Annotated in this window: 73 protein-coding genes (1 of these 73 cut by a window edge); 39 read left to right on the top strand and 34 right to left on the bottom strand. The window is 54.3% G+C overall.

Features of this window, described 5'->3' with window-relative positions; all coding sequences use genetic code 11:
- From AC3IUE_RS33760 to AC3IUE_RS33775, 4 genes are all read right to left on the bottom strand, one after another.
- A protein-coding gene (locus AC3IUE_RS33760; RefSeq protein WP_489269221.1) for a hypothetical protein crosses the window boundary here: on the bottom strand, window positions 1-391 show its 5' end (the start). It extends 707 nt beyond the left edge of the window; only the first 391 of its 1,098 coding nucleotides appear in the window; it begins with the start codon at window positions 389-391; the stop codon falls past the left edge of the window.
- A 1,047-nt stretch (window positions 392-1,438) separates the two neighbouring features.
- Complete coding sequence (locus AC3IUE_RS33765; RefSeq protein WP_489269223.1) at window positions 1,439-1,645, bottom strand: hypothetical protein; 207 nt, start codon at window positions 1,643-1,645, stop codon at window positions 1,439-1,441.
- Window positions 1,646-1,655: 10 nt separating this feature from the next.
- Window positions 1,656-2,255 (bottom strand): hypothetical protein, encoded by a 600-nt coding sequence (locus AC3IUE_RS33770; protein ID WP_489269225.1) that lies wholly within the window; start codon window positions 2,253-2,255, stop codon window positions 1,656-1,658.
- An 88-nt stretch (window positions 2,256-2,343) separates the two neighbouring features.
- Window positions 2,344-2,592, bottom strand: a complete 249-nt coding sequence (locus tag AC3IUE_RS33775) for a hypothetical protein (RefSeq protein ID WP_489269227.1) — start codon at window positions 2,590-2,592, stop codon at window positions 2,344-2,346.
- A 178-nt stretch (window positions 2,593-2,770) separates the two neighbouring features.
- On the opposite strand from AC3IUE_RS33775, the gene AC3IUE_RS33780 reads away from it, so the two are divergent.
- The 5 genes from AC3IUE_RS33780 to AC3IUE_RS33800 all read left to right on the top strand — a co-directional run bounded on the left by AC3IUE_RS33780 (window position 2,771) and on the right by AC3IUE_RS33800 (window position 5,302).
- The gene (locus AC3IUE_RS33780; RefSeq protein WP_489269229.1) at window positions 2,771-3,019 is read left to right on the top strand and encodes a hypothetical protein; all 249 of its coding nucleotides are present in this window, start codon (window positions 2,771-2,773) and stop codon (window positions 3,017-3,019) included.
- A gap of 82 nt (window positions 3,020-3,101) precedes the next feature.
- Complete coding sequence (locus AC3IUE_RS33785) at window positions 3,102-3,410, top strand: hypothetical protein (RefSeq protein ID WP_489269231.1); 309 nt, start codon at window positions 3,102-3,104, stop codon at window positions 3,408-3,410.
- A gap of 64 nt (window positions 3,411-3,474) precedes the next feature.
- On the top strand, window positions 3,475-3,639 hold the full coding sequence (locus AC3IUE_RS33790; protein WP_489269232.1) for a hypothetical protein: 165 nt from the start codon (window positions 3,475-3,477) through the stop codon (window positions 3,637-3,639).
- A 116-nt stretch (window positions 3,640-3,755) separates the two neighbouring features.
- On the top strand, window positions 3,756-4,535 hold the full coding sequence (locus AC3IUE_RS33795; protein WP_489269234.1) for a hypothetical protein: 780 nt from the start codon (window positions 3,756-3,758) through the stop codon (window positions 4,533-4,535).
- A 410-nt stretch (window positions 4,536-4,945) separates the two neighbouring features.
- A complete protein-coding gene (locus AC3IUE_RS33800; RefSeq protein WP_489269236.1) occupies window positions 4,946-5,302 on the top strand; it encodes a hypothetical protein in 357 nt (118 codons plus the stop codon).
- A gap of 230 nt (window positions 5,303-5,532) precedes the next feature.
- Here AC3IUE_RS33800 and AC3IUE_RS33805 read toward each other — a convergent pair whose 3' ends face one another.
- The 4 genes from AC3IUE_RS33805 to AC3IUE_RS33820 form a co-directional block, all read right to left on the bottom strand.
- On the bottom strand, window positions 5,533-6,042 hold the full coding sequence (locus tag AC3IUE_RS33805; protein ID WP_489269238.1) for a hypothetical protein: 510 nt from the start codon (window positions 6,040-6,042) through the stop codon (window positions 5,533-5,535).
- Between the two features lie 121 nt (window positions 6,043-6,163).
- The gene (locus AC3IUE_RS33810; protein ID WP_489269240.1) at window positions 6,164-6,565 is read right to left on the bottom strand and encodes a hypothetical protein; all 402 of its coding nucleotides are present in this window, start codon (window positions 6,563-6,565) and stop codon (window positions 6,164-6,166) included.
- A gap of 68 nt (window positions 6,566-6,633) precedes the next feature.
- Entirely contained in the window at window positions 6,634-7,065 is a 432-nt protein-coding gene (locus AC3IUE_RS33815; protein WP_489269242.1) for a hypothetical protein, read from the bottom strand.
- 76 nt (window positions 7,066-7,141) lie between these two features.
- Window positions 7,142-7,321: a hypothetical protein gene (locus AC3IUE_RS33820; RefSeq protein ID WP_489269243.1), complete on the bottom strand. Its 180-nt coding sequence runs from the start codon at window positions 7,319-7,321 to the stop codon at window positions 7,142-7,144.
- Between the two features lie 146 nt (window positions 7,322-7,467).
- Here AC3IUE_RS33820 and AC3IUE_RS33825 point away from each other — a divergent pair, with 146 nt between their 5' ends.
- The 16 genes from AC3IUE_RS33825 (at window position 7,468) to AC3IUE_RS33900 (ending at window position 16,129) form a co-directional block, all read left to right on the top strand.
- The gene (locus AC3IUE_RS33825; protein WP_489269245.1) at window positions 7,468-7,824 is read left to right on the top strand and encodes a hypothetical protein; all 357 of its coding nucleotides are present in this window, start codon (window positions 7,468-7,470) and stop codon (window positions 7,822-7,824) included.
- Window positions 7,825-7,866: 42 nt separating this feature from the next.
- On the top strand, window positions 7,867-8,052 hold the full coding sequence (locus AC3IUE_RS33830) for a hypothetical protein (RefSeq protein ID WP_489269246.1): 186 nt from the start codon (window positions 7,867-7,869) through the stop codon (window positions 8,050-8,052).
- Between the two features lie 74 nt (window positions 8,053-8,126).
- A complete protein-coding gene (locus tag AC3IUE_RS33835; protein ID WP_489269248.1) occupies window positions 8,127-8,357 on the top strand; it encodes a hypothetical protein in 231 nt (76 codons plus the stop codon).
- Between the two features lie 363 nt (window positions 8,358-8,720).
- A complete protein-coding gene (locus tag AC3IUE_RS33840) occupies window positions 8,721-9,485 on the top strand; it encodes a phosphoadenosine phosphosulfate reductase domain-containing protein (protein ID WP_489269250.1) in 765 nt (254 codons plus the stop codon).
- Between the two features lie 798 nt (window positions 9,486-10,283).
- The gene (locus AC3IUE_RS33845; protein ID WP_489269252.1) at window positions 10,284-10,769 is read left to right on the top strand and encodes a hypothetical protein; all 486 of its coding nucleotides are present in this window, start codon (window positions 10,284-10,286) and stop codon (window positions 10,767-10,769) included.
- Between the two features lie 54 nt (window positions 10,770-10,823).
- Window positions 10,824-11,180 (top strand): hypothetical protein, encoded by a 357-nt coding sequence (locus tag AC3IUE_RS33850; protein ID WP_489269254.1) that lies wholly within the window; start codon window positions 10,824-10,826, stop codon window positions 11,178-11,180.
- Window positions 11,177-11,689, top strand: a complete 513-nt coding sequence (locus tag AC3IUE_RS33855; RefSeq protein WP_489269256.1) for a hypothetical protein — start codon at window positions 11,177-11,179, stop codon at window positions 11,687-11,689. The genes AC3IUE_RS33850 and AC3IUE_RS33855 overlap by 4 nt, the downstream gene beginning before the upstream one ends.
- A 2-nt stretch (window positions 11,690-11,691) precedes the next feature.
- Window positions 11,692-11,964, top strand: a complete 273-nt coding sequence (locus AC3IUE_RS33860; protein WP_489269258.1) for a hypothetical protein — start codon at window positions 11,692-11,694, stop codon at window positions 11,962-11,964.
- Window positions 11,961-12,461, top strand: a complete 501-nt coding sequence (locus AC3IUE_RS33865) for a hypothetical protein (RefSeq protein WP_489269260.1) — start codon at window positions 11,961-11,963, stop codon at window positions 12,459-12,461. The genes AC3IUE_RS33860 and AC3IUE_RS33865 overlap by 4 nt, the downstream gene beginning before the upstream one ends.
- 49 nt (window positions 12,462-12,510) lie before the next feature.
- On the top strand, window positions 12,511-12,939 hold the full coding sequence (locus AC3IUE_RS33870; RefSeq protein ID WP_489269262.1) for a hypothetical protein: 429 nt from the start codon (window positions 12,511-12,513) through the stop codon (window positions 12,937-12,939).
- 65 nt (window positions 12,940-13,004) lie between these two features.
- Window positions 13,005-13,622 (top strand): hypothetical protein, encoded by a 618-nt coding sequence (locus tag AC3IUE_RS33875; protein WP_489269264.1) that lies wholly within the window; start codon window positions 13,005-13,007, stop codon window positions 13,620-13,622.
- Between the two features lie 79 nt (window positions 13,623-13,701).
- The gene (locus AC3IUE_RS33880) at window positions 13,702-14,034 is read left to right on the top strand and encodes a hypothetical protein (protein ID WP_489269266.1); all 333 of its coding nucleotides are present in this window, start codon (window positions 13,702-13,704) and stop codon (window positions 14,032-14,034) included.
- Window positions 14,035-14,312: 278 nt separating this feature from the next.
- Window positions 14,313-14,483 carry a hypothetical protein gene (locus AC3IUE_RS33885; protein WP_489269268.1) on the top strand — a complete coding sequence of 57 codons (171 nt, stop codon included), beginning with the start codon at window positions 14,313-14,315 and terminating at the stop codon, window positions 14,481-14,483.
- A gap of 154 nt (window positions 14,484-14,637) precedes the next feature.
- Window positions 14,638-14,946 carry a hypothetical protein gene (locus AC3IUE_RS33890; protein ID WP_489269270.1) on the top strand — a complete coding sequence of 103 codons (309 nt, stop codon included), beginning with the start codon at window positions 14,638-14,640 and terminating at the stop codon, window positions 14,944-14,946.
- A 60-nt stretch (window positions 14,947-15,006) separates the two neighbouring features.
- Entirely contained in the window at window positions 15,007-15,516 is a 510-nt protein-coding gene (locus tag AC3IUE_RS33895) for a hypothetical protein (protein WP_489269272.1), read from the top strand.
- 313 nt (window positions 15,517-15,829) lie between these two features.
- Complete coding sequence (locus tag AC3IUE_RS33900) at window positions 15,830-16,129, top strand: hypothetical protein (protein WP_489269274.1); 300 nt, start codon at window positions 15,830-15,832, stop codon at window positions 16,127-16,129.
- Window positions 16,130-16,179: 50 nt separating this feature from the next.
- Here AC3IUE_RS33900 and AC3IUE_RS33905 read toward each other — a convergent pair whose 3' ends face one another.
- The 9 genes from AC3IUE_RS33905 to AC3IUE_RS33945 all read right to left on the bottom strand — a co-directional run bounded on the left by AC3IUE_RS33905 (window position 16,180) and on the right by AC3IUE_RS33945 (window position 20,431).
- Window positions 16,180-17,256: a hypothetical protein gene (locus AC3IUE_RS33905; RefSeq protein WP_489269276.1), complete on the bottom strand. Its 1,077-nt coding sequence runs from the start codon at window positions 17,254-17,256 to the stop codon at window positions 16,180-16,182.
- The gene (locus AC3IUE_RS33910; RefSeq protein ID WP_489269278.1) at window positions 17,250-17,552 is read right to left on the bottom strand and encodes a hypothetical protein; all 303 of its coding nucleotides are present in this window, start codon (window positions 17,550-17,552) and stop codon (window positions 17,250-17,252) included. The genes AC3IUE_RS33905 and AC3IUE_RS33910 overlap by 7 nt, the downstream gene beginning before the upstream one ends.
- A gap of 154 nt (window positions 17,553-17,706) precedes the next feature.
- Window positions 17,707-18,261 carry a hypothetical protein gene (locus AC3IUE_RS33915; protein WP_489269280.1) on the bottom strand — a complete coding sequence of 185 codons (555 nt, stop codon included), beginning with the start codon at window positions 18,259-18,261 and terminating at the stop codon, window positions 17,707-17,709.
- A 24-nt stretch (window positions 18,262-18,285) separates the two neighbouring features.
- Entirely contained in the window at window positions 18,286-18,546 is a 261-nt protein-coding gene (locus AC3IUE_RS33920; RefSeq protein WP_489269282.1) for a hypothetical protein, read from the bottom strand.
- A gap of 16 nt (window positions 18,547-18,562) precedes the next feature.
- Window positions 18,563-18,784: a hypothetical protein gene (locus AC3IUE_RS33925; protein ID WP_489269284.1), complete on the bottom strand. Its 222-nt coding sequence runs from the start codon at window positions 18,782-18,784 to the stop codon at window positions 18,563-18,565.
- Window positions 18,785-18,845: 61 nt separating this feature from the next.
- Window positions 18,846-19,148 (bottom strand): hypothetical protein, encoded by a 303-nt coding sequence (locus AC3IUE_RS33930; protein ID WP_489269286.1) that lies wholly within the window; start codon window positions 19,146-19,148, stop codon window positions 18,846-18,848.
- A gap of 123 nt (window positions 19,149-19,271) precedes the next feature.
- The gene (locus AC3IUE_RS33935) at window positions 19,272-19,418 is read right to left on the bottom strand and encodes a hypothetical protein (protein ID WP_489269288.1); all 147 of its coding nucleotides are present in this window, start codon (window positions 19,416-19,418) and stop codon (window positions 19,272-19,274) included.
- Between the two features lie 120 nt (window positions 19,419-19,538).
- Entirely contained in the window at window positions 19,539-20,012 is a 474-nt protein-coding gene (locus AC3IUE_RS33940; RefSeq protein WP_489269290.1) for a hypothetical protein, read from the bottom strand.
- A 110-nt stretch (window positions 20,013-20,122) separates the two neighbouring features.
- Window positions 20,123-20,431, bottom strand: a complete 309-nt coding sequence (locus tag AC3IUE_RS33945) for a hypothetical protein (protein ID WP_489269292.1) — start codon at window positions 20,429-20,431, stop codon at window positions 20,123-20,125.
- A gap of 171 nt (window positions 20,432-20,602) precedes the next feature.
- Here AC3IUE_RS33945 and AC3IUE_RS33950 point away from each other — a divergent pair, with 171 nt between their 5' ends.
- The 12 genes from AC3IUE_RS33950 to AC3IUE_RS34005 all read left to right on the top strand — a co-directional run bounded on the left by AC3IUE_RS33950 (window position 20,603) and on the right by AC3IUE_RS34005 (window position 26,547).
- A complete protein-coding gene (locus AC3IUE_RS33950; protein ID WP_489269294.1) occupies window positions 20,603-20,833 on the top strand; it encodes a hypothetical protein in 231 nt (76 codons plus the stop codon).
- A 96-nt stretch (window positions 20,834-20,929) separates the two neighbouring features.
- A complete protein-coding gene (locus AC3IUE_RS33955; RefSeq protein ID WP_489269296.1) occupies window positions 20,930-21,961 on the top strand; it encodes a phosphoadenosine phosphosulfate reductase domain-containing protein in 1,032 nt (343 codons plus the stop codon).
- Window positions 21,962-21,965: 4 nt separating this feature from the next.
- Window positions 21,966-22,241 carry a hypothetical protein gene (locus tag AC3IUE_RS33960; RefSeq protein WP_489269298.1) on the top strand — a complete coding sequence of 92 codons (276 nt, stop codon included), beginning with the start codon at window positions 21,966-21,968 and terminating at the stop codon, window positions 22,239-22,241.
- 28 nt (window positions 22,242-22,269) lie between these two features.
- Window positions 22,270-22,872, top strand: a complete 603-nt coding sequence (locus tag AC3IUE_RS33965) for a hypothetical protein (protein ID WP_489269300.1) — start codon at window positions 22,270-22,272, stop codon at window positions 22,870-22,872.
- 168 nt (window positions 22,873-23,040) lie between these two features.
- On the top strand, window positions 23,041-23,508 hold the full coding sequence (locus tag AC3IUE_RS33970; RefSeq protein ID WP_489269302.1) for a hypothetical protein: 468 nt from the start codon (window positions 23,041-23,043) through the stop codon (window positions 23,506-23,508).
- A 285-nt stretch (window positions 23,509-23,793) separates the two neighbouring features.
- Window positions 23,794-24,099, top strand: coding sequence for a helix-turn-helix domain-containing protein (locus AC3IUE_RS33975; RefSeq protein ID WP_489269304.1), 306 nt, complete (start codon window positions 23,794-23,796; stop codon window positions 24,097-24,099).
- 424 nt (window positions 24,100-24,523) lie between these two features.
- Complete coding sequence (locus AC3IUE_RS33980) at window positions 24,524-24,799, top strand: hypothetical protein (RefSeq protein ID WP_489269306.1); 276 nt, start codon at window positions 24,524-24,526, stop codon at window positions 24,797-24,799.
- Window positions 24,800-24,819: 20 nt separating this feature from the next.
- Complete coding sequence (locus tag AC3IUE_RS33985; protein WP_489269308.1) at window positions 24,820-25,071, top strand: hypothetical protein; 252 nt, start codon at window positions 24,820-24,822, stop codon at window positions 25,069-25,071.
- A complete protein-coding gene (locus tag AC3IUE_RS33990; RefSeq protein WP_489269310.1) occupies window positions 25,068-25,352 on the top strand; it encodes a hypothetical protein in 285 nt (94 codons plus the stop codon). Before AC3IUE_RS33985 ends, AC3IUE_RS33990 begins: the two co-directional genes overlap by 4 nt.
- A 101-nt stretch (window positions 25,353-25,453) precedes the next feature.
- Complete coding sequence (locus AC3IUE_RS33995; protein WP_489269312.1) at window positions 25,454-25,699, top strand: hypothetical protein; 246 nt, start codon at window positions 25,454-25,456, stop codon at window positions 25,697-25,699.
- A gap of 87 nt (window positions 25,700-25,786) precedes the next feature.
- Entirely contained in the window at window positions 25,787-26,263 is a 477-nt protein-coding gene (locus AC3IUE_RS34000; protein ID WP_489269314.1) for a hypothetical protein, read from the top strand.
- Window positions 26,264-26,331: 68 nt separating this feature from the next.
- A complete protein-coding gene (locus tag AC3IUE_RS34005) occupies window positions 26,332-26,547 on the top strand; it encodes a hypothetical protein (protein ID WP_489269316.1) in 216 nt (71 codons plus the stop codon).
- Window positions 26,548-26,684: 137 nt separating this feature from the next.
- Here AC3IUE_RS34005 and AC3IUE_RS34010 read toward each other — a convergent pair whose 3' ends face one another.
- The 12 genes from AC3IUE_RS34010 to AC3IUE_RS34065 form a co-directional block, all read right to left on the bottom strand.
- Window positions 26,685-27,014: a hypothetical protein gene (locus AC3IUE_RS34010; RefSeq protein ID WP_489269318.1), complete on the bottom strand. Its 330-nt coding sequence runs from the start codon at window positions 27,012-27,014 to the stop codon at window positions 26,685-26,687.
- A gap of 89 nt (window positions 27,015-27,103) precedes the next feature.
- Window positions 27,104-27,367, bottom strand: a complete 264-nt coding sequence (locus AC3IUE_RS34015; RefSeq protein ID WP_489269320.1) for a hypothetical protein — start codon at window positions 27,365-27,367, stop codon at window positions 27,104-27,106.
- Complete coding sequence (locus AC3IUE_RS34020) at window positions 27,364-27,627, bottom strand: hypothetical protein (RefSeq protein ID WP_489269322.1); 264 nt, start codon at window positions 27,625-27,627, stop codon at window positions 27,364-27,366. The genes AC3IUE_RS34015 and AC3IUE_RS34020 overlap by 4 nt, the downstream gene beginning before the upstream one ends.
- A gap of 649 nt (window positions 27,628-28,276) precedes the next feature.
- Entirely contained in the window at window positions 28,277-28,591 is a 315-nt protein-coding gene (locus AC3IUE_RS34025) for a hypothetical protein (RefSeq protein WP_489269324.1), read from the bottom strand.
- Between the two features lie 83 nt (window positions 28,592-28,674).
- Complete coding sequence (locus AC3IUE_RS34030; RefSeq protein WP_489269326.1) at window positions 28,675-28,929, bottom strand: hypothetical protein; 255 nt, start codon at window positions 28,927-28,929, stop codon at window positions 28,675-28,677.
- Between the two features lie 3 nt (window positions 28,930-28,932).
- Entirely contained in the window at window positions 28,933-29,133 is a 201-nt protein-coding gene (locus tag AC3IUE_RS34035; RefSeq protein WP_489269328.1) for a hypothetical protein, read from the bottom strand.
- A gap of 89 nt (window positions 29,134-29,222) precedes the next feature.
- Window positions 29,223-29,819: a hypothetical protein gene (locus AC3IUE_RS34040; protein WP_489269329.1), complete on the bottom strand. Its 597-nt coding sequence runs from the start codon at window positions 29,817-29,819 to the stop codon at window positions 29,223-29,225.
- Window positions 29,820-29,830: 11 nt separating this feature from the next.
- Window positions 29,831-30,022: a hypothetical protein gene (locus AC3IUE_RS34045; protein ID WP_489269331.1), complete on the bottom strand. Its 192-nt coding sequence runs from the start codon at window positions 30,020-30,022 to the stop codon at window positions 29,831-29,833.
- A 123-nt stretch (window positions 30,023-30,145) separates the two neighbouring features.
- Window positions 30,146-30,460, bottom strand: a complete 315-nt coding sequence (locus AC3IUE_RS34050; RefSeq protein WP_489269333.1) for a hypothetical protein — start codon at window positions 30,458-30,460, stop codon at window positions 30,146-30,148.
- Window positions 30,461-30,540: 80 nt separating this feature from the next.
- Window positions 30,541-30,912: a hypothetical protein gene (locus tag AC3IUE_RS34055; RefSeq protein ID WP_489269335.1), complete on the bottom strand. Its 372-nt coding sequence runs from the start codon at window positions 30,910-30,912 to the stop codon at window positions 30,541-30,543.
- A gap of 10 nt (window positions 30,913-30,922) precedes the next feature.
- Complete coding sequence (locus AC3IUE_RS34060) at window positions 30,923-31,189, bottom strand: hypothetical protein (protein ID WP_489269337.1); 267 nt, start codon at window positions 31,187-31,189, stop codon at window positions 30,923-30,925.
- 251 nt (window positions 31,190-31,440) lie between these two features.
- Complete coding sequence (locus AC3IUE_RS34065; RefSeq protein WP_489269339.1) at window positions 31,441-31,974, bottom strand: hypothetical protein; 534 nt, start codon at window positions 31,972-31,974, stop codon at window positions 31,441-31,443.
- Between the two features lie 208 nt (window positions 31,975-32,182).
- Between AC3IUE_RS34065 and AC3IUE_RS34070 the strand changes: the two genes are divergently transcribed.
- Window positions 32,183-32,440, top strand: coding sequence for a hypothetical protein (locus tag AC3IUE_RS34070; protein ID WP_489269341.1), 258 nt, complete (start codon window positions 32,183-32,185; stop codon window positions 32,438-32,440).
- A gap of 487 nt (window positions 32,441-32,927) precedes the next feature.
- Here the strand turns inward: AC3IUE_RS34070 and AC3IUE_RS34075 are convergent, their stop codons facing one another.
- The 5 genes from AC3IUE_RS34075 to AC3IUE_RS34095 all read right to left on the bottom strand — a co-directional run bounded on the left by AC3IUE_RS34075 (window position 32,928) and on the right by AC3IUE_RS34095 (window position 35,618).
- Window positions 32,928-34,094, bottom strand: a complete 1,167-nt coding sequence (locus tag AC3IUE_RS34075; protein ID WP_489269343.1) for a hypothetical protein — start codon at window positions 34,092-34,094, stop codon at window positions 32,928-32,930.
- A 199-nt stretch (window positions 34,095-34,293) separates the two neighbouring features.
- Window positions 34,294-34,764, bottom strand: a complete 471-nt coding sequence (locus AC3IUE_RS34080) for a hypothetical protein (RefSeq protein ID WP_489269345.1) — start codon at window positions 34,762-34,764, stop codon at window positions 34,294-34,296.
- Between the two features lie 11 nt (window positions 34,765-34,775).
- Window positions 34,776-35,138 carry a hypothetical protein gene (locus AC3IUE_RS34085; protein ID WP_489269347.1) on the bottom strand — a complete coding sequence of 121 codons (363 nt, stop codon included), beginning with the start codon at window positions 35,136-35,138 and terminating at the stop codon, window positions 34,776-34,778.
- A gap of 8 nt (window positions 35,139-35,146) precedes the next feature.
- Entirely contained in the window at window positions 35,147-35,332 is a 186-nt protein-coding gene (locus AC3IUE_RS34090; protein WP_489269349.1) for a hypothetical protein, read from the bottom strand.
- Between the two features lie 91 nt (window positions 35,333-35,423).
- Window positions 35,424-35,618 (bottom strand): hypothetical protein, encoded by a 195-nt coding sequence (locus AC3IUE_RS34095; RefSeq protein WP_489269351.1) that lies wholly within the window; start codon window positions 35,616-35,618, stop codon window positions 35,424-35,426.
- Between the two features lie 169 nt (window positions 35,619-35,787).
- Here AC3IUE_RS34095 and AC3IUE_RS34100 point away from each other — a divergent pair, with 169 nt between their 5' ends.
- From AC3IUE_RS34100 to AC3IUE_RS34120, 5 genes are all read left to right on the top strand, one after another.
- On the top strand, window positions 35,788-36,657 hold the full coding sequence (locus tag AC3IUE_RS34100) for a prepilin peptidase (protein WP_489269352.1): 870 nt from the start codon (window positions 35,788-35,790) through the stop codon (window positions 36,655-36,657).
- Window positions 36,658-36,687: 30 nt separating this feature from the next.
- Window positions 36,688-36,867 carry a hypothetical protein gene (locus AC3IUE_RS34105; RefSeq protein WP_489269354.1) on the top strand — a complete coding sequence of 60 codons (180 nt, stop codon included), beginning with the start codon at window positions 36,688-36,690 and terminating at the stop codon, window positions 36,865-36,867.
- A gap of 284 nt (window positions 36,868-37,151) precedes the next feature.
- Window positions 37,152-38,543 (top strand): hypothetical protein, encoded by a 1,392-nt coding sequence (locus AC3IUE_RS34110; RefSeq protein ID WP_489269356.1) that lies wholly within the window; start codon window positions 37,152-37,154, stop codon window positions 38,541-38,543.
- 96 nt (window positions 38,544-38,639) lie between these two features.
- Complete coding sequence (locus AC3IUE_RS34115; protein WP_489269358.1) at window positions 38,640-39,290, top strand: hypothetical protein; 651 nt, start codon at window positions 38,640-38,642, stop codon at window positions 39,288-39,290.
- A 177-nt stretch (window positions 39,291-39,467) separates the two neighbouring features.
- A complete protein-coding gene (locus AC3IUE_RS34120; protein WP_489269360.1) occupies window positions 39,468-40,292 on the top strand; it encodes a hypothetical protein in 825 nt (274 codons plus the stop codon).
- Window positions 40,293-41,532 lie beyond the last annotated feature (1,240 nt).

Here is a 41,532-nt window from a genome sequence, read left to right on the forward strand (position 1 = left end):
TGTTCAGCATCAGGAAGATGGCATCGGCGGAGTTGCCCTCGAACTCCTCAACCGACAGGCCCTGCATAGTGCAGCCCATCTCAATTGCCAACTTACTGGCCAGCGCCCGGTGGAAGCCGTGACGAACACGTACGCGCTCTTCACCGTCAACCGTTACGTGGATGGGTGGGAACACATCACCGCGCAACATCGCTTCGGCGTACTCACGCACGGTGTCGTAGTTGATCGGGCGAATGTTCTCTTCGACCGGGATGTACAGATGATCCGGGTGAATGATGTGAGCGCGATCACGAACGATCTTTGGGTGCTTCGGATCAAGCTTGTTCTTGGCTGCCCATTTTTCCTGCAAGCCGCGCAGGGAAGTAACTTTCTTTTCAGGCTTCTGTTCCATGTTGCCTCCTCAGGCGCATTGCAGTTTGTGGCTGGTGGAGCCGGGCCGGATCGGCTGGCTGCTGAATATGGTGTTATCTTATTGTTAAATCCGGCGCCGCGCAAGTGGGTATTGTCAGAATGGTGGAAATAGATGCTATATAATCGACAATATGGAGAATTCGCAGTGCTAAAGGGCGCGTGGGAGACGGCGCCGCTCAGCCGGGCTAAAGGTAAAGGATTAAATTCGAGATTGGAAACATATTTCATTGCCTAAGCTGGCGCGCCCGACCCGGAAACGCCCATGCCTACGACCACCTGGTAGCAGGCGGCAAGCCGGTTAAGGCTTCTCATCTCTAGCGCCAGCGGGGGAGGGGATAGATGGCTATTAGCAAGGCTGTACACCCTGGCGATTGTTGGAAAACCGTAGCCTTCCAATCAGCCAGCGCATCACATATCAACTATTTTTCGGCTGGTGCCGCGTTGGCCCGCCAATGGGGGAGGCCTACTACAGCGCTGGGGCGTGCAACGGCTCAACCTGGGCAAATCCGCGCCAGCAACGTTTTCACTTTGTGGCCACAACGGCAATGCCCAGAGAACAGGGTATGTAGTGAGCGTGTTGTTTCAGCTGGTAATGATCAGGCGCGTCACCTGGTAGCGGAGGAGCCCCTCGATACCAGCTCAGGCGCGCTTACGGCTTCGCTTCTTCTCGGCGCATGCCGCCAGCTGTTCCAGCGCAAACTGGACTGTATAGCTAGCCTTTCGGTAGCTCTTCGACCCTTCGCTCAGGTAGTACCGCATCACCCGGTCAGTGAGGCCGAGTGCGGTCGCTGCGGCTTCCTGGGTCAGTCCAGCGGTCTCCAGAAGTCCACGCAAGTAGGTGGGGGACGGGTTGTGCAGTGACGCGTCTGGTTTACGAGGGTACATGTATTCAGTTCCATATCCAGAGCGAGCGGTGGATACCAGTTCGACGATGAGGCGGGCAGTTTCATCCGCTGGGTTCACGCACTTACTGCATCAGGGGTTTTCATCCACCTTCAGCAGTATATGCGCAGCGTAAATTAAACCCTTAGGGGCTGTGTATCCCATCCAGTTTTCCCCGCAGGGTCCACGCCTTAGCTAACGGATGGCCGGGGTCAGACCGAAGGCCTTCAAGGTCACTTCCGCCCGTGTAGTCGAGCAGGTCGAAGAGCACCTTTTTTAGCTCTTCGTTTTCCCGCTTCATGCTCTCGACATAAGCGCGGGTTGCCTCGAAGTTGGTCAATTTCTTAACCATGGTCTTCACCTCACTCGTCGAACAGGTCGCTGGAGAAATCAAGGATTTCGCCATCAGAAACACCATGCGCATCAATGAACGCCTGAGCGGCGGCAGCGTCCACAAAGCGTTTGGCGAAGCCGTATCGGCTGGATGTTTTTACAACGCCTTGCCAAAAGTCCGAGACGATCCCTGATTTTGTTTTGATCACCTTCGGGACAACGTGCTCTGGACGGCCGTTGAAGTTACGCATGAACTCCCGAGCTTCTTCGATAGTCACGCCTTCAATGAGGGTTACCCACTGACGATCAGTGGTCAGTACAACGACCCCATGAGTCGGACCGGCGTCCTTGTTGCTGAAGCAGACTGTTTCGCCGCTGCGCTTTCTCGCTGCGCCGGTTAGCTCCGCGTCCGACAGAGTATCGCGCAACTCTTGTTCAAATTCTTCGTTCTCAACGTGCAGCTTTTTGGACAGGGCTACAGCTTCGGATTGATCTACATCAGCGGCAACCACAACGCACTGCTCAGGATTTTTGTAGCTGCGCTTGACGTGGTTCAGAGCCTTACGAGCGGTGCTGTTTTTCAGCATGTCGATGCAGGTGCCGTTAAAGTAAATATTGAAAGTGGTCATGGCGTATCGCTCCGATTCTGTAGGGTGCCGCTCTATTTCTGCCGAGTTAAAAACTGCTGCGCTGGGCGGGTAGTGCTCAGGCCGTCCACTAACGGCGCGAGGCGATCAGGCCTTGCACTTCATCACAAGCTGCGCGCGCTGTTTTCCGCTCCATTCCAAACTGGTATTCCGGAGTTCCCGACTCATCAGCTAGTCGAGCAATACGAACGCCACCAGCCGCCCATTCGCCATGATAGTTGCCGACCTGCCACTTACCGCCAAGCAGAGGCTTAGGTGGCGCACCCACTAGTTTGTTCAGCTCTGCTACTGCTGCTATCAGATCCTTCAGGTCGTTCACTGTCTTGCTCCGCTGCTGGTGGGGTGCCGCTTCGTTCGGCTTGCCACCATAATAGGAACATATTTCCTATATTGGAACCCCTAAAGAGGGAAATATATTGCTTGATGTGGTGTGAAATATGTTTCATAATGCGCCCCATGAAGACGTTTCTTTCTAGCTACTTACCGGGGATCAGGAAATGGATATTGCTCAAGCCAAGCTCAAAGGTGTTGCGGGTTTCAAGGCCGGTCTAGGTTCGGCCCCGGCGCTGAACGGCCAGTTCACTATCGACGCATGCGCCTGCACTCAGGGCAACACAAAGCAGCTGATCAAGCTTCTGTCGGCCTACACCAATGGCTGGACGATCGCCATGCTCGCTGAGGGTTGCGATGACCCACAAATGCCTAGCGTGATCGAGCTGGCTCGAATCCAAAGCGCCGCCGCTTAAAACCATTTGCCCGAGGGTGAGCGCCAGCACAGCGCCCACCCTTCACCGTCTTGTTCCCAAAGCACCCACCGAGATTCCTCAGATGTCCAACACCCTCACGATTGAACTGACCACATTTAAAATTCGCGGCTCCGCAAATCTGATGTGCGGCTACACGGCAATGGATGCCCACAGCGATACCTTCTGCCGCGTGTCTTCTACTTGGGAAGGATTCAAGGCCGAATACCCTACGCTGAAGTCGCTTGTTGATCAGGTGATGGGGGAGGAGGCGTTCTCCTATCTCAATGCCGCCTACAGCGTCGAAGGCAATGTAATTGAGGTGGACGTCCTCGACGAAGTAGAAGCCCTGCTAACCAGCATCGTCGTTGTGGGCGGTGAAGGGATTTACTGAAAGCTTGGCGTTTAATCCACCTCGCCCGGCTCGCCGGGCACCACCTCGCTACGGAGCTATACCAATGCCTGCCAACCCACAGCAGAAGATTAAAGCCGCTGTAAAGCTCGCCCGCGAATGCAGTCGTGATAGCTGGCAGCATGCCAAGGACGCAAAGCAGGCTCTTGAGTTTCGCCGCATTTCTCGGGAGTGCATCGGGGACGCCCGAAGCTGGAAAATGGACTCCTGATGAGATCACGTGCAACACGCATTAGCCGCTCAACCTTAACGCCCACGCCCAGCACTAGCTGGGCAGAGGTCGTAGGGGAGGCGCGGTTTTCGCGTCCGCGAAACTGGTAGAACATCATGCCGTTGACATGGGATTTGGCTTTTCATTCCGGGATGTCAGCCCGAAGCGATCTGCGGGCTGCTGTAGATGAAGGCGTCGCGGTTGGCGTGGTTGCAACGCTGTTGGACGTTGTCAAAACCATTCTGGTGTTGCCCCGCCACCTGGACGCCGGGGGCGCTGTGTTCATCGACTCGGGTGCCTTCGCAGCCTTCCAGAAGGGGGATGTGGTGGACTGGATCAAGGTGTTTAGCGTGTATGAAAGTGTGCTGAACATGGCGGACAATACGGCTGGCTTGAGCATCGTTGCGCCAGACGTGATTGGAGATCAGACAGCAACGCTCGCCCTGTGGGAGGAGCACTCTGAACGCGTGAGTACTTGGGTCACTGCCGGAGCCCGCGTGATCGTGCCCTTGCAGCGTGGTGAGCTGTCAGCCGGTGTGATGCTGGCGCATGCTAAACGCATCTTTAAGACCGACCGCTTCTGTGCTGGCATTCCCTCGAACCTGGAGGCGATGAGCGCGGAGGACTGTTCGACGCTGCATCATCACGATTTCCATGTGCTGGGCCGTGTGATTATGACCGCTGAACTGGCCGTCAAGCTGCGAGCTCTATTGGCCAACAATCCCGGTGCTACCTATACGGCCGATGCGAATTGGATGCGATCCCGCATTCCGCAAATCAGCAGTGCGGCGCAGCGCTTGCGGCATGATCCCACGCGTAACCTTTTTGAGTCATCGCGGACTCGCGCGGTGCGAGCTGTCCTGCGCAACGATGCGTACCATTACAAACAAGCCTGACCGGTTTGTCGTTTCCTCTAAATCGATACGGAGTGAGATATGAAAAATTCCCACGGCTACAGCACTGGCCTGTCGAGCAAGCCCACAGAAAAACCTGGCAGGGGGATGATGTGGGTACAGACGAAAGGCGGCCCGCAGGATGGTCGGTGGGTACAGCGGCCCAAACAGTAACCGTCGTTTCTTCGCGCCAGCACGAGCTTCTGTGAGGGGCTCGTGCTTTTGTTTGGAATGTGTGCGAATAGGTGGACAGCTTGCTCGTGGGTGCACAAGACGGCTTGCGAATACAAAGGCGTCGAATGCCTCCGATTCTAGGAGCAGCACCAGGAACACCCAAGCCCCGGCCAAAAACCGGGGCTTAGGCCGTAGGAGAGGCGCGACTTCTGCGCCCGAGAAAAGGCAGGTGCCAAGAAATGGAAACGGACAACCCTCTGTATACGCTTGAAGACATACGCGCCGATCAGGAAGCGATTGATCGTGAAATGAAAGAGTTGAACGAGAAAAATCAGGCCGTACTCGATCAGGTAAAAGCGCTTGTTTCACCTGAGGCCTTTCAGCAGATCGAGGAAGCGCTTTCGGATTCCGAGTACACCTGCGATTACCAAATCGTTGGTCAGTCCGTTGGGCTTGCTCAAGATGACGGGTATGTCCTTGGTGACGTATTCGTCAATCAGACCACGAACGGTGGGATCAGTGGGGACGAGTATGCAGGTACGATCTGCATGCCGCTCACTGCTGGAAGCTACTTCCAGTTTTACTACACCTGTTGACGGGATTGACCATGGTGGGCTGTGGAGTGAAGGCAGGACGGCTCCGATAGGGCTTGCGAGCGGCGGACGACTGGAGGTGCTAGGCCGTAGCCTGCGAGGGGGCGCGTGCTTGTCGTTCGGGCAGACGGTTCTGTTGCTGGCGTCGCTTTGGTGGCCCTTTGAGCTCTTACTAACACTGCTCCAGGTGACACATCTAGAGGGAAATTACCGGGCCGTGATAGAGGTCGTTCTTAGGGCTGAAGCGCCCCCTGACTCGTGGACGGTGTGACCTCCTGACTGTTGAACACCTGGCTGAAGGTTGTTCTGCCGTCTTTCATAATCAGGAAACGGCCTTTGCATTTCACGCTGCCCGGATCGCCACTGGAAAACTCGCCTCGATCAATGGTCACGACGGTGAAGCCATGCTTCGCTGCGTTCACTTCTGCGCGGGCGCGGAGCAGGGCAATACATTCATCGAGTTCTGTTGTGCCGCCAGGTGCTGCGTACGCGGGCAGAGGCGAATATGCCTTTTTCACCGGTACGATGGTGATCTCACTCGCGACCAATTTGCAGACGGTGGCCATGTCAAAACCAGCTTGTAGCTCTGCATATCGTTGTTGTGCTTCAGGTGAGCCGTAGGCATAAGCCTCGCAAAGTGGTTTCACCTTTTGGGCATTGAGAGTTCTGGGCGGCGCAGACCCCATCTCCGCGTGAGCTCCCATACTTGCTATGAGGAACATCGCAAAAAATGCCACCTTCATACGAACCTCGCTGTTCACGCAACGCTAATGAAAGGCTGCCCGCTGGATGCTCGGTGGTATCTGCACCAACAACAGTAAGCGCTATCGATCAGCGCCTTTTTGTGTTGGCGGCGTCAATCGCTCACTGAAGCTTGGGGCCAAGCGTCCCCTCATCCAGCATTGCATACTCTGGGGCAGCTGCGCTTGTTGGCAGTACTTCGATATACGCAACTACTTCAGTCCGTGGATGGGTGGATGCCTTGTCGAATCGCTGCCCCTTGCGAACCGTGAACCAGTGACCTCTGACGCTGATGATGTACGTCTTACTTTCATCAAGCGTTGGTATAAAACTCTTCAAGGTCACCCGGTTATCTGGTCGCTTCATAGGCGTGATGTGATAACCCATTTCACGAAGGAGATACCAGCCAGCAATGCCGTGCATGCCCTTTTCGCTGTTCCATCCCTTCTGCTCAGCCAGTGACATCACAACCGAGAATTTTTCGCCGGTTGCGATATGGATAGCGTAGGGCACGCAGTCGCTCATAGCCTTTCCCTTGTACTGTCAGCTCGTCGCTGATTTTGCCTATTACGGTAGCGGTTGGCGGGTTTAACTCAGTTCGTATTATTGACCGGGGTGCCGTGTTGCTCCATCCACGCGCGCCGCTGTGCGCAGTACTCTTCAAAGTTCCCGAGTACTTTCCCAGTTGTATCGCCACAAAGGTGCGCTTTGGCAGCTTCGCTTACTTCCGGCATTTGCAAAGCCACCATTGTCTTTGTTGGTGGGTAGGTTGTTGGCCCAAAATCGATGCCCACAATCATTGGGATGCAGATGGCCAGAGCGCCAATCAATCCGCTGAACAAGCTCCAGCCCATGCTGATCCGCTTATTGGAAAAGTACGCAACTGAGAGCAGCACGCCGATGAAGACGACAAAAGTCTCCGCAAGGTGAATCCAAGTGGATATCGGCATGGTGATAATCAGTTGATACGACATTACGGCCTTATTTAACCAAGCTTCAGAGCCGGGCCCGACAAAGATACTCATCCTCTTTCCTTATTCGCCAAGTTCGACGTTCTAAAATTTGCCTGAGATGCCCGGACAGGTTGCCGGGCGGAGAGGGTTAAATGAGCTGGTTCTTGATATCACAAAGCACTTCAAGCGACTGCTCATCACCGGCTTTCGCCGCAGCGCCTTGCATTTTGGTGATCGCATCTAAGTCAGAGCAATTGTACGCGGCCTGCACCTGGGCAATCGCGATGATTGCGGTTTCAGGGGTAAGGGTCGTTTTGCCAAGCTCCATTTGCAGCTCCTCATGAGGGACATTTCAATGAGGCTATTTTACTTCATCCGCCAATATTTGATAGCTCAATAAGGGAAATATACTTCTTGGCATGGTATGAAATATAGTTCATACTATCACCTACAAAATGAGCTCAGGTTAAAGTCATGCATCCAAGCATCGGTCAACTCAATAGCGGCAAATTCTACGCGTATCTGCATGGGTACCATAATGAACCGACCTTCCGGGAAAGCGTGGCTGCACTGGAAGCATTGCTGGCCGGTGAGCCTGAGCCCGTAGCTGTTGTAGTAGTCCAGAAGATTGCTCGCCCGGTAAGCAAGACCTATGACGTGGCGGTCACCTTCCAGCACCCGGCATGGAACATGGTTGATGGCATCCAGTACAAGGGCATTCCGGCGCAATGCAAATCCGAGGCGAACGATATTGCGCGCAGTAAAGCCGAGCGTGATGGTCAGCTAGGCTGGGGGCAGGGACGAGTAACTTTCAAGGCGACTGAAGTCTGAGCGATCCGCCCGGTTCGCCGGGCGTTACTGGAGAAACATGGAATGAGTGAGCAGCTGATCGACGTTAAAGAGATTGCCATTCAACCCGGCCACTGCCGTGGCGGCTTGATTTGGCTGGTGACCGAATTCAACGAGTACAACGCAAAGCCGGGGCATAGCGCAAAGTTGATTGGCGTTATCCGCCATGGTCGTCAGATTGTGCAGATGATCGCTTTTCAGAATTCCTGAAAACCGCCCACATCAAGCCGCTCAATTGGGGCTTGGCTGTGACAGAAACACAACGAACATTAGAGCTCGGCGAGATGACCAACTTCAATCGCATGACCATTCGCGCTTACAGCTCACAGTTCCAAGTTTTCAAGATGAAACCTCAGCAAATCGGCGGCTGGTCGACCGACATGGCTGCAAAGAAATTCAGCTGGTCGGTTAGTCGTGTTGCGGCGGCGCGCTTCACCGGTAGCTACCCCGAATGCTCTAAGTTCATCAGTGAGCAGGGTGCCGAATTCATGAGCGAGCACGCCATAGCCTGCTAGCCAAACCCGCCCACCTAGCCCCCCTTAATTGGGGGTTTTGCAGTACCAGAAACACAACGAAGAATGGAGCAAGTCGAGATGGCTTTCGCAATCAAACGCACCTACGGTAAGAACCACGACTACCTCCACGCGTGGTGCGAACAATGGGGAACCTCCTGCATGGGGTCGATCAAGAAGGCACTGATCTTCGCATCCAAATCTGACGCCGATGAGGCAGCTGTCAAGGCTCAGCGAGTGTGCAAAGGGTTTGACGGCCTCCCCGCAAAAGGGATCACGTTCTCAGCCGTTCCTGCGTAGCCAACCCCGGCCACCTAAGCCCCTTGATTGGGGCATTGCCAGTACCAAAAATCAAAGAGACGCGCCATGACCATCCTCGCCAGCACGCCAGACCAGATCGATAGCCTGATAGCAGCCGGTGCGCTCTTTGTGGCAAATCATTCCGGAGGCAAGGACTCACAGGCGCAGCTAATCCGCCTATTGGAGCGGGTGCCAGCCTCACAGATGATCGTGGTGCACGCGTCGCTCGGCGCAATGGAGTGGCCTGGGGCGATGGAGCTGGCCCGTGATCAGGCAGCCGCTGCAAGTCTGCCTTTCATCGTGGCCACCGCCACCAAGACCCTCCTCGAAATGGTAGAGCGCCGGTATAAAGGCCGCCCCGAAGTCCCTAGCTGGCCATCTGCGACAACACGCCAATGCACCAGCGACCTCAAGCGCGGGCCCATCCAGCGCGAAGTGCGACGCTATGCCAAGGCCAACGGCTACAAGACCATCGTTAACTGTCTCGGCCTGCGCGCCCAAGAGTCGCCAGGTCGCGCAAGGCGTAAGGAATTCAGCCAGATGGGGATCAGCAACAGCGTCAACACCTGGTACGAATGGCTGCCTGTTCACGAGCTTTCCACTGTCGAGATATTCGACACCATCGCGCTGGCCGGGCAGAAGCCGCACTACGCCTATGCGCTGGGCAATGACCGCCTGAGCTGTGTGTTTTGCATCATGGCCAGCAAGAAAGATTTGCGCACAGGGGCCAAGCACAACCCCGAGCTGCTCGACCAGTACGCAGCCCTAGAGCAACGTACCGGCTACACCATGCACATGAGCCGCATTCCCTTGATAGAGCTGGTGGCCTGACATGATGAGGGTTTGCGCACAAAACGCGGTGAATGGCGAATTCACCCTGTGTGGTGATGCCTTCGACGCGTTCGTCACGGGTGATGCTGAGGAAGAGCACAACTGCGCTGGGCGCGGTGAGGTCGTTACATGCCACAAATGCTGCCACATCATTCAGGACATCCGCGATATGCGGTACCGGCTCAAGCCGCGCGCCGAGTAACCCTTGAAGATCTAAGGATCTAGGCTGGCTGGTACCGACGTTCACGCCATACCCACGCCCCCATCACATCCATGGATTCATAGCATGAAGCTAACTGCCGAGAATGCGCCTCATCGTCTCCAGTGCTCGCATCACCTGGGTAGCAATGTTCGCCACTACACAATGCCGTGCCACATCCTGAAGAGAACACCCAGCGGTCGCCTCAAGGTGCTGGTGTTTGGTGAGCTGTACTGGAAGGGGCGCAATCACATATCGAAAGTTCGGTATGTCGAGGCAGACAGGGTTGAGTTGATGTCGCCCACAGTACCCGATGCGCGTTCGTAGGGCCTGCCGCGTCGGGCGTCCAAGCGGCTGGTTCTGTTGGTGACAGATTGCGAATCCGATTGGTCATCGCGGTGCGATCACCAGGCAGCACAGCGATCTCTATTGTCTGCGTTCTGCGCTTCTTGTTGAGTGCCGGAACCACTGCGCACTAAGGCAAATGGCCGCCAGTGGGACGTAGCGTAAATGGCCCTATTTGCGGGAAATATACTTCTTGATTTACAGTGAAATATAGTTCACCATTAGCGCCACTTAACCAATCGTGGTGATCAGTCATGAACGCACAGCTTAACCACTCCAGTGTTGCCCAGATTACCCGTCACCCGGTCGCGCACCACACGCAACCTGGTGTGCCAGATAAGACCGTGCTCACTCAGGCTGAGCGAACTTTTCGCGCCGCTGGTTTTGATCCTTCTCAGCCGCTTGATGGCATGCTGGCTGCTGGTGGGGCGCTGTGGATTGAAGCCCAGAAGATCGGCGCTACGTTCGATCAGGATCAACGGGCAATCGTCTTCCGGGACACCTCGAAAATTCTCTTTCAAAGCAATTCGGGAAGCCTGCTCCATACCACCTATACACCGGTCGCAATCGATCCTGTCCGCTTCAATGTTCGCTTGGCCCGACACTGTTCGTTGGCTGCTCGGCGCATGAAGCGGCAAGAAAGCCCAAGCCTTGCTCAGTCCTTCCGTGCAGCGCGCGCCCTGTGCATGCTAGAGGCTCGGGCGGCGCGCCAACGCCTACAGGTGGCTCAACCTCACTAAGTCGGCGCCAGCAGAGCTAACGGCCGTATCAGTTCACTACCGTCCGGGGATGCCATGGATAGTCTCGTCATTACTACTGAGGTTTATGCAAAGTTACCGACCAGATTCAACATGGTCGGCCAGTCATTGCCTCAAGAAGTCCGGATCACGGCCGAGGTTGTAAGCCACGGTCTGGCGAAACGGTTGCATGCCTACGCGTTTGACCGTCTGCGTCAAGCCGGTTTGGATAAGGCTGTCGAAGGATTTGAGGTTGTGGTCAGTACTAATGACGCTGAAGATCCGCCAACAGGGCGCATGTATGCGGTGAGCTGGGTAAACAAGCAGCGGGCCTTTATCGCTGTTGTTGGAATTCTGACTCGCCATGGGTGGCCGAGCATCGATCATGGATTGAGTATTGGGGAGCATGCATGACCAATCGCACACAAAAGGCGTTCGTAGCGCACGAGACACTGTGGCAGCTACATGGGCTTGCCAAGGACGCAGGGCAAATCACGCTCGCGCACCAGATCTCAGATCTGATTGCTGCGTCTACTGATCAACCCTGCTACTCGGAAGCCGAGTTGCGGGCCGCGCACGCTAATGGATTCAAAGCTGGCGCTCAGCAGCTGCTCAATCGAGATGAGCCCCCTGTGTGTTCTCTTTACCATGGCGAGCCGGGCAAGGCAGCGCTCTTGCTTGTGGGTGAGCCAGAGCCGAGCGGTGAAGGCTGGACAGCGTTGAAGCACTGGCCGGTTGTAAAGGTGCTCGATGTTCCCTCGCAAGGGGTGAGCGTTGAGGATCTGCTGGAAGTCGGTACGCGCTTTCCGGATCGTCACACCATTTACGCCGAGGTGCTGAAGCGCCCAGGCAATCGCCGAACCTCGATTGAGAACGTCGATGACGTGGTTGAGGCCCTCTCATCCCTGACTGGAGGCAAGTAACTATGGCCCCCGCCGACAAATTCGTTGTAACTCGGGCACAGCTGGAGCGCTGGCAGAAAGAAGCGCTGGGGTGGAAAACGCCAAGCATTGGTGTCGAGATCATGCATGTCCTCGATCAGTGTGTTCATCCCTCCCAAGCCGTTGGTTCCGCCTGCGGTGTGCAAATGGTCAGCTGTCCAGAATGCAACCATCAATGGGATCATTTTTTTGAATGCGGCAACGCCCACGCGCCAGCGCCTCAATCATCCATTGATACAGAGGAGTCGCGCTCATGAAGAGATCGGAGATTCGTGTGGGTGGGTTCTACACCGATGGCAAGCAAGGACTTCGAGAGGTGATCGAGGAGGGCTCCCACCTGAACACCTACAAGGCGAGCAATGACGACTGCCTGCGCTACCGCGTACACACCTCGGGGAAGCTCCCGGATGTCAGTACTTCCTCCAACATGACGCGTGCGGGGTTCTCCACCTGGGCGAAAGAAGAAGTCCCTGCCGACGAAGTGGCGGAATTCAAACTGTTTCATGACGCGGGGCGAATTGAAAAGCGCCTGACCACGCTCCAGCGTGGATTCATGGAAACCTTTGACGTGTTCACAGGCCCAGAGACTTTGGTGGAGTGCCCCCGATCTGAGTTTCGTGTTGCGACGGTGCTGAAGGAAAAAGGCGTGATTGAAACCATTCCTAGCAGCCTTCAGAAGCACCAGATGCATTTCCAGGTTGCACTGTCCGTGCTGGGAGAGAAAGTTCTTCGGTGCGTTCATTCCAATGACTGACTCTCATAAGGCATGCTCAGTAGTGAGGCGAAGTATCCTCCGAAGCCCGGTGCTTTACCGCTGGCTGCCGAGCTGGCGCAATGCCGTAACGATCTGCCTGAGTGCTCTCGTTGCCATGTACCTGAAGAAGACCGCACCTGGTGCAAATCTGACTACGGCAGTCGTCGCGTTGACTGCATTTCTCTCTGTTTCTTTGGCCTACGCGCGGGTGCGGCTGTTCCCTTTGCGAGCGTACTGGATTGGGGGAGATGTAGTTGCAGCCCACACGCCTGAGCAAGCATTGCAAGTTGCTTTTGATGAGCTTGGCGAGGAACTGGGCGAGGGCGCACCAGTAACGCTGAGCAATGTCCTGCCGGTGGGTGACAAAGAACTGGACGCGCCAATGCAAACGGATGACGGTGCCGACGCGACAACCTTGCGGGAAGATCTTCAAGCCGCTAGTAGGCCGAGATACCTCGCCTACTGTCCAAAAGATTAGCGCCAGCACCCGAGCATTTAGTCGCCCGCAAACCTTCATCAGCCAACATTACAAGTATTGGATTTATGACTACCAACTCCCTCATGCCACTTACCAAGCCAGTGGTTAACGAAAAGGCTTGGCTGATTTCCCTGCTGGTTGGAAACCTGGCACTCATTGGTCTCTTCATAACTTATTTTTCAGAGCTGGCGCATCCTGGCCTTCTGATGTTGGGCTTGGCTTCAGCTCATATCGCAAGAGTTTTCCTGATCTACTGGGACGACTGTGTGCTTGCGCCTCACAAAACTGTAGGGCTGGTCACGTTGACGACCTTGCTAGGGGCAGTCTTTGCGATATTTGCCCGTCCAGAGTTCGTTTCCATTATCCACCAGATGGCGGCCGATCCGCAGATCAAAGAACACTTCCTCGGTGAGTATGTGTTGGCCCTCAACAACAAGATCGTAGGCTACGGCGGCTTTTGGTTTATGGGCTATTTCTTCGCCCACTGGACGTTGCATTTTGTTGCAAGGCGCATCCCAGTATTAGCATTCCCCAAAACGAAGCTGGACCTTTTCAGTGCGTTCTATGACGCGGCTGGCCACACGTTGAAATTTGAGACGCTGATGGTGGTAGAGACGGTCGCACAAGGGTACCTGGAAGAATCCAAGGCCGGGCCTTACGTAGCACAATTGGCCGGCGAATAGCGCAGGCCAAAAGCACCAAGGAATGCAATACCGTCAGGTTTAAAGCCAATTTCAAATTACTTTGCTCAGGAGATCGCCAATGGAAAGTACGCAGCACACTCAGGGTGGGCTTAATTGCCTACCAGGTACCCAAGGCCATGGACTTGGCGAAAGCACTCCATCACAGCTCATGGCGTACCAGGTTGGCGAAAATGACATCGTGGCTCACTTCTCTCCTGAGGAGGCGAAAGCATTCATGGTCAAGCATTACGACTACCCGGCCGATGATGAAGAGGGTATCAACGACGTCGAGCTGGTGAGCGACGCGGATCTTGACGCGGAGATGCGGGACGAAGATGGGCAGGTAGCCACGAACCTACGCACCGACCTCGCCGCTGCAACGGAACCGTGCCATCTGCACGGCTGGGAATGAGTGCAGAGGGGTGGGCGCGGTGAGTCGTCTTAAGCGCTTGCTGTTAAACTCGCTAGCGCACGGTAGTCAGAACTGATCGATGGCTTGACGGGAAATATATTGCTTGATCGGTAGTGAAGTATATTTCATAGTAGGTCATCGAATAAAAGAGCGCCCGCGACTTGGTTCCGATATCGGTTCGAATTAGCGATTAATGAATCGCCGAAAAGCGCGGGTTCCGGGGTCGGGTCAGCAGAAGGGCGAAACTTTTCGCGTCCAGGAAAGGAAGGAGTGGTGATATGAACGACAAGCGTGAGAGCAATCCAACGTCTACTGACCGTGAAAAGGCAGAGCCAGTATCAATTGTGCTCAAAGGTGGGCAGGCAAAAACATCGACTGCATCCAAAGTAATGTCGGATTACCTTGCGGAAACTGCTAATCGCACAGAGCCCTCTAAACCGTCTAAATAGTTTAGAAACATACGCCGCTTCCGCCCAATCCTTTTGGGCGGTGGCATTTTTTGCTCCAGTTCGGCGAACGATATTGCTTTAAAGATCGTGAATTATATTTCACGATTAAAATGGGAGGACGCTTATGTGGCGTCATTAATCAGGAGTTCATGCAATGTGTAAATTTACCAAGGAAGCGTTTTTCGCGGTTGCTCTGCTGAGCCTGTCCGCTTTGGCGCAGGCCGAATCGGGGCTTCTTACAGAGCGGGACGAATGCGTCTCCAACTTGCGCGGTATTGCAGACGCTGACGCTGCGCCGTTGGGTTACAACGTCTTGAGGATAGACCAGGGTGAATATGCCGCCCTGCCTAAGGGTGGTGTGAAATGTTCAGCCCAGTTCCAGCTCGGAAAAAACGGGGAAAGTGCATTGAGCCGTGTTTACTCAGGGGAAGTTTACCCACGTCAAGACTCAAAAAAGGATTGATGCAAGCGCATCTACCGGCCTCGCTTTATGCGGGGCTACAGATATAGGGAGTAGATTTTGATGATGAAAAAATGGTGTCTGATGGCATCCATGCTGTTTACGGCTGAGGCAAGTGCTTATGACGTACCAGCTGATTTCAGCGCCGTAGCAGATCAGTACGTAAAATCAGACGTAAGTTGCGATTATGGGAAGGCAATAGTTGCGGGCCGGAGTCGTATCGGCGGCATTGACGTAATTACCCACGAGCCAATCCTCGCCCGACAGGCTGGCAGCACTAATGCTGTTGCGATCAGCTGTGATGGGCATGGAGGGTACATGTTGAACGATGCGGTGCTCACTAACGTGGAGCTGGCGACGTATGCAATGGGGTTCCCGAGGGAAGGGCAAGTCTCTGAAGAAGTCCAGGCGTTGACGCTGGCGGACGCCATTCCAGTTGAACGTGGCTTAACGCTGAGTGACTCAAAAGGGTGTGCGTGGTTTGTGGCCGAGGTTGACCACGTGCTGAAGATCATTCGTCCTCACAACCCGAATGGCAGTCCGATCTGCGCAAAGGTTTCTAAAGCGAAGTAATTGGTGGGTAGCATAAGACTGAGGGTGAGATGAGCCGAAGATTGCAGATCGTTTTAATCGTTATAGCCCTCGTGGCAATGTTTGGTATCCCTCTAGGAGTCCTCACTACTTTGAAGAGCGCTTGGTCGACCTGGGAAGAATGCCATATACCAAAAGACCAAGAGCGGTATGAGGACTGCAAGAAGCGAGTCAGCAGTGAACGCTGGTGGTGAGCATCATTTGATGTCCTGGTGAATCTGCCCAGCCAATAAGTCGAGGCCAAGCCGCCGACGTTTCACCATTCCCAGTGTGGGATTTATCAAGGAACTATGTGATGAACGCCAACGACTGCGACCGTATTGCCTACATCCTGGCTGAAACAGATGCATCTGAGGAACTCTGCGAGAAGTTCTTTGAACTCGACCCGCGTATTCAAGATGACTGGGACGCTTACACCGTGGTCATAAGTCGGGGGAAGAAAGCTCAAGAGCGATTCAAGGAACTGATGGAAGCTGACTTCGGCCCTGACTGGAGCATTACGAAATCAGCTCAGCCCTTGGCGAGGGCGCGCATGGAGTTAGCGCTACGTGAAGTTTACGGTGATGATTATCACCCTTCACTGCTCAACCGTTGATGGGGGCGGCCAGGCATTCCGGCCGCGCGAAGTGATTGACGCTATCTCCTTCACATACCTGGCCCGCGAAGCTTCACAGACGGTTCTTCGCTCTTCCCGACCAGCCCAGCACCTATCGCCGCCAAAGCCTCCCGAGATCGGGTTATAAAGCTCAGCCCGTCACCTTTGTGTTCAGCCTTAGGGGTTACCTCGATCTGGGCAGCGGCTCCTGAGGCTCCTCGGCCGCTGATAAGCCCATTGGCTGCCATTATCTTGAGCTCGCCCTGTACGCGCGCTTCAAGAGCCGTCAGCGAGAAGGGTGGCTTCTGTGGAGTTGCCCCGCGCAATGCGGTGATCATCTCAAGGCCTTCCTTAAACGATCCCGTTTGCGATGCGCCGTAAAGCACAACGGCAAGATCAGAGCGTAACTCTCGAACGCTGGATTCGTAGTAGACGGACAGCGGCTGGTCATCAAGCGCCAGCACTGTGTTGGGTTGGCAGTGGGTCAGCTCGTGAATCATCGTCGCCACGTCACTGACACCACCAGAAGAGACATACAGACTGTCGCTATAATCGACATAGTTTGCATGCTCGCCGCTCGCCGATGTTTTCCTCGAAAGACCAACTGCCAGGACGATGCATACAGACTCCGATTCAGCGCTGTGTGTCGCGTAGGCCACGCCGTCAGGCGAGCCTTCATACAAGCTGTGACCAAAGTGCTCGGCCGACACCGTACCGAGTGTATCGCCGCTGAATTGGCCCTCAAGAGGCGTAGCCTTGAGAGGGCTTGGCAAGCTGGAAATGAACTGGTCGAGAACACCAGATGTGGAAGACGCAACACGGATGTTTTTCAAGCTCGGGTCAAGCATCGCCTGTAACGCGAGAGAGTTGCCGTCTACTGCGTACGCGACATTCTTGCCGTCACTGCTTGTGTGAATTTCTGCGGCTGAAGCATTGGTACTTGCACCGATGTAATTTACGCCATCCGCTCCAGCCAACGCAGCGTACTGGGCGGGAGTCGAGCAAGCTGTAAGAGCACCAATCGCAATCGGGATAATCACGGCTGCGGCAAAGTTTCGTAGCAGGCTTTTCTTTGACGAAAAAAGGGAAGTTTCACCACGCGAGAGAAAAGTAGAAATGTTCAGCATGCGCGCCACTCCAGAAGGATCGACTCAGGATCTTCTTGAGGACTTTTGCGCTGTATGACGAACAGTCCTTGCTCTCGGATTGTGTTCACGTGCTGCGACAGAACACCAGACAGGACAATCGTTTTCGAGGCCGTGACCAGCTCCACATCAAATGTTTGCGCAGAAGTGGCCCTAACTGAGGAATATCCCTCTTCGATCCACTCATCACCAGGCAGATGCAGAAGGGCGCAACTGTCCTTATCCCCATTGGGGCCTATGTGAAGCAGGAAGTCTGTCAGCGTCAACGTGGGCTTCATGGTCTTTCGCTCAGGAGTGATGTCGTACGGTATAGATCTACTATACCGAATATAATCCGCTGTCGAGGCTGCATGTTGGGGTTGAGCTCGGCTAGGACGACAGATGGATCAGCATAGGTGCGTCAAGGCGGGGGATGGATGGGTGAAAGTCCACCTATCCTGCTTTCTTTGGTCGCCAGACTGGCGCTGAGTTGGCCAGCGTCATAGATCTCTGATTTGTGAACCACGCATGCTTATCTATTAACGCGCCAGTATGCGCGGCCACACCGTAAGCAAGTCCTGCGTGTGAATAGCGGCTTGCATCTGCGCGCGCGTTTTCTACCAACGCCTGGATCAACTGATCCTCGAATCTAGTGGATGAGAAGTTGCCCAGCCATTGAGCTAGATCATCCTCGCTGACCAAATCAGGAACCGAGTCTTTGAGTTGGTTCGGAGCAAAAAAATACAAAATATCCTTCGCTGGCATCCAGACGATGTTTTTAACTGGGGAAGCCCAAAAACGCGGGGACGGGACGCCGTGTAGTAAACGATTGCATCGGGTGCCGCTATAGGATTTGTGCATATAAACGTCTAGACGGACCTCGTCTTTCCAGCTCCCGGCCTTCCTGAGTTCATATTGAGCCAATCTCACAATTTGATCTGTGTTGCTAGTCAACTTAGAGGCAGCACGCTCGATCAACATTGACTCAGTTTGCCCAAAACTACGCATCTTCATTTTTCCTTGAGCTGGTTACTACCCGAGCAGGGCGATGACCTGGTGCTTTGTCAGGCCCGCGCCGACGTCGTCGGTGCAGGTGTAAATTACTCGCTTGCCCGCGTCGTCAGTGATGACTCTGTGCCGCTCGTGGTGGGCGACTTGAGACTCGTCCAGCTCAAGCACCCGGTGAACGGTCCAAGTGCGTTTGTAGTGCAAAGGAACGTCACTCACGCGCTCGCGGTGTTGCTCCGCCAGCAGGCCGTTGCGGTAGATCATGTCCGGGCGGTTTAACAGCATGGGGACCTTTCCTCTGTTACAGCGTGGTCAGACGCTCATTGCTGGTCGCGTTGAATACTTCGCCCCAGTACACTCGCTCGCGACGGCTGATCAGTCCGCAGTTTTGCAGTTCGTTCACGGCGTCAAACGCGTGGTTGGCGTGCTCAGCCAACTGCTCCAGCGTGCTGCTTTCCTCAATTGAGGTCAGGCGATTGCCCAGGCTCGCAAGCTCTTTCGCTCGTTGATCTTCAAAGGTCATAATCGGATTCCGTTTCAGTTTCCCTGTCGGGAAAACAACGTCCTGGTAATGATTAAGTTGCTCAGTTTATGGGAACAACTTTTCCGCCTTCGATGCGACACTGCACCGTAGTACCGTCAGGATTGGTCGTTTTGCCATTCTTCTGGCAAAGGTGTTTGGCAGTGGGATCTGATGCGAGCTTCCACACGTTTTCGGGATCAACGCATGTCAACAATTTGCCGTCCTGCGCGCGCGCCATGCCACTCACATCGCGACACCCCTGCCTTTCAACAGCGGCATGAACTTGGACGCCTGTAATGTCCTCTGCCATCGCTCCAGCAGTTACGCTCGCCAGCGCGAGCAGCAAAACTATTTTCTTCATCATTTTTAGTTGACCTGTTTTCATATTTTTCGGGTGGAACAACCCGCTTTACCCAGGTCAGCCCGCCGTATGGCCTGTCTACGCGCGCCTGCACTTGGCAGTGCATTTATGGCGGTCCTTTCCTTTTTACTTCGATTCCTTGGAAGAGTCGGGCTTACGGGCTTCAGATTCGAGAAACTTGGCCATCGCCGCCATCGAATCGGAGGTCTTGCCTTGACCCCCGCGAGTAGCATGGTTGTGTTGTACTTGTTCATCACGTGGCTTGGTTGTCATTGCTCAATTCCTTAGGTGTAGACACTCAAAATGATGCCCTTCTACGTCCTCGGCCCTGCTTTTTGAGGGCAGGGCTGGGAGTGTTCCTCGTGCAGCAATACATGACCTGGTGCAGGCAAGTCACTGCCGGGCGGGCTTGAACTCCATGGGCATATCAAGGGCAGAAAATACCGGATGCGCAATGTAGAAAGTGGTGGCGCTTGTGCTCATGTCATTATCCCAGCAATCGTTATCACTATCCCATCCGCTTTCATCAAAATCGAACGCTTTTCCGAGCACCATCCCTGAGGGATGCGCCAGCAACGGGGCGGCACAAAGGTGATCATCAACAATCAGGGCAGCATTTTCATCGCCAATCTTCAATGCTTGGCCTGGATTGCCCACGAGAAGCGTTCGATACGAAGCCAAGGCTTTGGCGTACGTCATACGTTGAATTGCTAACTCCAGCTCGTCCGAATAGCCCCCGGCCTCCGCATTCGCACGAACAAACTCGTAGGCGTTCGCCATTTCGGATTCGCTAGCGCCGCCAGCCTCATGTTCGTGCAGTTCTTTTGCAATTTTGGCCACGTCGATATCGGTTCGTGCGGTGTGCATTTTGCTGCTCCTGCCGGTGTTTGATTGAGCATTTCAGATTCCTGATGGAGTGGGCTGGAATCGCACCCTATTGCCGCCCCTCGACCAAGGGGGAGGGGCGGCGGTGACCCTTAGGCCGTTAACTCTGTGATGAACCCAATCACGGAATCGACGGTTGGATCGGCAATCCCGTGGTACGAGTGGAAATGAAATTCTTGCTCTTCCTCGTCCCATTGGGCCAGTTGGTCCGCGTCGAACGACCAGCGCTCGCCACGGTGACAAAACTCAATCCAGCCATCCGAGCCTTCCGCCGCTTCAGCGTTGGCCAGAGCACCCTCGTGATTGTTCCCGTCTTCAGGTTGGCTCGCGCCACCAGCGTCTTGTTCGTCAAGCTCCTCAGATGTGTTGGCTGCGTCGATATCGGTATGTGCATTGTTCATTCGGATGCTCCTGCTGTTGCTTCGATGGCTTTAGCTGTTTGCCATTTGTGAATCCAAGTATGAAACATATTTCACATACGCACAATCTCATCAAGGGAAATATATTTCTTGACTGGCAGTGAAGTATATTTCACAATGGCGCATCAAAACGAAAAACGCGGAGTTCAGATTATGAGTACTCAGGTCAGCAGCAAAACCGATAGCCAAACCTCCATGTTCGGGGCCAGCGCCATCGAAGCCACTGTTAAAGCGTTGAAATTCCACTCGAATGAGTTGGCAGAGGCGCTGTCGTGGATCGAAGACCAGTCCAAAGCGGCACCGCTTGAAGCTGAGCTGCGCATCATCAGCGCTACGTTGGCCGCCATCAACCTTGAGTACGGGCCCGGCTACTTCGGCGCATAAACGGCGCTTTGCGGGCAGGGTGGGTATTGGGGCTCGGTGATCCGCTTGCTAGGGCGGCTGAGTTCCATCGTTTAGGCACTATCAAAGGTACATCGCGTGAGCAACACGACAGCTTCTATCATTCCAGAAATCGTTTTCCCCGTTGTCGTGACGCAAGCGCCAGCCCAAGCCTTACCTGGTCAGGCGGATCTCTTCGCCGTCGCTGAGCCGCTTTTGACGGTGCTCAGCTTTGGCGGTGGCCAAGATTCAACAGCATTGCTTGAGCTTTACATCAACGACGCGTCCTTCCGCGCTCGCTATGCACCTCGCGATTTTATGGTGGTGATGAGCGACACAGGGGATGAGTTCCCCGAGACCTACGCCCACGTCCAAAAGGTGCGCGAGCGCTGCGCCCTTCACGGGATTGAATTTAACTTCCTCACTGCTGATATGGGTTGGCATCAGGGCGATTGGACAAGCCTCCTGAACTTCTTCCAGGCAAAGAACACTATCGGCTCCAAGGCCTTCCCCAAAACGTGCACCGACCGCCTGAAATTGCAGCCGATCTATCGCTTTCTTGAGCACTGGTTGAGCAAGAAGTACGGCGTGCAATGCCACCACAAAAAGGGCATCCGCGAGTTCGCCATGATGCACGGGAAAATTCAGGTGATGATCGGTATCGCCAAGGGTGAGGAGCGGCGTGTTGCAGATCCGGCAAAGAATCCGAACCGGTGGTACCGGGACAGCATTCATAACATCTACCCCCTAATTGACTTGGGCATGGATCGCGCTGCTTGTCAGGCATACATCGCCGGGCAAGGCCTCCCAGTTCCGATTCCGTCCAACTGCCGCTCTTGCCCTTGGCTGAGCCTTGAGGAACTGGAATACCTCCGTCGCTTTCACGCTGAACATCTAGATGTCTGGGTGGGGCTGGAGGCGGCAAAACTTGAAAAGCATCGGGACAAAGAGGTTGTCCTTGTGCCTACGGCAACCGGCACCAAGACCGTCAATAAGAACTATGGCGTCTTCGGGACAATGCCTCTGCCAGTCAAGATCCGTGAGGCGAAGGAAAAGTTCGCCGACTGGAGTGATGAGCGTGTTCGTGAGTACCGGATGAGTCACGGGCATTGCGTGGCGACCGCGTACTGAGTTTTTGACCGCCAACATTTCTTCTACCACTCAGCCAGGCTCTATGCAGGGCCTGCAATTGCTCGGAGGCAACATGGGAAACGGAGACAAATTTTACTGCGTGACTGGTGACAAGCGGAGCTGGTCGAAAGAGCCGCTGTCCATTGCCGATCTGGAGGCGCGCGGATACACCGTTCAGGACGCGCGCCTAGTGGGCGATAAAGACCTTTTCTATGACGGCCGACTCGTCGCACACCTCTTCGCGTCGAAGGCCGCTGCGGCTCGCCACCTGCTGGCATAACTCGTTTGATCAGTGGTGGGCTCTGACCATGTCGAATCTTGAGAACAGTAAGCCTGCGGCCAGTTCAACACTGGCCGAGGCCCTTTCTTATGGAAAGCTGCCCGCACTGGAGCGCGCCATTGTGCGCGCCAGCATTGGCGGCGTGGATAGCTGTTTGATGGTTGGCAAAGATGCGCGCATCGCATCCGCACTGATCCTTAGGCGTGTCCGGCACTACTACCAGGTGGTCGGTTATACAGGGCCTGATTACGTGTTTGGGAAGGTTGACAGCGAGCACCCGGATGCTTTCAGCGCCAGCTATCAACACTGGAACCCTTACGACCGGTGTTGGCATCGTGAGCGCCTGTGTTATTCGCATCCCTTATGTGGTGCGCAGCGAGTGTTTCAGGAGGCTGGTTCAATGTGCCTGGAGACTGCTTGCGCGGTAGCAGTCCATGAGCTGCTGGCCATCGTGCCTGAGGCGAAGGAAGTCCTCAGGTTTGGCCACATTCATTTGCGATCCTGCTGGCAAGACTCCCGGATATCTGGGGTCTGGTGGCGCGAATCACGTCGAAGAATCGGCACGCCGGGCGTACGGAAGATGCTTGCCCGGATCGAGCGCAACCTTGCCGGGCTTCCGGCCCCGGTATGAAAGGGTTCGCTTCACTTCTGAACCGAGCGCCAGCGATGACGCGGGGTCACTAGCCAACCAGAAGCGGGAAATATATTGCTTGTAATGGTGTGAAGTATATTTCATAATGGCTCATCGGAACGGATACCTTGTGTACCCGTCATCAGAAGCTATCCAGGTGATCCAGCGATGAACGTTCTCAGCAACTCCGAAGCCCAAAAAGCCATAACTGCCAGCCTCTTCAAACCAGACGCGTTCGGCACCTTGGCGGCCTGCCAAAAAGAGCGTCTGGATCGTGGTAAGTACCAGGGCTCGATCATCGGTCGTGAAGTTCCGGAAACCACTGCCAAAGGCGTTCGTTTGGTCTGGGCTGTGAAGCGCAAGGATCAACACGGCGAGTACTACGCCCTATGGTGCATCCCTGCGCCAACACTGCCGAAGGTCTCCCCCGAAAACATCGTCAAGGCGCGTGACGCGGGTTACGCGGCCGCTGTGACACGACGCCCACGAGCGCCAGCGGCTTGCACAATCTACAACGGTTTGGTTGAGGGCTTCGCGGTGGGTGAGGGTGGCGATGTGTTGGCTTACCACTGGCTCGATGGCTTTCAAGCGTATTGCGATGAGCAAGCCGATCTAATTCTTCAGCGCTCTGCGTGAACCGCTGAGGTCCTGGTCATCCTTCAGCGGTGGCCAAGGACTCTGCGGCAAGGTTGATCTGAGAAATAGGCTCGATGCCTGAAGTGTTTGCGTTCGCTTGTCAGCGAGCTGGCCAGCGCTTCTCTGGCGTAGATCCTTGGCGCGGTCACCGGGCGCGACTGACTACTGGCATGCGTGCCGCGTTCGGGTCTCCAGATCACGACTTGCGCAGAATATCTGAACTACCGCGCCAGCCTCATTGGGCTGACGCGCCAACGAACTTCAATTTTGAGTAGAGGAAAGGTCATGATCAATGCCAAGGGCTTGAAGGAAGAGCGCCAGCGGTTAGGTTATACCCAGGCAAAGATTGCCGAGCACTGCGACATTTCCCGCGAAATGTGGTGCCGATATGAGCGTGGAGCTAGCGTTCCCAGTGGGGATGTGTTGCTTCAGTTCTGTCAGCTGGGTGGGGATGTCCAGTTTGTTCTGTCCGGCGCACGAGCCGCATCGGCTTTGACCGAAGAAGAAAGCCGTTTACTGGAAGCGTTTCGCGCCAACCCGAAACCATTCTTGGAGACGGTCAAAGCCCTGGTAGATGTCCCTGCGGTATGATCAGCCTGGCGGCATGATGAGAACTCAGGCCACGAAAAGGGTAGAGCAACGACCATGACAAAGCGTGAGCAAGCTCAAGTCGAACAGGCGTTGACCAAGGCGGCGTTGCACATCACTGATGATGTGGAACCGGATATTGATCCTCCCCATCGCGGTGATACAACCCGAGGGTTCTTGTTCTTTTTGACCAGTTCTCGACCCTACGTCTGCGAGGGCTGGAGCACGGCCACTTCGCACGGAACAGGCGATCCGGCAGCTGCGAAAAGAGTGAACTGCAAGGGGGCTCTCCGCCTCTTCTCGACCAAAGCGTTGGCGTTACGCGCCCTGCGTCGAGCTGTCGAGGATGAGTGTGCCAGTCGGTTACGGGCAATAGACCGCTTGATTGAGCTGGAAGATGGGAACTGCGGGTAAACAGGAAATCGACATGGCCACACCCATGCAAATCGAGCGCCCGAACATGCTTTACCGAAACGGCCTGCTGGCTGAACAGCACCGCGAGCGCGTGAGCAACGTTCCCTTGCGCTACAAGCGCACATGGACTGTTCGCCGGGTGGTAGAGCTGGACGAGGGCCAGGTCGGCCTGTACGACAGTCACAGCGTCATTTTCGATGATGCGGGCAATCGGGTTATTTACACCTGCACTGAAGAACTCGGCGTAGGCCTGACAAAGCACCAGGTCATTGCGCTGCTGGGGCATTGATCGATATAAGGAAAACCGTCATGGCATTTTTTATTTTGGAATACCGAGTAAAAGGGTACTTGCCCTCTGACGCGTTCCGCCTAGATCCAAAGTGGGGGAAAAGAACGTTTACCATCAGTTCAAAAGACCTCGGTACCGACGATATCGAAGTAGTTCGGGCGCTAGCAACTGCGCGAGAAGTTACGCCGGAGGGGTACGAGTTGTTTTCTGTCCTTGATCGCGACGCGTTGACCGCCGCCAATCAACCCGCCATTAACGGAAAAGTGCTATGACCAGTGATCAAGACATGAATCCTGCCGATATCAAAGAATTGACGGTAGTCGAAGGCATCACCAACATTAACGTTGATGGCGCGCGGATTCGGATTCTGTTTGCCGATGGCGTTGAGGCGAGCGTTGGCAGGTCTGATTTGAATCGGAGCAAGTTCAACATCTTCTTCCCGAACCCAAAAGCCGACAGCATGATCGCTGGATCGTTCACCCCTTCGATGACGGGTGAAGATGTGGTCCAGATGGTCAACAAGATGGCCGCAAAGGCAGCCAAGAAGAATTAAGGGACGTCACCCAGGTTCACCCGAAGCCTCGCCATCGTGCGGGGCCGAGGCCTTAGAACGTCCCGATTTTTACACCCAACAGGTAGTTTCAAAGGAAATACATGTCAGAAAAAACGCAGTTTTGCATTCAGATCAATGGCGGCCAAGAGCAGACGTTTGAAGTGCAAACAGGCGAGTACACGCTTGCCGCAATCGCTAGTCTGGCATTACTCCATTATGAGAAGCAGGACGACTATGACGTGGTAAAAATTTGGGTGCCTAAGCTTGTCGCTGCTGGGCATGGCCCGTACTTCGTCGGCTGGGATGGTCACACACCAGTGCGTCCTGCTGATGCCCGTAAGTGGTGACTCAGGGGCACGCTTGTGAAGCACAAGGGGTCGCTTACTGCGCAGGCACCCAACACAACCGGGAGACATAACTAGGAGCAGCACTGGATGAAGGTTGAAGGTATCGAGGTTCCGGTTTCAACTGAGCTGGCGGTGATCAAGCGCATGCAGCTTGATGTGTTTCGCGCCAGCGACCTTGAATTGATTGTTGGGGCTGTCGAGAGCGACCGCACGGGAAGTTATTGTGTTCGAGTAGCGGATCGTCTGATTGGTCGCATGAAGAAGGCGGGCCGCATCACAACCTCTCTGCGACCGTTCTGGAACTGGACTGGCGACAAGGACATTTCCGCGCTGCTCGACCTATCGGCCTTCGTGTGGGATCTGGTATACGTTGCTGGTAACCCGGCAATGTTCAGCGCCCATACGAGGAACGCGAGTAACCCGCTCACGCGTGAAACGGCACTGGCTGGCGCCAGCAAAATTGCCATGAACGGGTGGCGAGTTTGGGTGGTTCACGCCACCACGGGTGACCGTATTTATGAGAGTGAGGCTGAGAAGGCCTACAATCAATCACAGAGCGCATAGCGCCTAATTCCAGCCGGTTCATGGCGCGCCACTTGTGCGCCGCATGACGGCTAACTAAAGAGCTGATCATGACAAATCGCACACCAGTGCTAACAGACGACGACTTCGATGCTGTTTCAAAAAAGCTGAATGAAATTATGCAGGCAGTTGCTTCCGGAGAACTTTCGACCAAGAAGGCTGCTAACGGATTGGCCCAGTTAATTCACGGGGTTGACTGCGGTGCACCTGCCGAAATCGAGGCTTTAACAGCACCAGGCCTAGAGTGGTTCATTCATATCAATTGATCATTGGGAGTGGTGCTGACCGCCCGTTTTCAAGTGAAAAAAAACCCCGACATTGTTCGGGGTTTTTTGTGTGCGTGGTGAATCAGCGTCTACCTTATGCTGGTTCTGCCCGCACCGTTGTAGCGCCAGCAAACTCCTTAGCGCGACAGGCCTTCACTCAAGAGTCTTTCCAGCGATTCCGCTGCCGCTCGGATGATCCCTTGAAGCTCAGTGGCGTCTTCCTTGCTGATGGTAACGATCCAAAAAATCGAAGACTCGTGGTCTGAAACGTAGCTCACGTCAACCGCGTCGATTTGACCCGCCACCAGGTGCGGTTCGAAGCGGAGAAACTTGCACGGTGCTCGCAGCTTGATCAGCGTATGAAGCAGGTCGATCTGCAAGGTGCAGGTGGGGAATACCGAAAACTTCCCCTCGGCTTTGTCGCCGCCAATGATTTTGTAAGTGCGTTCTGTGTTGATCTGGCTCATTACATCGTGTCCTTGTTGTTGCAGGTAGTGGGGTTGCTGGTCGAGCGCCAGCAAGGAAGAAGCAGAGTACCGGGGCGGAGTTTACGGGGTTATTCGACTTGGATGTCGGGAGCGCTAGGCGCTTCGCCGAAGGTGTGCATGAATGCTTCCCTTGTCTCCTCTAGCGTGGCGAGGAGTTCTTTGCCGGTTGCTTGATCCATTCCCCCGCTGATAGTCGCCCCGATGATCAGGCTGAAAGCTGAGACGTAATAGATGTTTGCGCGGGGTTGGTCTTTGTTCTCCACAGCATTGCGGAACTGAATCAGCACACTGGCAAGCGTGCTGGCAAAAATCACTGCTCGGTCCTGTTTCACTTCGATTCCTTTCGGAGTTCGGTCACCTGCTGTACCAGGTCAAGAAAGGCCTGATCCTTGGGGCCACCGTTCATGCGGAATGACCACATGAGCGTGAGGGTGTAGTTGTAGGTGGCGGCATCCATCTCAACGAGCTGAGTACCCAGGTCGAACGGATAGGTTAGGGCGTCTGACAGGTGCAAAATGAGATCCTGCAAGCGTGGTCGCTTAAGGATCTCCTTGGACTGGCGGGCGAATTCACTGGTTGCTGCAATGACCATGCTCTTTTCCTGTGCGGTCGCTGTGATGCGAGGATTGCAAATAGCTGTGACTGGATAATCCCGTAGGCGCTAGCTTTATAGGGGGCGTGCAGGTGGAGCGGGGAGCTTTCTTTGATTTGCTTCAACTAGCGAGGAATAGAAAATAAAAAACCAGCGACAGGTCGCATCAAGCTCAGTCCAGTATCGAAGATCGACGACCCAAGCAAACACAAGAGGCAGGCCAATAGAAATCCTAACCCAGCCCCCAAGATAAACATCCAAGGGCTCAACGTGATGACTTGCTTCGGCCATGCTTGTCGAGATGCGCGCTGTGGAGGGGAATGTGCTTTGCCTCCGCTCACGATTCCTTCACTATCTCTCCGAAATGCCTTGGGTTGGTAATAGGCACTTTTCACTTTGTCATCAGTGTTTCGAGTACTCCCTAACTCATTACGGTCTCGCACAGATCATCATCCTCTACAGCCCAGTTCCTTCGTGGTTATCGACATTTTCCCTGAAAAACCTACACCGCTTCAAATTGGGATTTGGCTGCTGGTCCTGAGGTGCCAGGCTGATGATTCAGTGGGCTACAGGGCCAGATACTACCTCTGGATCGGTCGAAGCCGCTTGAAGTTGGGCAGCGCCGTCATGCAACGCCTCCTGCCCAGTATCAGCGGTTCCGATCAGCCTTGCGCCAGGTAGTGATTCGATCCACAAGCTTCTCTAAAAACGTGACTGGAATCCTATCCATGATCGGCGCGTCAATCTGGTTAAAGTCTGGTTTGCGACCGGATTCCCAATTCAGGATCGCTTGGTCTAATGTCGCCATGTACTCAGGGACACCACGCTCTCCACGGGCAAGGTCTTCGTAAGCATCGCGATAGGCCTTTAGAAACGCTAGCGTTCCATTGCCCCCAGCCGATATTTCAGCAGTATGGCGGGCCATCGCCTTTATGGTTACTTCCGGGTGTGTGGTCGAGCCCATTCAGCTGCCTCTTCTGAAAAATGTTATGCATTTGTTGTTGCATTGGGGTTGCGCCAGCATTGCTGGCGCTCATTGAGACATGGCTATCGGTAGGCCTCAACCAACCAATCACCACGGCATGCGAATGCGGTGGCCCCGCCAGAGCCGCCTACACCGACCGCTGGCTGCATGTAACCGCCAGATTGATCCCAATCCTCGCAGGCTTGCTCAATCTGGTCGAGGCGCACCTTGAAGCGCTTCGCAGCATCCCGGAAGGTGGGATAGGTGGTGCCAGCGCCAGCGGTTTCAGCGTTCCTGGCAAAACCATTCGCGAAGTCGAAAAGCTGCTCAGGTGTCATGCGCTATTCCTTTCGAAGCTGCTTGGCGTTCTTGAAATAGAACAGCCCACCAGGTTGCGTGCTGACCTTCTCGGAGGCCTTGCTGATCGCCAGTTCGTAGCTATCCGCGAAGACAGACACTTCGGCCGGTTGACCATCATTGTTTGCAAATTGGATGAGCCAGTTGGGCTCCTCCGTTCCAATGACTCGATCCGATGTAGACATGTGCTTCTCCTTTCGCAATTTGGGGGCCGGATATTTCACTGACTCAAACAAAACCCGGGCCGTTGACGATCATAGTCCTCGCTGACAAATCAGAGGTCAATGAAGGTCGGGGCGTGTATTCGCGCCAGCAGCTGTTCGGCGGTCTCGTCATCCCAACGGCCTTCATCACAGATGAAAGCGTTGCGGTCGAAGTCGTAAAGATTATCGACCTCTGGAGTACAGTCGATCAAAAGCGCCGCACCGAAAACTACTCCACCTTCAAGAACGGCAACGTTGCCTTCGCCAATGACCAACGCCTTGTTGGGATGGGCTTCAAGCAGCTTCTGATATTCAGCGATCACTTCGTGGAATTTCATCAATCGACCTTGCCCTAAGTCAGCGTAGGCGGTGATCTCCGGGCGAGTCCCACTGGCGAACACTTTGTTATGCTTGCGAACGAGTGCGGCAGCTACCGAAGACATTCCCCAGTGGGTCGGGGCGCATTCGTCGCCTAGAATGGTGGAAAAAGGGTCAACCATGTCGTCCGCATTTTCATCCACGCGGAAGCAAACCAGCGTTTCCGGCGCGTCACTCTCCGCCCACTGCTTGTAATCTCCGAGCGGGCATGTCCCCCAGATCAGATTGCGGTGTATTACTTGAAGTTTGGTGATCAGTTCTTGTGTTGCTTGGGGTACGGAAGTACGCATCGTGAATCCCCTCAGTTTTTATTGGTCGGTTGGGACGGGAGGCGCTTTTGAATTTCTTCGGCTGTGAGCTCCTCCAGCGGAACAAGGCAAGTCGCGCCGCGACACACCAGGATCATGCGAACGCCATCCTCAAACACGCCTTTATAGTCGGAGTGTGTGTTGCGATAGATTTGATCGAGCTGGGCCTTGGTAGCTGGAGACATAGTTACTTTCCTTGAAGGGGCTTTAAAACATGGCCCATTGTGAAATATATTTCTCTCTGTGTAAAGAAGTATATTTCCCGCCTGTGCTAGTGTTTTAATCGCGGGATCAAGGAATTGAGCTCGCTAGAGGGGGGTGTGCTGCGAGACTCCGTCAACAGATGCTAAATACGCCTTGCGGCCAAGTTCGGTTAGGCCGTACCACTTTTCTGGATGTGTACCGCCTACATCCTTTCGTAATTCAATCATGCCTCTGGCAATCATGGATGCCAGGGCGGCGCGCGAAAATCGGCGATGACGTGGATCGTCCAGGCTGCCGCCGTTGGCGCTGAAGCCACCAACTGCCTCCATGATCAGCCACTTCGCCCGCACGGCATCAATCAAGCGTCGACAGTCGTTCTTTCCAAGCTCTAACAGCATGCGTTCTTCGGCTGCGTTCATGTTGCTATTCGCTTCCCGATCTGACTTGGCTCAGTGCCCAAGCCCCGCAACGACGGGGCGGTGTTCCGCGTATGTCCTGCCTAGTCCTCGATCTGCTCGCGTGCAGCGATTTCGATTGGCAGTCGTGCTTCAAACACGGCAAGAACTGCCAACGCAATCAGAAACTCATGGTCATGGGGTTTCCGTTCGCAGTAATCACCGTCCAGGTAATACGAGAGGCACTTCAGCAGCACTTCAAAGGGCTCGTCGATTTCTTGCGGGTCGCGTGACATGGCCGGGGGATTGAATAGTTTTCGGCTTTCCTCACTCTCAATCGCCCCGTTGAATGCTTCTTTCGCTTTGCCCACCAGTTCGAGTGCCCAAACAAGATCGCTATCGTCAAGGCTATCCGGGGTGTCGTCATGGTAGAGGCTCAGAAAGCCCATTGCTTTTTCTGCATCCAAGTCATTCATCACAGCACTCCTAGGCATCCTTTTTTTCGATGCCAACCTTGAAGGCGTAATCTGGTATTTCCCAGTTTGGGAAAGCGAAGTGGGTGCGGTTGTACGCAGGTACTTTCTCGGCAAAAACCGAAGTCCCCAGCATCCCGAACACCTCCATTTTCAGCCAGCCTCGTTGGCGAAACTCGGCAAAAAGCTCTGTCCCGAATGCAATGCCCACATTGGGGCCCACGCCCGCCAGCGCTGCATCCAGCTCTTCTTTGATTTCCAGCAGTTTGTCGTCAGTCATTATTTTCGCCTTTCTATGGTTTGTTGGTTTGGGCTCATAGCCTTAATGAGGTTGCGTTCCGTTTTTGCACGCAGGACACCATTGCCCTTTTGATGGGCTCGCAACGGCGGCGGGTGACCCGCAGTACGGACAGACGATAGGTGTGCTTCCTGACATATGTGATGCCCTCCAGAACGACATATGGACGCTTGCTGAGGCGCATATGCGGTATGTGTTGGAGCGCCTGACGACGCCCCGAGCCCTTCAGTAGATCAAGTAGCTGTTGATACTTGGTAGCGCGTAACAAAATCCAGGCTGAGATTGGCCCCGGAGCTAATCAGTAGATTCGCTTGAGGGCTGGCCTTGGCTTCTGCTCGCTTCAGGCCAAACGACTCGTAGATCGGCCAGCCGTAGTGTAATGGTTCTACCGCCTTCAGCCCCAGCACTTGCTCAACCGAAGGCAGGGCATCGTCGAGCGCCTGACGACAGAGCGTGTGGTTAAGCTCACCGATGACGCGGGCCAGCCGCACAGAGGGGAGCCCCATGTCGCCCAGCGCCTCATAGTAGGGTCGCTGGGTCGGGGTTGATTGAGATGGCATGGTGTTGGTGATCAATTCGCGCATTTTCTCAGCTGCTTCAACTGGCTGCATCACGCCGGGGCCCAGACCTTGGATGCCAGTGAGCTGAATGGTCTGGATCACCTCGTAGCCCTGGCGTTGAAAGTAGGGGCACAGCACCATATCCACATTGGCCCCGAGTGCGCGGGTCTGATCAATGAGTGCTTGAAGCTCGTTGTTGTGAGTCATGGCTGCTAGTCCGACTGGTAGAAAAGTTGCCGGATTGTGAAATATATTTCCCTGCTGGTAAAGCAATATATTTCCCTGTCGCGTTAAGCTGGTGAGGGAGTTCTCCCAAATGGAGCACACACAATGCCAAATGCATCGGGAAATATATTGCTTGCGAACACCCTTGAGCGGTCACATAATGAGCGGACGAATTAAGGAGTAAGTACGCATGTTCAAGCTTCAACTGAGCGAGCTCCACTTCCCAAGGGGCGGGGCCGGAAAGTCCAGCGTTACCCGGATGGTGGTGGAAGAAATGACCCGTCCAAAGGGCAAATGGCGCGAATACTGGACGCTTCATCTGGCCAAAATTTCACCGAACAACCGACTGCCGCGCAATTTCAAAAAGCCGCAGCCTTTTGATCTTGATTCGCCCGGAAACGTAAGCCGTGGATTTCCAGGTGTGTTTACTGGTGAGCGTTCGAAATAGCGACTATGGCAAGTCTCGGTGATAGGGTTTGGGTAACCAAGCCCACCGCTCACCACTCAAATAGTTGAGGCGCAGTCTTGCCTATGTGTTTTCGGGTTTTTCACGGGCTGTCGCAAAGCGATCATGAGGTAGCTTTGACCTGAACAATTTACGACCCTCCAACGCCAGCAACGCCCTTTGCGGGCTGTCCTCTCCTTGAAGCCCAACAGACGTGATCAAGCGTCTGACAGCATCACGCTGTTCTGTCGTCCAATCCCCAATCGACTTGGGAAGGCTCAAGATTAGCTGCGCGTCACCCTTTGCTAGGTCTGCCAATAATTTCCGTTCTGCACGGCTGAGACAGGCTACCTTCAGAGCGTTTAAACCCTTTCCTTCGATTGTGGCTCGTTCACCATGGCCAACAGCCGGTAGCCCTACCCGAACCATTCCGGCCGCCCATGCGGCTTTAACGCTTTTGTAGAACATTATCCTTCCTCACGTTCACCGCTTAAGCAGTGATAGAAATCCGATCCCACCAATTCAGAAGCGCGCCTCGGGCGAAATACTGGAATGTATGGAGGGTAATCGGTGCGTCCTTAGGTACCCATTGGGCGTTCATGGTCTGAACCGAAAGTGAGGTGATAGCGCGCTCAGCTGGTACGTTATCCTCACCCCACTGATCTGGTTGTCGGCACATGGGGGCGGGGAACGGAATACCAGCATGCAATGCATGCGAACGGAGTGTGTAAACCGTCTTCAGGATTGGCAGAAGGCCAGACCAAGTCCACTCAATCTTCATCCACTCCAAGCTGGGTCTTTCAGACGGCTCTGTCGGCATGAACGCCTCACAGAACATCAGGAATTTCTTGGTCGATCCAAACAACCCCTTAAGATCATTCGCGACTTCGTTCAACAAATCCTCTCCACCCGCATTTACGACCATTCTGGCCAGCTCGGGCTTAAGCTCCTTGAGGTTTTCAGTCGACGAACCAGCAGAAGAAAACTGGGCATTCGCTGCAATCTCGATAGAGGATACAAAGAGCAGCCAGGCTAGATGGGGCTCGGTCTCAGAAATCCATAAGGCGTCCTGATATGCTCGTGCAGCCCTAACCAGCTCAATATAGAGACCAGCATTCAACGTTGGTATTGTTCTTAAACGCACCTGGATGTCGTCCAGTAAGACATCTTTAGGAGTGGGTATGATTGGGCGCTCGGGGTTGACTGAAAGGGATGGCGACGGGCGGGAGCTGTATGTCACGAAACGCCCAAGGCGATCACTCCCATCAAAGTAACGATTTGCGTCGCCAGCCTTCAGCCGAATACCTAGCGCCAGCGAAGTGAGTGCTGTGATTTCCTCTGGGAGGTAACCACCATGAAAGCGTTTGACGTCAGTTTTTAGAAGATCAGATGCGCTTACACGTTCCTGCCCTTCAAAAATGAAGGACCGCAGTACCATTACGATATTGGCGTTGGTCCCCGATCCCATGGGTAGTGCATTTAGAAGCGCATAAGGACCAAGCCCGCTAGCTATTTCGCCACGGACCCCTACATCTGAAAACAGCGGATACTCCGATCCGCCATAACATTCCTTGTTGCCCGCCTGTTCCAGCTCAATGAATTTTAGCCAGTTAGATTGCGATGGTAAGCGCGGCGGGGTGAGGCTCGAAGTTGCCATTTGATTTTCCCTGTACCTGACGTGTGTTATAGGCAGTGTGGGCAAGTTGCCGTTTTAGGTGCCCAACCATTCTTGCCCCGCGCCGTGACCTGATGTCCACACGCTAATCTGCATGCCCATAAATGCTGCCAAGAATGATGGCCAGTTCGGTAGCAGTCCAAAACCTTCTTTCGCTTCACCGGCTTGTTCCCCTCCCTTCTCACACTGCGGTTCGTTCCCAGCGTAACGTGCTTATTGCTTTGAATTGGCTGATGCCGACTGATCCACGTTCGTTTCTGGCTTTTGATCCGGGCCTATTCAATAGCGCCTCTATCGCAGGCCTTTCGGACTCATAAATCTGGAACGCGTTGTAGTCCGCATCCAGCAACACCAGGAGCACGGTATCGAAGGGCTGGTTCAAGTCGATAGAACCGACCCGGCCACCACGAAGGCGAACGTTCGGAAAGTACCGGCCCTTGATTTGAATCCTGACAGGCAATCCATCCTTGACCTCAGTAGCGTCGTAACCGGCCTGCCTGGCAAGCTCAAGCTGTAAGCCAAGAATCCGCGCCGCCTCGTACTCGGCAATTTCGCCAGTGACGCCCAGAGGCTTGCCCGTGAGGTGGTAGTAACGCCTCGCCAGAGCTTTGGCATCATGAAGGATCTGGCGAACCTCATCGGTAGCGTCCAAGCATAATTTCCTTACTGCGCAGGCTCATTGCTGTTGATGATCTTGAATAGCTCTGGACCAAAGTCCGCCAAGGCATTTTGGTCTATCAAGTGAGTTCTGAGCCTGTCGAACAAAACACGTTGGCTTTCAAGCTGTGCACGCATGGCATCGATACGACTGGCGTGTTCCAGGGAGAACGTGACTATCATTCGCTCGGCTTCTTGATACTCATCACCGGCCGAGGCAAATGGAACACAAAGCTTTACCAATTCGTGAAACTTGCGGGCGTTTGAGAGATTCCCGTTTTTGCGCCATGCAATAAGATCGGCAGCGAGGGTGGTGAGGTTCCCTTCAGTGAAGCCTCGGGCGGCAATGCGGTTGAGTTGAGCGCTCATAATTGTTCCTATGCGGTTGCGAAGCGGCGATTGAAGCGGCCAATAACGCGCTCTGCACGGCGGCGATTGTTGAAAAACCGAACAGGGGAATCAGGCTCAGTTACACCGGGAAGCGCTCTGATTTCACGGGCGGTGTACTGCACGCCAACCGCGTAACCATGCTTTACGCTGTGGCCTTCAATGAACAATTTCATGCTGATAGCCGTTCCCATAGAGTCTGCGACTGTCGAAAGCCTACTTGAGGAAGATGGCTTTCGACAGCCCTGCCTTGCGCAGGGCTGCAAACTAGCAACAGAGGTTCACCGAGTAACCACGTGGCACGTTCAATTCGAGCGCTACGCCTGCGTGACTGACTTGAAAGGTGCGGATTGTCTCGCCTTCGGAAATTTCGCACACAACAACAGCTTCCGGAGCATCCCCAAGCCAAACCTCGATCCTGTCGCCTTTTTCAATCGTCTCAACTGCGGTGCTGATGCTCATCGGGTCTCCAGCGTCTGTTCGTTATGGTGCGCCTATTGTGAAGCATATTTCATAAGTAATAAAGAAGTATATTTCCCTGATTGCTTGCGGCATGAACTAAAATTCGCGTCGCTTGCGGTGGCGGCTACTCTGGTATAGTTGATCTATACCGAATAAACGAGCAGTTGCGATGGATGCATATCAGCTATTGGAAGAAAGCCGTTTGGCTTTTGTCATTTTTGCAGGCGTCATAGGGGCCTTGGTAGGCAGCTTTCTGAATGTCGTGGTTTATCGCCTGCCGCTCATGCTTGAGCGCGAATGGTCTGAGCTGGCGCGGGAGCAACTTGGGTTGCCTCCAGCGCCAGCGGGCCCGAGGTTTAACCTGATGCTTCCACTCTCGGCGTGCCCCCGATGCAGTCATCAGATACGTGCCTGGGAGAACGTCCCAGTTTTGAGCTATATCGGCCTTCGGGGCAAGTGCTCCAACTGCAAAGCGCCGATCAGCGCGCGCTATCCAATCGTTGAAATTGCCAGTTGCGTGATGTCAGCCGTTGTTGCTTGGCATTTCGGTTTTGGTTCGCAGGCCATGTTTTTGATGGTTCTGACATGGGGCATGTTGGCGATGAGCCTGATCGATATCGATCACCAACAATTGCCGGACTCTCTGGTACTGCCGCTTTTGTGGGCCGGGTTGATCATCAATTGCTACGGCGTCGTTACATCTCTCCAGAACGCTGTTATGGGCGCAGTAGCGGGCTATCTATCCCTGTGGGGGTTGTACTGGGCTTTTAAGCTGGTAACCGGGAAAGAGGGGCTTGGCAGGGGAGACTTCACGCTGCTGGCGATGATCGGTGCTTGGGGGGGCTGGGGCGTTATTCCTTTCACCGTTCTACTTTCTGCGGTGCTGTGTGTCCTGGTGAGCGGAGCTTTCATGGCCGCTAAGCATTCAAAGATTGATACCCCTGTCGCGTATGGCCCCTATTTGGCAATTGCTGGCTGGATCTCTCTAGTTTGGGGGGAGCAGATATCTCATGCATTCCCTCAGCTGATAAGCGTGTAACTCCCTAAACCCTACAAATCGAGAACTCAAATGGCCATCTCACTTGCCGACGTCGAGCAGCAAATTGGCGCGTTTTTTGGTGGTACCACGAAGCGGGAAAGACCTGCGCCAGCGGAGTCTCGCGACAATAAGGCACGACCTGGTGATGCAATGGCGCTTGCCAATACCGGGTCCGATGGTAAGTCGGCGATGGGTGAGATGGGCCGGTAATGCGGAGTAGTTGCAGTCCTCAACAGTGAGCAGCACGCGGAGCGCTTGGCCATGAAGCGAGCTTCACATTACGCGACGGTGTGTGGCGGCACAGCCGCTTACATCACCAGGATCTACGGCTATAAAAATCTCGTGTGGTTCAGCTGCTGGCGGCGAAACGGATACAGCCTGCGAGACTCACTGACGCGTGTTCGCGAACGCCACCGGCTTCAGCGAATGGCGGAGTCCATCACCCCCGCCCCAGTACAGCGATAAACCCGCCATCGACGCCCGGAATGATTTCAATGACTCACGCACAACTCCCCCATATACCCCGCGTCAATTTGCCTGGGCACAAAGGTTCCGCCAGCGCCAGCACCGGCAACAGTGTTTTAGCTGGCAAGGATGGAATGCCGTTGCTGGTGTTCCGGGGCGAGCATGGTATCGCTGGCGCGCATGATGAGCCTTTGCAGACTCGCTGTGGGAGTTACACCTTCTGCACTATGTCGGCGGCAAACCTTTACGCAATTTCCCCGAATACAACCTCTGAGATTGCACAGCAGCCGCGCATTTATCCAGCCTACTTGACGATGAACAATCCCTTTTCGAGTGATGGCGATGATCCATTTCTGGATCTGTCACTGATCGAGGCTCATCTTGGTCACTCGGATGCAATGCGGATCGCAATCAAGTTTTCAGAGCGAATTTCGAACACTGGGAATTGGATGGAGGAAATCAATCCGGACAGAGAGTTCTATTCGGTTGAAGAATTTCTTGAGCGTCACCCGGAACGTTTGGGCGAACTATATTTTGACGCTTACCCATTTTATGACGATGCAGAAGTCATAGCGCTCCTAATCTCCAAGGGGTTCGACGGTGCAATCCACTGTGGTAATGGTGAGACGTCTGGCGATAGCGAGTACCGCGTCTTCAGCCCTGACCAGGTAACCTTCGCCCTCAGCTCTCAACGAGCAAGTCCAGCTTTGGACCTGGCTAACACATCGTCCAAGTCGCTCTTTGATTTGTTGAAGTCAGCAACTCGAAACACAAGCTTTGGTGCTCAACCAGACCCAATTGCCAGTCAGCTACTCGGCAACGCTGGTGTTCAAAACGATCTGCGATTGCTTGAGTTAAAACTCTGGGATCTAGGGGTTGAGGTGCAGGGGGTGCATGGAGCTGGGGCGAGCTCGATCGTACTTGACGCTGGAGATTTTGTTGTCCGTTTGGGTGGGGGCGAAAGCTTGGCTCGCCCTTTTATTGCCGAGATGCTTCAAGCGCCAGCGTTTGGAAAAACTGGAAGTATTCGTTGGGAAGTTTTGCCGAAGGTGGATACCGCGAGCATTACCGGCGCAGATGTCGACACATTGGCTGTCTTGTTGGCGGACAAGGGGAGTCCACTGATCGATGCGGGTACCGATAACCTCGGAAGGCTCCCAAGCGGGAAACTGGTTGTAATCGATCCTGGTGCAATACGCATGCTGGCTCACCGTTCTGCGGACAGTGAAGAGACCGTGGCCGAGTACCAGGCGGGGCTTCCTTGTCTCATGACCAGCGCTGGCTGGAAGTCGCCAAGCCCAAGGTTGTCCGTTGAGGTCATGCGTGCGGCCATTTCAAAATGCCTAGATACTTTGAACACTCAGATTGCACACAAGCAGCATTTGAACCCCGTACATGTGCCGATGCAGCTGAGGCGTTGAGAGCTTTTACGCCAAGTCGGGAAATATATTTCTTGATCGGCAGGGAAGTATATTTCACAATGGCGTATCTTTTTAGGACTCACAGGAAGCACCTCCATGCTCAGCGACGTATTAAACCAAGACGAAATCTGCGACATGGTGGACGCCCTTGTCAGCATGATTCAGGACAAAAAAGACTTCTGTTCAAAGGATCAAGAAACAGCGCAGGAAATAGCCCGCCTTGAAAGCCTATTGGGCAAAATCAAAAGTCAGCAGTTGGATTCCAATCTGCTGACCCATGAACCTCACGAGGTCACATTTGCTGTCTTCTCCCTGCACGCGAAGGTCACTCCGCTCAGCAATCACGGCCGCCGTTGGCAAGTGACCTACGGACCGACCTATTCAGCTTTCTCTGATGCTGGAGACATTGCTGGCGCGCTCAAGGACGTGCACGGCGGTGCGGTTAACAACGCGCTGTACATGAATGAGCGCGACACCCCCAATGTGGGTGTAAAGCCTTCGATGCCGCCAGCTGAAGTCCTGAAGGAGTATCCAGAGATTGTTGCGCTCTTCACTGCGCCAGCGACACCGCCAACTTTGACTCCAGAGCAGCTCGCGTTCGTCGATACCCTTCGCGTCCAAGGTTTTGCTGTCGTCGTGTTCAGCCCCGCCGATCTGGCTGGGGTCCATGTCGAGAACTTCCATAAACGCATCCTCGCCGACGGCTGGGATCACATCGAAGAGATGAAGGCGCTGGCAAGCAACTGACAGTTGCAAGTTGCGTTGGAGCGGCTCAGTGACTGTTACCCGGTATCGATCTCTGTGTTTCCAACGCTACTTGAGGCTCAAGGGGAGTACCTGGGCCATGTGCAGGTTTCTTCCCTTTGCACAACACCAAACCTAATAGGGCAAGGGTGCCGCTGAGGCACTTTAGGAGAGCAATACATGACCGAAGCAGTGATGCTGCCTGTGCCGCTGAATGTCCGGGCTACCGATAAAGATACGGAGCTCGAAATAATCCAGGTGAAGGCCGGGAGCTACGAACGCACTCACGTCATCCTCATCGAGACGAAGCGTGAGAATCACCTGGAGCATTCGGGTGGGCTGCACTACGGTCGGGCATCTATAAAAGTTCGTGCCATCTACCTGGCTGGAGATGCTTTACGGGGGGGCGATCCGGTTGGTGATATGGGTGGTCGCATGGATAGTCAAGGTCGAACAGTAAAGCTCACCAACGGCGGCGTGATGATACGGGGCAACTTGCGGAACCTTCACATCGGCTCGTTCATGTTCAACAAAATCATCGCCTGGGCGCAAGAGTTCGATCAGAACTTCAACATTGTGCCAATAGGTGTTGTTGCGGCTGATGCAATGACCAAAGAGGACAAGGGCATACGCAACAAATTTTACGAGAATGCAGGTCTCAAATTCATTTGGGATGAAGGCAAGTTCGGCATCGAGGGGCGCACTGATCCTCGCCTCACTGTCGGGGATCTCAAGCTGAATAAATACTGGCCAAACATCGAGCGTGATTACCATCTGGGGGCGATAGAGAGAACCTGGCGCGATCTCGAATTGGCCAAAGACCACTCCAAGGGCCTGAAGGTCGCCAACCGTTACTACCGGCGAAGACTCAACCGTTTGGAAGGTCGACTCAGCATCGCTATGTCCTTCGTGAATTGGCCCATGTACTTGGTTCTCTTCTTCGTTGGGCTTGTGGCTGGGCGTGGACTGGAGTGGGCTCAGGCGACCTTTCCATGGTTGCAATAGCTGGTAGCTGGCGGGCGCAGCACACGAGCACTTCAGCTGTGTCACAGTCTGGAAAACAAGAATAAAAGGGAAAGGAGAAAAGGAAAGAAGGGGGGCGTGGTGAGCCCCCTGTAGCAGTTGGAGTTATCCGCTAATAAACCGTGTTCTGTCTCCTGATTTGTTGGCGGTTCATCTCTTGGTTTTGGCGTAAGCTGTCTCTTTCGAATAGCGAATATCGGTCCTTTCGTCTCCCGGATTCGGGTGGTTTAACCTGTTTTCGAGGTCACACGATCTGAAATAGCCTGCCTTCATCTCTTGCCTGACCGAGAAATACGAGGGATTTATCTCTTGGCTCGCCTTCTTTCCCTGTGGATAACCGAGTCACATCTGATCGATTTGTGACCAATTTCCAATATAGAGCCTTCTATCTCTTGGTTTTCAGCGGTTTCATCTCCTGCCGTGCCAGAGCCCGCCCATACTGTTATTGAGACGGGTTCGACTTTGCGGAGGGGGTCGACGACCGTGATTCGCGTCTTACTATCCGCAATAAGTTGGGTTTTGTCTGTGGTATCACACTGAATCCCTGTGATCCTCAGTGGCAACGCTGCGGTTGCAGACGGAATAGCCACTATTTGTCTCCTGCCCTAACTGCCAAGGTTAAGTGGCTGCTTTAGCCCCGTAAACGCCTGAATGATCCCGGAAAATGCTGGGAGCTTCGAGTATCGGTCTGTTTATCTCTTGCCTTTCAAGTGTTGATTAAACGCCGATCTGTCTCTGAGGGTCTGTGTGGAATACCGCCCATATCGACGGCTAGACGATCTGTAGTCAACCCGCAGCCAGATTCGAATTCGTTGGCCACTCGCCAAGCAGGTGGTGAATAACCGAGGGAATATCTCTTACCCCCAGAGCTACCGGATCGCTTGCTGCTTCTGGCTCGCAGACATTAAACGCCGATTTGTCTCCTAGGGGGCTCGGGGCCGACAGGCTATGCCGTGCTGCATGGTCACGGTGGCCATACAATATTGTGTTGCCAGGTAGGATTTCTATTTGTGAGTGACATTCTGGGCTACTCGCGCCAGGCGGGCGTGAGTTACGCAAATATTCGCTATTTTATCTCTTGCCTCAAAAAGCCGATTAAATAGGGATTTATCTTCTGGTTAAGCAGGGTTTCATCTCTTGCCCCTGTTGCGAGCCAGTGGTGTGGCCGTCTACTGTTCAGTTTGACTGTTCTCAGCCATCCATACCCCAAAGGAAATACCGG

It is taken from the genome of Pseudomonas sp. GL_093 (genome assembly GCF_057837605.1).

Excerpts from the sequence above, each read along its gene's own strand:
- AC3IUE_RS33765 (WP_489269223.1), bottom strand. The coding sequence starts at position 1,645 with ATGGTTAAGAAATTGACCAACTTCGAGGCAACCCGCGCTTATGTCGAG.
- AC3IUE_RS33770 (WP_489269225.1), bottom strand. The coding sequence starts at position 2,255 with ATGACCACTTTCAATATTTACTTTAACGGCACCTGCATCGACATGCTG.
- AC3IUE_RS33780 (WP_489269229.1), top strand. The coding sequence starts at position 2,771 with ATGGATATTGCTCAAGCCAAGCTCAAAGGTGTTGCGGGTTTCAAGGCC.
- AC3IUE_RS33785 (WP_489269231.1), top strand. The coding sequence starts at position 3,102 with ATGTCCAACACCCTCACGATTGAACTGACCACATTTAAAATTCGCGGC.
- AC3IUE_RS33790 (WP_489269232.1), top strand. The coding sequence starts at position 3,475 with ATGCCTGCCAACCCACAGCAGAAGATTAAAGCCGCTGTAAAGCTCGCC.
- AC3IUE_RS33795 (WP_489269234.1), top strand. The coding sequence starts at position 3,756 with ATGCCGTTGACATGGGATTTGGCTTTTCATTCCGGGATGTCAGCCCGA.
- AC3IUE_RS33800 (WP_489269236.1), top strand. The coding sequence starts at position 4,946 with ATGGAAACGGACAACCCTCTGTATACGCTTGAAGACATACGCGCCGAT.
- AC3IUE_RS33805 (WP_489269238.1), bottom strand. The coding sequence starts at position 6,042 with ATGAAGGTGGCATTTTTTGCGATGTTCCTCATAGCAAGTATGGGAGCT.
- AC3IUE_RS33810 (WP_489269240.1), bottom strand. The coding sequence starts at position 6,565 with ATGAGCGACTGCGTGCCCTACGCTATCCATATCGCAACCGGCGAAAAA.
- AC3IUE_RS33815 (WP_489269242.1), bottom strand. The coding sequence starts at position 7,065 with ATGAGTATCTTTGTCGGGCCCGGCTCTGAAGCTTGGTTAAATAAGGCC.
- AC3IUE_RS33820 (WP_489269243.1), bottom strand. The coding sequence starts at position 7,321 with ATGGAGCTTGGCAAAACGACCCTTACCCCTGAAACCGCAATCATCGCG.
- AC3IUE_RS33825 (WP_489269245.1), top strand. The coding sequence starts at position 7,468 with ATGCATCCAAGCATCGGTCAACTCAATAGCGGCAAATTCTACGCGTAT.
- AC3IUE_RS33830 (WP_489269246.1), top strand. The coding sequence starts at position 7,867 with ATGAGTGAGCAGCTGATCGACGTTAAAGAGATTGCCATTCAACCCGGC.
- AC3IUE_RS33835 (WP_489269248.1), top strand. The coding sequence starts at position 8,127 with ATGACCAACTTCAATCGCATGACCATTCGCGCTTACAGCTCACAGTTC.
- AC3IUE_RS33840 (WP_489269250.1), top strand. The coding sequence starts at position 8,721 with ATGACCATCCTCGCCAGCACGCCAGACCAGATCGATAGCCTGATAGCA.
- AC3IUE_RS33845 (WP_489269252.1), top strand. The coding sequence starts at position 10,284 with ATGAACGCACAGCTTAACCACTCCAGTGTTGCCCAGATTACCCGTCAC.
- AC3IUE_RS33850 (WP_489269254.1), top strand. The coding sequence starts at position 10,824 with ATGGATAGTCTCGTCATTACTACTGAGGTTTATGCAAAGTTACCGACC.
- AC3IUE_RS33855 (WP_489269256.1), top strand. The coding sequence starts at position 11,177 with ATGACCAATCGCACACAAAAGGCGTTCGTAGCGCACGAGACACTGTGG.
- AC3IUE_RS33860 (WP_489269258.1), top strand. The coding sequence starts at position 11,692 with ATGGCCCCCGCCGACAAATTCGTTGTAACTCGGGCACAGCTGGAGCGC.
- AC3IUE_RS33865 (WP_489269260.1), top strand. The coding sequence starts at position 11,961 with ATGAAGAGATCGGAGATTCGTGTGGGTGGGTTCTACACCGATGGCAAG.
- AC3IUE_RS33875 (WP_489269264.1), top strand. The coding sequence starts at position 13,005 with ATGACTACCAACTCCCTCATGCCACTTACCAAGCCAGTGGTTAACGAA.
- AC3IUE_RS33880 (WP_489269266.1), top strand. The coding sequence starts at position 13,702 with ATGGAAAGTACGCAGCACACTCAGGGTGGGCTTAATTGCCTACCAGGT.
- AC3IUE_RS33885 (WP_489269268.1), top strand. The coding sequence starts at position 14,313 with ATGAACGACAAGCGTGAGAGCAATCCAACGTCTACTGACCGTGAAAAG.
- AC3IUE_RS33890 (WP_489269270.1), top strand. The coding sequence starts at position 14,638 with ATGTGTAAATTTACCAAGGAAGCGTTTTTCGCGGTTGCTCTGCTGAGC.
- AC3IUE_RS33895 (WP_489269272.1), top strand. The coding sequence starts at position 15,007 with ATGATGAAAAAATGGTGTCTGATGGCATCCATGCTGTTTACGGCTGAG.
- AC3IUE_RS33900 (WP_489269274.1), top strand. The coding sequence starts at position 15,830 with ATGAACGCCAACGACTGCGACCGTATTGCCTACATCCTGGCTGAAACA.
- AC3IUE_RS33905 (WP_489269276.1), bottom strand. The coding sequence starts at position 17,256 with ATGCTGAACATTTCTACTTTTCTCTCGCGTGGTGAAACTTCCCTTTTT.
- AC3IUE_RS33910 (WP_489269278.1), bottom strand. The coding sequence starts at position 17,552 with ATGAAGCCCACGTTGACGCTGACAGACTTCCTGCTTCACATAGGCCCC.
- AC3IUE_RS33915 (WP_489269280.1), bottom strand. The coding sequence starts at position 18,261 with ATGCGTAGTTTTGGGCAAACTGAGTCAATGTTGATCGAGCGTGCTGCC.
- AC3IUE_RS33920 (WP_489269282.1), bottom strand. The coding sequence starts at position 18,546 with ATGCTGTTAAACCGCCCGGACATGATCTACCGCAACGGCCTGCTGGCG.
- AC3IUE_RS33925 (WP_489269284.1), bottom strand. The coding sequence starts at position 18,784 with ATGACCTTTGAAGATCAACGAGCGAAAGAGCTTGCGAGCCTGGGCAAT.
- AC3IUE_RS33930 (WP_489269286.1), bottom strand. The coding sequence starts at position 19,148 with ATGATGAAGAAAATAGTTTTGCTGCTCGCGCTGGCGAGCGTAACTGCT.
- AC3IUE_RS33935 (WP_489269288.1), bottom strand. The coding sequence starts at position 19,418 with ATGACAACCAAGCCACGTGATGAACAAGTACAACACAACCATGCTACT.
- AC3IUE_RS33940 (WP_489269290.1), bottom strand. The coding sequence starts at position 20,012 with ATGCACACCGCACGAACCGATATCGACGTGGCCAAAATTGCAAAAGAA.
- AC3IUE_RS33945 (WP_489269292.1), bottom strand. The coding sequence starts at position 20,431 with ATGAACAATGCACATACCGATATCGACGCAGCCAACACATCTGAGGAG.
- AC3IUE_RS33950 (WP_489269294.1), top strand. The coding sequence starts at position 20,603 with ATGAGTACTCAGGTCAGCAGCAAAACCGATAGCCAAACCTCCATGTTC.
- AC3IUE_RS33965 (WP_489269300.1), top strand. The coding sequence starts at position 22,270 with ATGTCGAATCTTGAGAACAGTAAGCCTGCGGCCAGTTCAACACTGGCC.
- AC3IUE_RS33970 (WP_489269302.1), top strand. The coding sequence starts at position 23,041 with ATGAACGTTCTCAGCAACTCCGAAGCCCAAAAAGCCATAACTGCCAGC.
- AC3IUE_RS33975 (WP_489269304.1), top strand. The coding sequence starts at position 23,794 with ATGATCAATGCCAAGGGCTTGAAGGAAGAGCGCCAGCGGTTAGGTTAT.
- AC3IUE_RS33980 (WP_489269306.1), top strand. The coding sequence starts at position 24,524 with ATGGCCACACCCATGCAAATCGAGCGCCCGAACATGCTTTACCGAAAC.
- AC3IUE_RS33985 (WP_489269308.1), top strand. The coding sequence starts at position 24,820 with ATGGCATTTTTTATTTTGGAATACCGAGTAAAAGGGTACTTGCCCTCT.
- AC3IUE_RS33990 (WP_489269310.1), top strand. The coding sequence starts at position 25,068 with ATGACCAGTGATCAAGACATGAATCCTGCCGATATCAAAGAATTGACG.
- AC3IUE_RS33995 (WP_489269312.1), top strand. The coding sequence starts at position 25,454 with ATGTCAGAAAAAACGCAGTTTTGCATTCAGATCAATGGCGGCCAAGAG.
- AC3IUE_RS34000 (WP_489269314.1), top strand. The coding sequence starts at position 25,787 with ATGAAGGTTGAAGGTATCGAGGTTCCGGTTTCAACTGAGCTGGCGGTG.
- AC3IUE_RS34005 (WP_489269316.1), top strand. The coding sequence starts at position 26,332 with ATGACAAATCGCACACCAGTGCTAACAGACGACGACTTCGATGCTGTT.
- AC3IUE_RS34010 (WP_489269318.1), bottom strand. The coding sequence starts at position 27,014 with ATGAGCCAGATCAACACAGAACGCACTTACAAAATCATTGGCGGCGAC.
- AC3IUE_RS34020 (WP_489269322.1), bottom strand. The coding sequence starts at position 27,627 with ATGGTCATTGCAGCAACCAGTGAATTCGCCCGCCAGTCCAAGGAGATC.
- AC3IUE_RS34025 (WP_489269324.1), bottom strand. The coding sequence starts at position 28,591 with ATGGGCTCGACCACACACCCGGAAGTAACCATAAAGGCGATGGCCCGC.
- AC3IUE_RS34030 (WP_489269326.1), bottom strand. The coding sequence starts at position 28,929 with ATGACACCTGAGCAGCTTTTCGACTTCGCGAATGGTTTTGCCAGGAAC.
- AC3IUE_RS34035 (WP_489269328.1), bottom strand. The coding sequence starts at position 29,133 with ATGTCTACATCGGATCGAGTCATTGGAACGGAGGAGCCCAACTGGCTC.
- AC3IUE_RS34040 (WP_489269329.1), bottom strand. The coding sequence starts at position 29,819 with ATGCGTACTTCCGTACCCCAAGCAACACAAGAACTGATCACCAAACTT.
- AC3IUE_RS34045 (WP_489269331.1), bottom strand. The coding sequence starts at position 30,022 with ATGTCTCCAGCTACCAAGGCCCAGCTCGATCAAATCTATCGCAACACA.
- AC3IUE_RS34050 (WP_489269333.1), bottom strand. The coding sequence starts at position 30,460 with ATGAACGCAGCCGAAGAACGCATGCTGTTAGAGCTTGGAAAGAACGAC.
- AC3IUE_RS34055 (WP_489269335.1), bottom strand. The coding sequence starts at position 30,912 with ATGAATGACTTGGATGCAGAAAAAGCAATGGGCTTTCTGAGCCTCTAC.
- AC3IUE_RS34060 (WP_489269337.1), bottom strand. The coding sequence starts at position 31,189 with ATGACTGACGACAAACTGCTGGAAATCAAAGAAGAGCTGGATGCAGCG.
- AC3IUE_RS34065 (WP_489269339.1), bottom strand. The coding sequence starts at position 31,974 with ATGACTCACAACAACGAGCTTCAAGCACTCATTGATCAGACCCGCGCA.
- AC3IUE_RS34070 (WP_489269341.1), top strand. The coding sequence starts at position 32,183 with ATGTTCAAGCTTCAACTGAGCGAGCTCCACTTCCCAAGGGGCGGGGCC.
- AC3IUE_RS34075 (WP_489269343.1), bottom strand. The coding sequence starts at position 34,094 with ATGGCAACTTCGAGCCTCACCCCGCCGCGCTTACCATCGCAATCTAAC.
- AC3IUE_RS34085 (WP_489269347.1), bottom strand. The coding sequence starts at position 35,138 with ATGAGCGCTCAACTCAACCGCATTGCCGCCCGAGGCTTCACTGAAGGG.
- AC3IUE_RS34090 (WP_489269349.1), bottom strand. The coding sequence starts at position 35,332 with ATGAAATTGTTCATTGAAGGCCACAGCGTAAAGCATGGTTACGCGGTT.
- AC3IUE_RS34095 (WP_489269351.1), bottom strand. The coding sequence starts at position 35,618 with ATGAGCATCAGCACCGCAGTTGAGACGATTGAAAAAGGCGACAGGATC.
- AC3IUE_RS34100 (WP_489269352.1), top strand. The coding sequence starts at position 35,788 with ATGGATGCATATCAGCTATTGGAAGAAAGCCGTTTGGCTTTTGTCATT.
- AC3IUE_RS34105 (WP_489269354.1), top strand. The coding sequence starts at position 36,688 with ATGGCCATCTCACTTGCCGACGTCGAGCAGCAAATTGGCGCGTTTTTT.
- AC3IUE_RS34110 (WP_489269356.1), top strand. The coding sequence starts at position 37,152 with ATGACTCACGCACAACTCCCCCATATACCCCGCGTCAATTTGCCTGGG.
- AC3IUE_RS34115 (WP_489269358.1), top strand. The coding sequence starts at position 38,640 with ATGCTCAGCGACGTATTAAACCAAGACGAAATCTGCGACATGGTGGAC.
- AC3IUE_RS34120 (WP_489269360.1), top strand. The coding sequence starts at position 39,468 with ATGACCGAAGCAGTGATGCTGCCTGTGCCGCTGAATGTCCGGGCTACC.